The sequence below is a fragment of the Polaribacter batillariae genome (genome assembly GCF_017498485.1).
Taxonomy (GTDB): domain Bacteria; phylum Bacteroidota; class Bacteroidia; order Flavobacteriales; family Flavobacteriaceae; genus Polaribacter; species Polaribacter batillariae.
This window is the reverse complement of record NZ_CP071795.1, coordinates 2,594,041-2,651,711: the sequence shown is the minus strand read 5'-3', so window position 1 is coordinate 2,651,711 and position 57,671 is coordinate 2,594,041. Positions and strand designations below refer to the sequence as shown.

General features: G+C 31.4%; 49 protein-coding genes, 1 tRNA gene and 2 pseudogenes (2 of these 52 only partly in view). 41 read left to right on the top strand and 11 right to left on the bottom strand.

Features of this window, described 5'->3' with window-relative positions; translation table 11 throughout:
- On the bottom strand, window positions 1-637 hold the 5' portion of the coding sequence (locus JL193_RS11730; protein ID WP_207970980.1) for a flavin reductase family protein. Its footprint begins 224 nt before the window's first position; only the first 637 of its 861 coding nucleotides appear in the window; its start codon is at window positions 635-637; its stop codon lies beyond the left edge, outside the window.
- Window positions 638-793: 156 nt separating this feature from the next.
- Between JL193_RS11730 and JL193_RS11725 the strand changes: the two genes are divergently transcribed.
- Window positions 794-1,945 (top strand): sensor histidine kinase, encoded by a 1,152-nt coding sequence (locus tag JL193_RS11725; RefSeq protein WP_207970979.1) that lies wholly within the window; start codon window positions 794-796, stop codon window positions 1,943-1,945.
- Between the two features lie 138 nt (window positions 1,946-2,083).
- On the opposite strand, the gene JL193_RS11720 is transcribed toward JL193_RS11725, so the two are convergent.
- Window positions 2,084-2,470, bottom strand: a complete 387-nt coding sequence (locus JL193_RS11720; protein ID WP_207970978.1) for an HIT family protein — start codon at window positions 2,468-2,470, stop codon at window positions 2,084-2,086.
- 72 nt (window positions 2,471-2,542) lie between these two features.
- Window positions 2,543-3,016, bottom strand: a complete 474-nt coding sequence (gene greA / locus JL193_RS11715; RefSeq protein ID WP_207970977.1) for a transcription elongation factor GreA — start codon at window positions 3,014-3,016, stop codon at window positions 2,543-2,545.
- A 202-nt stretch (window positions 3,017-3,218) separates the two neighbouring features.
- On the opposite strand from greA, the gene JL193_RS11710 reads away from it, so the two are divergent.
- The 7 genes from JL193_RS11710 (at window position 3,219) to JL193_RS11680 (ending at window position 10,260) form a co-directional block, all read left to right on the top strand.
- The gene (locus JL193_RS11710; RefSeq protein WP_207970976.1) at window positions 3,219-3,638 is read left to right on the top strand and encodes a Rieske (2Fe-2S) protein; all 420 of its coding nucleotides are present in this window, start codon (window positions 3,219-3,221) and stop codon (window positions 3,636-3,638) included.
- Window positions 3,639-3,688: 50 nt separating this feature from the next.
- A complete protein-coding gene (locus tag JL193_RS11705) occupies window positions 3,689-4,846 on the top strand; it encodes a 5-(carboxyamino)imidazole ribonucleotide synthase (protein ID WP_207970975.1) in 1,158 nt (385 codons plus the stop codon).
- A 2-nt stretch (window positions 4,847-4,848) separates the two neighbouring features.
- Window positions 4,849-5,328: a 5-(carboxyamino)imidazole ribonucleotide mutase gene (gene purE / locus JL193_RS11700; RefSeq protein WP_207970974.1), complete on the top strand. Its 480-nt coding sequence runs from the start codon at window positions 4,849-4,851 to the stop codon at window positions 5,326-5,328.
- A gap of 76 nt (window positions 5,329-5,404) precedes the next feature.
- Window positions 5,405-7,426, top strand: coding sequence for a M3 family metallopeptidase (locus JL193_RS11695; RefSeq protein ID WP_207970973.1), 2,022 nt, complete (start codon window positions 5,405-5,407; stop codon window positions 7,424-7,426).
- Between the two features lie 329 nt (window positions 7,427-7,755).
- A complete protein-coding gene (locus JL193_RS11690) occupies window positions 7,756-8,160 on the top strand; it encodes a hypothetical protein (protein ID WP_207970972.1) in 405 nt (134 codons plus the stop codon).
- A 30-nt stretch (window positions 8,161-8,190) separates the two neighbouring features.
- Window positions 8,191-8,778, top strand: a complete 588-nt coding sequence (locus JL193_RS11685) for a penicillin-binding protein activator LpoB (RefSeq protein ID WP_207970971.1) — start codon at window positions 8,191-8,193, stop codon at window positions 8,776-8,778.
- Window positions 8,779-8,853: 75 nt separating this feature from the next.
- Window positions 8,854-10,260 carry a COG3014 family protein gene (locus tag JL193_RS11680; protein ID WP_207970970.1) on the top strand — a complete coding sequence of 469 codons (1,407 nt, stop codon included), beginning with the start codon at window positions 8,854-8,856 and terminating at the stop codon, window positions 10,258-10,260.
- Between the two features lie 71 nt (window positions 10,261-10,331).
- Here the strand turns inward: JL193_RS11680 and JL193_RS11675 are convergent, their stop codons facing one another.
- Window positions 10,332-11,570, bottom strand: a complete 1,239-nt coding sequence (locus JL193_RS11675) for a glycosyltransferase (RefSeq protein ID WP_243456744.1) — start codon at window positions 11,568-11,570, stop codon at window positions 10,332-10,334.
- Window positions 11,571-12,044, bottom strand: coding sequence for a heme-binding domain-containing protein (locus JL193_RS11670; protein WP_207970969.1), 474 nt, complete (start codon window positions 12,042-12,044; stop codon window positions 11,571-11,573). It abuts the gene before it with no gap.
- 136 nt (window positions 12,045-12,180) lie between these two features.
- Here JL193_RS11670 and lpdA point away from each other — a divergent pair, with 136 nt between their 5' ends.
- The 22 genes from lpdA (at window position 12,181) to JL193_RS11560 (ending at window position 34,436) form a co-directional block, all read left to right on the top strand.
- Window positions 12,181-13,581, top strand: a complete 1,401-nt coding sequence (lpdA, locus tag JL193_RS11665) for a dihydrolipoyl dehydrogenase (RefSeq protein ID WP_207970968.1) — start codon at window positions 12,181-12,183, stop codon at window positions 13,579-13,581.
- A gap of 202 nt (window positions 13,582-13,783) precedes the next feature.
- Complete coding sequence (locus tag JL193_RS11660) at window positions 13,784-15,010, top strand: hypothetical protein (RefSeq protein ID WP_207970967.1); 1,227 nt, start codon at window positions 13,784-13,786, stop codon at window positions 15,008-15,010.
- A gap of 31 nt (window positions 15,011-15,041) precedes the next feature.
- Window positions 15,042-16,361 carry an anthranilate synthase component I family protein gene (locus tag JL193_RS11655; protein ID WP_207970966.1) on the top strand — a complete coding sequence of 440 codons (1,320 nt, stop codon included), beginning with the start codon at window positions 15,042-15,044 and terminating at the stop codon, window positions 16,359-16,361.
- Window positions 16,362-16,547: 186 nt separating this feature from the next.
- Window positions 16,548-16,781, top strand: coding sequence for a hypothetical protein (locus JL193_RS11650; RefSeq protein ID WP_207970965.1), 234 nt, complete (start codon window positions 16,548-16,550; stop codon window positions 16,779-16,781).
- A 234-nt stretch (window positions 16,782-17,015) separates the two neighbouring features.
- Window positions 17,016-17,975, top strand: coding sequence for an L-threonylcarbamoyladenylate synthase (locus JL193_RS11645; protein WP_207970964.1), 960 nt, complete (start codon window positions 17,016-17,018; stop codon window positions 17,973-17,975).
- Window positions 17,976-18,191: 216 nt separating this feature from the next.
- Entirely contained in the window at window positions 18,192-19,742 is a 1,551-nt protein-coding gene (locus tag JL193_RS11640; protein WP_207970963.1) for a T9SS type A sorting domain-containing protein, read from the top strand.
- Window positions 19,743-19,776: 34 nt separating this feature from the next.
- Window positions 19,777-19,959, top strand: a complete 183-nt coding sequence (locus JL193_RS11635; RefSeq protein WP_207970962.1) for a hypothetical protein — start codon at window positions 19,777-19,779, stop codon at window positions 19,957-19,959.
- A 28-nt stretch (window positions 19,960-19,987) separates the two neighbouring features.
- Complete coding sequence (locus tag JL193_RS11630; protein ID WP_207970961.1) at window positions 19,988-20,560, top strand: hypothetical protein; 573 nt, start codon at window positions 19,988-19,990, stop codon at window positions 20,558-20,560.
- A gap of 254 nt (window positions 20,561-20,814) precedes the next feature.
- On the top strand, window positions 20,815-21,666 hold the full coding sequence (locus JL193_RS11625) for a phage tail-like protein (protein WP_207970960.1): 852 nt from the start codon (window positions 20,815-20,817) through the stop codon (window positions 21,664-21,666).
- A gap of 313 nt (window positions 21,667-21,979) precedes the next feature.
- The gene (locus JL193_RS11620; protein WP_207970959.1) at window positions 21,980-22,303 is read left to right on the top strand and encodes a hypothetical protein; all 324 of its coding nucleotides are present in this window, start codon (window positions 21,980-21,982) and stop codon (window positions 22,301-22,303) included.
- A 34-nt stretch (window positions 22,304-22,337) separates the two neighbouring features.
- A complete protein-coding gene (locus tag JL193_RS11615; protein ID WP_207970958.1) occupies window positions 22,338-23,222 on the top strand; it encodes an RNA-directed DNA polymerase in 885 nt (294 codons plus the stop codon).
- A gap of 119 nt (window positions 23,223-23,341) precedes the next feature.
- Window positions 23,342-23,542 carry a hypothetical protein gene (locus JL193_RS11610; protein ID WP_207970957.1) on the top strand — a complete coding sequence of 67 codons (201 nt, stop codon included), beginning with the start codon at window positions 23,342-23,344 and terminating at the stop codon, window positions 23,540-23,542.
- The gene (locus tag JL193_RS11605; RefSeq protein ID WP_207970956.1) at window positions 23,509-23,865 is read left to right on the top strand and encodes a four helix bundle protein; all 357 of its coding nucleotides are present in this window, start codon (window positions 23,509-23,511) and stop codon (window positions 23,863-23,865) included. The genes JL193_RS11610 and JL193_RS11605 overlap by 34 nt, the downstream gene beginning before the upstream one ends.
- 441 nt (window positions 23,866-24,306) lie before the next feature.
- Window positions 24,307-25,647 (top strand): peroxiredoxin family protein, encoded by a 1,341-nt coding sequence (locus tag JL193_RS11600; RefSeq protein ID WP_207970955.1) that lies wholly within the window; start codon window positions 24,307-24,309, stop codon window positions 25,645-25,647.
- A gap of 340 nt (window positions 25,648-25,987) precedes the next feature.
- On the top strand, window positions 25,988-27,184 hold the full coding sequence (locus JL193_RS11595; RefSeq protein WP_207970593.1) for an IS256 family transposase: 1,197 nt from the start codon (window positions 25,988-25,990) through the stop codon (window positions 27,182-27,184).
- A complete protein-coding gene (locus tag JL193_RS11590) occupies window positions 27,162-27,824 on the top strand; it encodes a fibrobacter succinogenes major paralogous domain-containing protein (RefSeq protein ID WP_207970954.1) in 663 nt (220 codons plus the stop codon). Before JL193_RS11595 ends, JL193_RS11590 begins: the two co-directional genes overlap by 23 nt.
- Before the next feature lie 232 nt (window positions 27,825-28,056).
- Entirely contained in the window at window positions 28,057-29,607 is a 1,551-nt protein-coding gene (locus JL193_RS11585; protein ID WP_207970953.1) for a T9SS type A sorting domain-containing protein, read from the top strand.
- A gap of 34 nt (window positions 29,608-29,641) precedes the next feature.
- On the top strand, window positions 29,642-29,824 hold the full coding sequence (locus tag JL193_RS11580) for a hypothetical protein (RefSeq protein ID WP_207970952.1): 183 nt from the start codon (window positions 29,642-29,644) through the stop codon (window positions 29,822-29,824).
- 28 nt (window positions 29,825-29,852) lie between these two features.
- On the top strand, window positions 29,853-30,425 hold the full coding sequence (locus JL193_RS11575; RefSeq protein ID WP_207970951.1) for a hypothetical protein: 573 nt from the start codon (window positions 29,853-29,855) through the stop codon (window positions 30,423-30,425).
- A 145-nt stretch (window positions 30,426-30,570) separates the two neighbouring features.
- Window positions 30,571-31,443 carry a phage tail-like protein gene (locus tag JL193_RS11570; protein WP_207970950.1) on the top strand — a complete coding sequence of 291 codons (873 nt, stop codon included), beginning with the start codon at window positions 30,571-30,573 and terminating at the stop codon, window positions 31,441-31,443.
- Window positions 31,444-31,659: 216 nt separating this feature from the next.
- Window positions 31,660-33,006: a TlpA family protein disulfide reductase gene (locus JL193_RS11565; RefSeq protein WP_207970949.1), complete on the top strand. Its 1,347-nt coding sequence runs from the start codon at window positions 31,660-31,662 to the stop codon at window positions 33,004-33,006.
- A gap of 368 nt (window positions 33,007-33,374) precedes the next feature.
- A complete protein-coding gene (locus JL193_RS11560; protein ID WP_207970948.1) occupies window positions 33,375-34,436 on the top strand; it encodes a sensor histidine kinase in 1,062 nt (353 codons plus the stop codon).
- Window positions 34,437-34,477: 41 nt separating this feature from the next.
- Here JL193_RS11560 and JL193_RS11555 read toward each other — a convergent pair whose 3' ends face one another.
- On the bottom strand, window positions 34,478-35,227 hold the full coding sequence (locus JL193_RS11555) for a LytR/AlgR family response regulator transcription factor (RefSeq protein ID WP_207970947.1): 750 nt from the start codon (window positions 35,225-35,227) through the stop codon (window positions 34,478-34,480).
- A 1,319-nt stretch (window positions 35,228-36,546) separates the two neighbouring features.
- Between JL193_RS11555 and JL193_RS17255 the strand changes: the two genes are divergently transcribed.
- Together JL193_RS17255 and JL193_RS11545 are read left to right on the top strand one after the other, a co-directional pair.
- Window positions 36,547-36,717, top strand: a complete 171-nt coding sequence (locus tag JL193_RS17255) for a type II toxin-antitoxin system RelE/ParE family toxin (RefSeq protein WP_367890013.1) — start codon at window positions 36,547-36,549, stop codon at window positions 36,715-36,717.
- Window position 36,718: 1 nt separating this feature from the next.
- Complete coding sequence (locus JL193_RS11545; protein WP_207970946.1) at window positions 36,719-37,009, top strand: helix-turn-helix domain-containing protein; 291 nt, start codon at window positions 36,719-36,721, stop codon at window positions 37,007-37,009.
- Window positions 37,010-37,215: 206 nt separating this feature from the next.
- On the opposite strand, the gene JL193_RS11540 is transcribed toward JL193_RS11545, so the two are convergent.
- Window positions 37,216-37,593 (bottom strand): hypothetical protein, encoded by a 378-nt coding sequence (locus tag JL193_RS11540; RefSeq protein ID WP_207970945.1) that lies wholly within the window; start codon window positions 37,591-37,593, stop codon window positions 37,216-37,218.
- 1 nt (window position 37,594) lies between these two features.
- Window positions 37,595-40,450, bottom strand: a complete 2,856-nt coding sequence (polA, locus tag JL193_RS11535; RefSeq protein ID WP_207970944.1) for a DNA polymerase I — start codon at window positions 40,448-40,450, stop codon at window positions 37,595-37,597.
- Window positions 40,451-40,575: 125 nt separating this feature from the next.
- Here polA and JL193_RS11530 point away from each other — a divergent pair, with 125 nt between their 5' ends.
- The 3 genes from JL193_RS11530 to JL193_RS11520 all read left to right on the top strand — a co-directional run bounded on the left by JL193_RS11530 (window position 40,576) and on the right by JL193_RS11520 (window position 43,560).
- Window positions 40,576-41,874 (top strand): IS1380 family transposase, encoded by a 1,299-nt coding sequence (locus JL193_RS11530; protein ID WP_207970943.1) that lies wholly within the window; start codon window positions 40,576-40,578, stop codon window positions 41,872-41,874.
- Window positions 41,875-41,956: 82 nt separating this feature from the next.
- The gene (locus JL193_RS11525; RefSeq protein ID WP_207970942.1) at window positions 41,957-43,186 is read left to right on the top strand and encodes a metallophosphoesterase; all 1,230 of its coding nucleotides are present in this window, start codon (window positions 41,957-41,959) and stop codon (window positions 43,184-43,186) included.
- A gap of 80 nt (window positions 43,187-43,266) precedes the next feature.
- Complete coding sequence (locus JL193_RS11520; protein WP_207970941.1) at window positions 43,267-43,560, top strand: thioredoxin family protein; 294 nt, start codon at window positions 43,267-43,269, stop codon at window positions 43,558-43,560.
- A gap of 81 nt (window positions 43,561-43,641) precedes the next feature.
- On the opposite strand, the gene JL193_RS11515 is transcribed toward JL193_RS11520, so the two are convergent.
- Complete coding sequence (locus JL193_RS11515) at window positions 43,642-44,268, bottom strand: polysaccharide deacetylase family protein (protein WP_207970940.1); 627 nt, start codon at window positions 44,266-44,268, stop codon at window positions 43,642-43,644.
- Between the two features lie 6 nt (window positions 44,269-44,274).
- Window positions 44,275-47,385 (bottom strand): glycosyltransferase family 117 protein, encoded by a 3,111-nt coding sequence (locus tag JL193_RS11510; protein WP_207970939.1) that lies wholly within the window; start codon window positions 47,383-47,385, stop codon window positions 44,275-44,277.
- Window positions 47,386-47,553: 168 nt separating this feature from the next.
- Here JL193_RS11510 and JL193_RS11505 point away from each other — a divergent pair.
- The 3 genes from JL193_RS11505 (at window position 47,554) to JL193_RS11495 (ending at window position 49,406) form a co-directional block, all read left to right on the top strand.
- Window positions 47,554-47,625: transfer RNA gene (locus JL193_RS11505), tRNA-Gln, on the top strand.
- A gap of 324 nt (window positions 47,626-47,949) precedes the next feature.
- Complete coding sequence (locus JL193_RS11500) at window positions 47,950-48,657, top strand: serine hydrolase domain-containing protein (RefSeq protein WP_207970938.1); 708 nt, start codon at window positions 47,950-47,952, stop codon at window positions 48,655-48,657.
- 23 nt (window positions 48,658-48,680) lie between these two features.
- Entirely contained in the window at window positions 48,681-49,406 is a 726-nt protein-coding gene (locus tag JL193_RS11495) for a tetratricopeptide repeat protein (RefSeq protein ID WP_207970937.1), read from the top strand.
- Between the two features lie 293 nt (window positions 49,407-49,699).
- Here JL193_RS11495 and trhO read toward each other — a convergent pair whose 3' ends face one another.
- Window positions 49,700-50,731, bottom strand: a complete 1,032-nt coding sequence (gene trhO / locus JL193_RS11490) for an oxygen-dependent tRNA uridine(34) hydroxylase TrhO (protein ID WP_207970936.1) — start codon at window positions 50,729-50,731, stop codon at window positions 49,700-49,702.
- A 603-nt stretch (window positions 50,732-51,334) separates the two neighbouring features.
- Here trhO and JL193_RS11485 point away from each other — a divergent pair.
- From JL193_RS11485 to JL193_RS11475, 3 genes and pseudogenes are all read left to right on the top strand, one after another.
- Window positions 51,335-53,709 (top strand): annotated as a pseudogene (locus JL193_RS11485) (efflux RND transporter permease subunit).
- Window positions 53,710-53,971: 262 nt separating this feature from the next.
- Window positions 53,972-56,551 (top strand): phosphoenolpyruvate carboxylase, encoded by a 2,580-nt coding sequence (locus JL193_RS11480; RefSeq protein WP_207970935.1) that lies wholly within the window; start codon window positions 53,972-53,974, stop codon window positions 56,549-56,551.
- Window positions 56,552-56,825: 274 nt separating this feature from the next.
- Window positions 56,826-57,671, top strand: a pseudogene (locus JL193_RS11475) (YifB family Mg chelatase-like AAA ATPase); it runs 694 nt beyond the window's last position.

Here is a 57,671-nt window from a genome sequence, read left to right as displayed (position 1 = left end):
CTACTCCAATACCTAAAGTAGTAATTGGTTTCGGGATTTCGAAAAAACCATCTTTGGCTCTAGAATAATAACTTCCTCCTGCTCTTGCCACCAAATCTATTTTATGTTGGTCGATTGCACCATTTGCATCTAAAACAGTTTCAGAAATATGAATTTTTACCACTTCACAAACAATTAAATTTCCTGCTCCACCTTTATCTCCCGTAAAAATAACATCATTTACTTTGCACTCGAATTGCACTGGAGATTCTGCAACTCTAAAAGGTTTTATTTTGTCGGATTTTAGCATCGTAAGCCCTGCTTTTTCGAACTCATTTACGCCTTTCGGATATTCTGTAGAACTTAAAGACATTTGTTGTACAATGCTATAATTTACCATATTTATAACCACTTCTTTGGTTGCTAATGCATTTTCTAAGGTATGTTTTGTGGTATTGTCTCGAACTCTTCTGGCTGGAGAAAAAACCATAATTGGCGGATTGGAACCAAACACATTAAAAAAGCTAAAAGGCGATAGATTTGCGTTTCCATTTTTGTCTATTGTACTTGCAAACGCAATAGGTCTTGGGGCAACTGCCCCTAATAAATAACCATGTAATTGGCCTGTTGAAATTTCTTTTGGATCTATACTTAGCATATTAAATTAAAACTTTAGAGTGTCTGTTCGAGCGCAGTGGAGAACTAAAACCTTTCGACTGCGCTCAAGGAGACATTTAGTTTATAAAAATTGTTTTGTAAAGATACTATCAAAATCGCAAATGAGTTATATAGAGAAACCTTTATATTTGTTTTAATGAAATTTACAACCAACACGCTTTTCTTTAAAAGAACTGCAATTCTTATTTCTATTGCGATTGTTTCTTTAATTCTTTGGAATACTTATGTGTTTTTTCAGAATTTTAAACAAGAAGAGCGTTCTAAAATGGAAATTTTTGCTGCAGCTATTAAAGAATTTGCTACAAACCCAAATTTAGACGATAGTTTTTATATCGAAGGAATGATTATTGAAAACAACACCAATATTCCTTCTATTTTGGTAGATGAAAACGGAAACATTTCTTCTTGGCAAAATTTAGATTCTGTAAAAGCCAAAAAACCTGAGTATCTACAGGCACAGTTAGAAAAAATGAAGAAAGAGAATACCCCAATTGTAATTCGTATTTCTAACGATAAAACAAATAAAGTTTACTATAGAGATTCCGATTTATTAAAAAGGCTTACCTACTACCCGCTTGCACTTATTTTAATCTTATTTCTTTTTTTAAGTGTTATTTATTTATTCTACAGCTCTAATAAAATTGCTGAAACTAATAAATTATGGACAGGAATGGCGAAAGAAACTGCCCATCAAATTGGCACACCATTGTCTTCTTTATTAGGTTGGATTGCCATTTTAAAAATGGAAAAAGTAGATGATAAATATGTCGAAGAAATAGAAAAAGATGTTCATCGATTAAACACCATTGCCAACCGTTTTTCTAAAATTGGTTCTATTCCAGAATTAAAAAAACAAAATATTGTAGCAGTTACAAAAACTGCTTTCGATTATTTAGAGTCTAGAAGTTCGAAACAAATAACTTTTGCTTTTTTAGCTACAGAAAAAGAATTATTCGCAAACATAAATACCGAATTATTTGGTTGGGTAATCGAAAATTTAATTAAAAATGCCATTGATGCTATGTTAGGAAAAGGAGAGCTAAAACTAGCCATCGAAACCAAACAGCAGAAAATAAAAATTACAATTACAGATACTGGAAAAGGAATACCAAAAAAACTTTTTAAACAAATTTTTAAACCTGGCTTTACCACTAAAAAACGTGGCTGGGGCTTGGGTTTATCGCTTTCTAAACGTATTGTAGAAGATTATCATAAAGGAAAAATATTTGTGCAGAAATCGGAAATTGGAAAAGGAACTACTTTTCAAGTATTATTGGATAGGGTTTAGTTAGAAAAAAATAACCCTACAATTTATCAATTTATAAGAATCTTATAATCATTATTTTATAAGTGATTATATGTGTTTGAGATGCTTACAGCATAACAATGTTAAGGAAATTTTTGCTAAAATATTTAGGGATTCTTGCTAAAATTCAGCAGCAATTTTTTCAGCCAAAGCAACAAATTCTTCATTCGTTAGCTTTATTTTTTTATTGAATTGAATATCTGCCATATCATTTAATGGAATTAAATGCACATGCACATGAGGTACTTCCAATCCAATAACACTCATTCCTACTCTTTTACAAGGCATCGCTTTTTCAATCGCTTTTGCAACATCGTAAGAGAAATCCATTAAGTTTTTATATTCGTCTTTAGACAAATCAAAAATCTTATTTTCTTCCTTTTTTGGAACTACTAAAGTGTGCCCTTTTGCATTGGGGTTGATGTCTAAAAAAGCAATAAAATCGTTGTTTTCTGCAACTTTATAACTTGGTATTTCTCCTGTAATTATTTTTGTGAATATGCTCATTTTTTTCAGTATTCAGTTCTCAGTCAGTCTTTTGTCCTTTTCAGTCCTAAATCTTACCTCTTTTTTTAAAAACTATCTCGAAATCTCAATAATTTCAAACTTCATAATTCCATTTGGAACCTGAATTTCTGCAATTTCACCAACTTTTTTTCCTAACAACCCTTTTCCAATAGGAGAATTTACAGATAATTTTCCGTTTCTAACGTCCGTTTCAGAATCAGCCACCAATCTATATTTCATTTCCATTCCGTTTGTAATATTTTTAATAACTACGTTCGAATGAATTAAGATTTTAGATGTATCTAACTGAGATTCGTCTAAAATACGTGCATTAGCAATTACATTTTTTAATTTTGCGATCTTGGTTTCTAAATGAGATTGTTCTTCTTTTGCTGCATGGTATTCTGCATTTTCACTTAAATCTCCTTTATCTCTTGCATCTGCAATTTCTTGCGTTACTCTTGGTCGTTCTACTTGTTCTAATTGAACCAATTCATCCTTCAATTTTTTTAATCCTTCAGGTGAATAGTAAGATATATCACTCATTATTATACTATTTAAAATTATACCCTTTTCTAGTACTAATACAATTTTACAAGAAAAGGCAAATAAAAATTGTTTAATCGTAATCCACTTTTAAGGGATTAAATTTAAAAATCTCATTACCTTCACAGGAATGAGATTGTAGATTACAAATGTACAAAATATTTGTAACTTGCCATCGTTCTTAAAGTATCAACAAATTTATATGTCTCAAAAAGTATTTATTTTTATATCGATTTTATTCCTTTCGAGTTGTTCTAAGAACACTCCAATAGAAAACTGTTTATTAAATTTTCCTGTAAATATAACCACAGATTTAAACAATCCGCAATTAATTAACGCTCAAACTCCTGGAGGTTTTGCAGAACTCTCTGGAGGTGCAAAAGGCATTTTATTATTCAACATAAATGGTAGCAAGTTTGTTGCTTACGACAGAATTTGCCCAAATACAGATTGTAGTGCTCCAATGAGTTTCGAAAAAGGCTTGGTTTTAAAATGTAGCTGCGACAATAGTGAGTATAGTGTTCATTTTGGTGGTGCTCCGCAAACAGATGGCTCTCCATGTCCTGCAAGAGAATATCGTGTTACAAAAAATGGTTCTGTAATTCGTATCAGTAATTTTTAGTGAAAATGATTTGAGTTGTGTATTTTTGCTGAAACACAACAATTTTTATCGTGAAAAACTATTTTTCTTCAGACTTTAAATTAGGAGTTCTAGGTGGTGGTCAACTAGGAAGAATGCTACTGGCAGAAACGCAAAAATTCGACATACATACTTCTATTTTAGAGAGTAATAAAAATGCACCCTGTGCAGCAATTTGCAACAAATTTGTACTTGGAGATTTATTAGATTTTAATGCTGTTTACAACTTCGGAAAAACCGTAGATTTATTAACCATAGAAATAGAAAATGTAAATTTAGATGCCTTAGACAAGCTAGAGAAAGAAGGTTTAACGATTTACCCGAAACCGAAAGATTTGCGCATCATTCAAAGTAAAGCAAGGCAGAAGAACTTTTATATAGATCATAAAATTCCGACTGCAGAATTTTCTCATTACGCATATTTAGAAGAATTAAAACATTCTTTCGAAAACAATATCATCGATTTTCCTTTTGTGTGGAAAGCCGCACGTTTTGGGTATGATGGAAATGGCGTAAAAATCGTTCGAAATTTCGAAGACTTAAAAAACTTGCCAAATGTTGAGTGTATTACCGAAAAACTAGTTCCTTTTAAAAACGAATTGGCGGTTATTGTTGCAAGAAATGCCAATGGAGAAACAACCACATATCCTGTAGTAGAAATGGAGTTTCATCCAGAAGCAAACCAAGTAGAATACGTTATTTGCCCTGCAAGAATAGATGCAAATGTTGCAAAAAAAGCAAGAGAAACTGCTTTAAAAGTAGTAAGCGAGTTAGATTTTGTAGGCTTATTGGCTGTTGAAATGTTTCAAACTACAGACGATAAAATTTTAGTAAACGAAGTCGCTCCAAGACCTCATAATTCTGGCCATTATTCTATTGAAGCCAGTTATACCAATCAGTTCGAACAACATTTACGAAGCATTTTAAACCTTCCTTTAGGAAATACAGAAAGTAAAGTTGCAGGAATTATGGTAAATTTAGTCGGCTCAGAAGGTTGTTCTGGTAAGGTTATTTACCAAAACATAGAAGAAATTTTAAAAATAGACGGAGTTACACCACACATTTACGGAAAAAAAGAAACACGTCCTTTTCGTAAAATGGGGCATGTAACTATTGTTGATGAAAATATAGAGAAAGCAAGAGAAATTGCGCAAAAAGTAAAAGAAACAATTCGAGTAATAAGTAAATAATTATGGTAGGAATAATAATGGGAAGCGATTCAGATCTTCCAATAATGGAAGAAGCAATCGATATTTTAGAGAGTTTAGATATTCAAATAGAAGTAGATATTGTATCTGCTCACAGAACTCCAGAAAAATTAGTAGATTATTCTAAAAATGCCCATTTACGTGGTATTCAAGTAATAATTGCTGGTGCTGGAGGTGCAGCACATTTACCAGGAATGGTGGCTTCTATGAGCCCTTTGCCAGTTATTGGTGTTCCTATAAAAAGTAGAAATTCTATAGATGGTTGGGATTCTGTTCTATCGATTTTACAAATGCCAGGAGGTGTTCCTGTAGCAACTGTTGCTTTAGATGGTGCAAAAAATGCAGGTATTTTGGCAGCCCAAATCATTGGCGCTTCAGACAAATGTGTTTTAGATAAAATAATCGCTTATAAAGAAGGTTTAAAACTGAAAGTTGAAAAAGCTTCTGAAAACGTAAAAAGATAAGTACCTTCGCACAATATTAAAGACCTCACAGATTTTTTATTTGTGAGGTTTCTTTAATTTTTTAAACAAATTTTTCATGACTAAAAACCCACTTTTACAAGATTTTAATACGGCTCCTTTTTCTAAAATTACAAACGAGCATTATAAACCCGCTATAAAAAAAGCCATAGAAATTGCAAAAAACGAAATACATGCAATTGTTAAAAACACAGAAAAACCAACTTTCGAAAATACTACAGTTGCTTTAGATTTTACTGGCGAAAAATTAAATAGAATTACCAGTATTTTCTTTAATTTAAACTCTGCAGAAACCAATGACGAAATTCAAAAAATAGCGCAAGAAGTTTCTCCTTGGTTAAGTGAATTTAAAAACGATATTACTTTAAATGAAGCACTTTTTAAAAGAGTAAAAGAGGTCTTTAATGCTAAAGAAAGTTTAGAGTTAACACCAGAGCAAGAAATGTTGTTAGACAAACAATACAAAAGTTTTGCAAGAAATGGTGCGAATTTAAACGAAAGTGATAAAGCAGAACTCCGAAAAATAGACACCCAATTATCTAAACTATCTTTACAATTTGGTGAAAATGTTTTGGCAGAAACCAATGCGTTTGAAATGCATTTAACAAATGAAAAAGATCTTGCTGGATTGCCAGATTCTGCCAAAGAAGCTGCAAAACAACTGGCTAATGAAAAAGGCAAAGAAGGATGGATATTTACACTAGATTACCCAAGTTACATCCCTTTTATGACCTATGCAGATAATAGAGAACTACGTAAAAAGTTGGCAATTACAGCCGGTAAAAAAGGTTTTCAAAATAATAAAAACAACAACGAACAAATTGTTTTAGACATTGTAAAACTGCGCCATAAAAGAGCCCATTTATTGGGCTATAAAACACATGCACATTTTGTTTTAGAAGAAAGAATGGCAGAAACACCTAAAAAAGTACTCGATTTTTCGAAAGAATTGCTAGAAAAAGCAAAACCTGCTGCTAAAAAAGAATTTGAAAAATTAGAAAAATACGCCAAAAAATTAGATGGAATAGACCAACTTCAAAAATGGGATGGTGCCTATTATTCAGAAAAATTAAAAAAAGAAATTTTTAATTTAGACCAAGAAATTTTAAAACCCTATTTTAAATTAGAAAATGTAATTAATGGTGTGTTTAAAATTGCAAATCGTTTGTACGACTTGCAGTTCGAAGAAGTTTTTAACATCGATAAATATCACGAAGATGTAAAAACCTACAATGTAACCGATACAAATGGCAATTTTATAGCCGTTTTTTATGCCGATTTTCATCCAAGAAAAGGCAAACGAAATGGTGCTTGGATGACGTCTTACAAACCTCAGCAAGTTAAAAACGGCGTAAATGAAAGACCTCATGTTTCTATCGTATGTAATTTTACAAAACCCACACCAACAAAACCATCGCTTTTAACTTTTAATGAGGTAACTACACTGTTTCACGAATTCGGGCATGCGCTACATGGCATGTTGGCCAATACAACTTACAATAGTTTGTCTGGAACTTCGGTTTCTTGGGATTTTGTAGAACTACCAAGTCAGGTTTTAGAAAATTGGTGTTACGAAAAAGAAGCTTTAGAAATCTTTGCAAAACACTACAAAACAGGAGAAATAATTCCTATGAAATATGTAGAAAAAATAAAAGAATCTGCAAGTTTTCATGAAGGAATGCAAACACTTCGTCAATTAAGTTTTGGTTTGTTAGATATGAGTTGGCATAGCACCAACCCATCTGAAATAAAAAATGTTAAAGATTTTGAAAACAAAGCTTTTGCAGCAACAGAATTATACCCAGATGTTGCAGAAAATGCAATGAGCACTGCTTTTTCGCATATTTTTCAAGGTGGATATTCTGCTGGATATTATTCTTATAAATGGGCAGAAGTTTTAGATGCAGATGCTTTTGAATACTTTTTAGAAGAAGGAATTTTTAACAAAAAAGTAGCGACCAAATTTAAAGAAAACGTACTTTCTAAGGGAGGCACAGAAAAACCAATGATTTTATACAAGCGTTTTAGAGGAAAAGAACCCAAACCAGATGCTTTGTTAAAAAGAGCAGGGTTGGTTTAATCGAAAAGAAATCCTCGAGGTTCTGCCTCAGGGTTTCCTTTTTTGAAAACAGGAATCTAAATACAGTATTTGGGTTGCCCTTTTTAAGTGAAAATAAAAGCCGCGAAATACCTCTCTGGTTCTTCTTCGAGGATTGTTGGTTTTAAGAAATTCTTTATTTGTCCGTTTTTTTAGTTGGTTTACCTAACTATATAAAAGACTGCCAATTACCTTACTTAATGCTAAAAACACTTATTTTTTTATTGCTAAATAAACGTTAAACTGTTGTTATTGCAAAAAGCTTCACGTCTTTTATGCTTAATTTTGCCTATAATTTAATCATTCAATTTATGAAAAAGAGACATTTCGCATTTTACTTAATTGCTTTTTTTACAACTTTCTTAGGTTTTGCTCAAGAGGAAGTGTTGGATCAAAACCCAAATTATAAAAAAAGTATGGCTGTTTATTTAAACACCTATAAAGAAACTACCTTAACACAAGGTACTACAAGCCAAGAAACTTATAAAGCTATAGATCCTTTACAAGATCGGCGAGATTTAAGAAATTTAAGAAGAAAATATAGAGCCAATAGCCGTTTATGGAGGCACCAAGAAAGAATGGAACGTGCTAAAAACACGCAATATATAGAATACGAATACCCAGCAGATAATTATTATAACGGATATTACAGTAATAACTGGTCTCAATTTAACACAATGTTAAGTTTAGGACTATTTTACGGACTCATTTTATAATTTAATAAAAAAAACAAATCAATAACAGTAATGAAAAAATTAATAACAATCGGCCTTATACTTGCAGTAGCAGTTTTAACCTTAAATTCTTGTTCTAGAAAAGTAGTACGCATCAACACAAACGATCAAGTAGATATTAGCGGAAGATGGAACGACACAGATTCTAGACTGGCTTCAGAGGAGTTAACAGACGAAATTCTTAGAGGAAATTGGCTAACAGATTTTGTACAAGAAAACGGAAAAAAACCAATTATAATTGTTGGTTTGGTGCGTAATAAAACACACGAACATATAGATGCCGAAACTTTTACGAAAGAAATAGAAAAAGCATTTATAAAAAGACAAAATGCGCGTATTGTTTCTGGAGGTAAAATGAGAGAAGAGTTAAGAGCAGAACGTGCAGACCAACAAGAAAACGCTTCTTTATCTACCGTTAAAAAGTTTGGTTTAGAAGCAGGTGCAGATTTTATGTTGCAAGGAAACATCAACTCGATTGTAGATGCATTAGGAAGACAAAAAGTAGTTTATTATCAAATAGATTTAGAACTTACAAACATACAAACCAACGAAAAAGTTTGGATTGGTGATAAGAAAATTAAAAAATACATTAAAAATTAATTTTTTTAAACCTTAAATTATATAAAAAAGCTTTCCTATAACTTACCCTAGGAAAGCTTTTTAACATTAGATTTTATGAGAAATCCAATTTCATTAAAAATAATAATCTACAACTTGTTTGTATTACTTTTTTTAAGCAGTTGCGGCAGTACCTATAATGTAAAAAGTGAAGCATTTCAACAAGAATTACAAAACGGAAACACCCAATTAGCACTCGAAAAATTAGACAAAAACAAGTTTCTAAAAAAAGATAGAAATTTATTACTCTATTATTTAGAAAAAGGAAAAGTTGCTTATTTAGATAACGATTACGAATTAAGCAATACCTTTTTAAATAAAGCAGACGATTTTATTTTAGAAAATAAAAGAGATGTTGGTGGCAAAATATTGGGCACACTTTTAAACCCAGAACAAGAAGCCTATTTAGGCGAAGATTTCGAAAAAGTGGCAATCCATTATTACAAAGCTTTAAATTATACTTTTTTAAACAAGTTCGATGAAGCTTTGGTAGAAGTTAGAAAAATAAATTTACAGCTTCAACAAATAAACGAAAAATACCCAAGTGACCAAAAAAATAGATATACCACAGATGCTTTTGCATTAAGCTTGCAAGGCATGCTGTATGAATCTTCTGGAAATATAAACGACGCATTTATTTCTTACAGAAATGCTGTTGATTTGTATTTAAAAAACGAAGGGCATTATTTTGGAGTCGATATTCCAAACCAATTAAAAGAAGATCTTTTAAGAACTGCAAAACATTTAGGTTTTACAAATGAGTTTTTACGTTACAAAAAGCTTTTAAATTACGATTATACAGAAAAAAACAACAGCAATGGCGAAGTAATTATTTTTTGGGAAAATGGATTAATTCCTTATAAAGACGAAAATAATTTTGCATTTACCATTTTGCCAGGAAAAGAAACAGGTATTGTTACCATCTATAATAAAGAATTAAATCTTAATATACCAATACCTATTAGCAATAAGAAAAATAAAAAAAATAAATTTTCTGATATTAGTGTTTTTAACGTCGCATTTCCTAAATATGTCGCAAGGCACCCTTATTTTACAGATGCTACAATAAAAAAAGATTCTGTAGAAACCTACCATTTTCAGCTTGCTCAAAATTACGAAGAAATAGCGTTTAAGACCTTAAAAGACAGAACCCTAAGAGAAATAGGAAAAGTAGCATTACGTTTGGCAGTGAAAAAAACTTCTGAATATTTAGTAAGAGATAAAAATGAAGATTTAGGAGCATTGCTAGGTATTTTTAACTCCATAACAGAAGGTGCAGATACTAGAAATTGGCAAAGTTTGCCTCAAAAAATCTATTATACTAGAATTCCTCTACAAAAAGGAAAAAACACCTTTACGATTCAACTATTAAAAAATGGAAATACCGCTTCTGAAAAGAAAATAGAAGTAACAGGAACAGGAAACCTTGTTTTTAGAAAAATATCTAGCTTAAATTCTTATTAACCTGAATTTAATATAAAATAATAAATGGTATAATTTTTTACTGAATATTAAAAATACAACCTAAAAACGGCTTATTTATTCTTAGCTTCAATCCATTTACTCATATATTTTGTGGCTTGTAAAGTTTGATGTCGTAACAAACTTCCCATAAAATTATTCGTTCTATGGTTTTCTAAATGATATTGAATTTCTTCTATTTTATTGAAAAATAAGTCTCCGTTTTTTTCTTTGCTGTAAATCGAATTGATAATTTCTACACCATTTTTTTGAGATTGTTCCCAAATATTTTTATCCGAATATAATTGAACTGATTTTGATACAAATTCAGAATAATTATCCACTACAAAACCATTCCAAGGCAAGTTATTAGACATCCCTTCTACTCCAATTGAAGTGGTTACACTTGGCGTTCCACAAAGCATGGCTTCTGTTAATTTACCTTTAATTCCTGCTCCAAAATTTATAGGTGCTAAAACCACTTTTGCATTGCCAACAACTTTATGGGCATCTTCTGCAAAACCTTTAATAATAAACCCCTCATTTTTATTGTGCAGTTGTTGTATTTGTTGGTTTACATACGCCCCATAAATATGCATTTCTGCTTTTGGCAATTGCTTTCTAACCTCTTTCCAAACTTTATTTTTCAAAGTTAAAACAGCATCTACATTGGGTTTGTGATAAAAATTTCCAATAAAAATAAAGTGATCTCTTTCTTCAAAATTTTTCCATTTATGCTGATGAGTTTCGTCTATTTCATCAAAAAGAAAAGGAACATAAAGCAATAAAGAATCTTTTATTTTAAAGGTATTTTTTAGCAATTCTATTTCGAAAGTAGAAATTATTAAAGACAAATCGCATCTTAAAATAGCTACGATTTCTCTTTTGGTAATATCCTGTTTTAGGAGTTCATCAATAGAAAAATCTACTTTACTTTTTAAACAGATTTCTCTGGTTTTTCGCAAACAATGTAAATCTTCTGTGTCTAAAATTCGAATTGCTTTTGGGCAATTTTCTGCAACTCGCCACCCAAATTGTTCTTCCACCATAAAACGATCAAACAACACCATTTCTGGTTGCAAATTTTTTATAAAAACATCAAAAGAAGTATTGTTTAATTCAATAGAAACCTCACTAATTCCTAGCATATTTAAATCGATTGCTTTTTCGCTTTTTATGGCATACGAAGCAAAAGTAATTTTATAATCTCGTTCTAAAAACTGATTGATTAACTGCAACATTCTTTTTCCTGCAGCAGAAGAATTGGGTTCTACCCAAACATAACCAATTATTAATAGCGATTTTTTTTGCAATTATTTGGCTTGCATTTTCGATTTATATTCTGTTTGCACTCTTTTTCCCCAAGCCACAACTGCATCTATTTGTGCTTGCGTTAAATTGGCATTTGCGTGGGTCCATGTGTACGATTTTAAAGGCATTTCTCCTTTCTCTACTTCTTCGTGTAACTCGTCCATTTTATGCTCTTTCTTCTTCATAGAATAATCGTTCCAAGCAGAGAAATTTAGGTGTTTTTTTCCATCTTTAATATGGTCTGCTAACCAATAATTTACAGGAGTAATTTTATAATACCATGGATATATTGTTTTATTGCTATGGCAATCGAAACAAGTGATTTTTAAAATCTCTTTTACATCTGCTGGCGGATATGTTTCCATTAAAAATGGTTCTACAGAAGCCATATCTCCATCATTTTTTTCGGGGCTAAAAAATTGTGCGATTACAAATAACACAAGTAAAACTAACAGTATTTTTTTAAGAATTTTCATGGGTAAAATATTATAATAATTATAGTGGTAAAACTACGTAATTCTCACTTTATTCTGTAAAAATATCCGTATTTTTGTCAACTATATTTAAAATTGAAACCGAAAGGTTGTCAAAAAAATAAAAACAAAGGTACTTATGAAATACGATATTATTGTAATTGGTTCTGGTCCTGGAGGATATATTGCTGCGGTTAGAGCTTCTCAATTGGGTAAAAAAGTAGCAATTATAGAAAAATATGCAACTTTAGGCGGCACTTGTTTAAATGTGGGTTGTATTCCTTCAAAAGCATTGTTAGATTCTTCACATCATTATTACGACGCTGTAAATCATTTTGAAGAGCATGGAATTACGGTAGAAACTCCGAAAATAGATTTCGGAAAAATGATAGAGAGAAAAGCAAAAGTTGTAGTAACAACCACTGGAGGAATCAAATACTTAATGGACAAAAACAACATTGATGTTTTTGAAGGTTTAGGTTCTTTTGAAGATAAAACACATGTGAAAATCACAAAAAATGATGGTTCTTCAGAAACAATAGAAGGAACAAACATTATTATTGCAACTGGCTCAAAACCATCTTCTTTACCTTTTATTAATATTGATAAAGAAAGAATTATTACTTCTACAGAGGCTTTAAAATTATCCGAAATTCCTAAAGATTTATTGGTAATTGGTGGTGGTGTAATTGGTTTAGAATTAGGTTCTGTATATAAAAGATTAGGGGCAAATGTTACCGTAATAGAATATATGGACAAGATTGTGCCAGGAATGGATGCTGATGTTTCTAAAGAATTACAAAAGGTGTTAAAGAAACAAGGTGTTAAATTTGCCACAAGTCATAAAGTAAGCGCTGTTGAAAGAAATGGTGATACAATTACAGTAAAAGCAACTGATAAAAAAGATAGAGAAATTGAGTTTTCTGGAGATTATTGCTTGGTTTCTGTTGGTAGAAAAGCATATACAGAAGGTTTAGGTTTAGAAAAAGTTGGTGTGGAAGTAAATGAGCGTGGGCAAATTTCTGTAAACGATCATTTACAAACCAATATAAACAATATTTACGCAATTGGTGATGTTGTAAAAGGTGCAATGTTAGCACACAAAGCAGAAGAAGAAGGTGTTGTTGTTGCTGAATATTTAGCTGGTGAAAAACCACATATCGATTATAATTTAATTCCAGGAATCGTTTATACATGGCCAGAAGTTGCGGCAGTTGGTAAAACTGAAGACGAATTAAAAGAAGCAAAAGTTGATTATAAAGCTGGTAAATTTTCGATGAGAGCTTTAGGTAGGTCTCGTGCAAGTGGAGATATAGACGGATTTGTAAAAGTTTTGGCAGATAAAAATACGGATGAAATTTTAGGCGTTCATATGGTTGGCGCAAGAGTTGCTGACTTAATTATGGAAGCTGCAGTTGCAATGGAATACAGGGCGTCTGCAGAAGATTTGGCAAGAATTTGTCATGGTCACCCAACGTATTCTGAAGCTGTAAAAGAAGCTGCAAAAGCGGCTTGGGATGGAAAACCTTTAAATGCATAATTTTTAAATGTTTCTTTTTTTTGAAATGTTTAAAATAACTATAATTAAGACCTTTTAAGTAATTCACTTAAAAGGTCTTATTATTTTTGATTTTGTGGTTTTTAGACACGGATTTAGATGGCGAATTTTTCTCTAAATTTATACCATTTCTTACTACTCTATACTTAATTCTCTAATCTCAAACTTTGCTTATTTTTACAAAATGCAGAAAATTACTTTCTCTCTTTTATTTTTAGTGACTTCTTTTTTTTCATTCAGTCAAAAGAAAGATACTATTCGATTAAAAAACGGAATAGACAAACCAAGTATGTTGCCCATTCATCATTTTGGGTTGTTTTCTGCACGAATAAACCAGAATTTTAAGGTACGTCCGCCTCAAAAAATGGTGTTGAATATTTCGTTGGCAAGTGCCAATACGTTTCATCCTTTTGTAGAAATGTATTTACCAAAAGACAATACCATAAGAAATCGACTTCGTGAAAAAATTTGGTATAACAGAAATTTTTATAAAGATCAACAAACAACACCTGCTTTATACGAAAACATCGTTATAGATGCTGTTTTTAAAAATTTTAGAATCGATTTTAACACAAAAGTTGCTAAAAATCACGAGTTGGCTGTTTCACTTCGCTCTTATTTAGTAACCAAAGGAAAATATCCGTTTTCGTTATTTACAAGTGACGAAAGCATAGAATGGTTTCATAGCAATATTGCTGGTGGCGAAGATCCTTTTGGGCGAAAATATTACGGATTAAATCAAGTAAATGTTCGTTATCAAGATAGAAAAGGACGAAAATTAGAGCTAAAAGACGGTCAATTTATTTTTGCGGGAATTGAGGTACATCATTTTTATTATCCAAATTTTATCAACCTTAAAAAGAAAAATATTTTTCTAAATTTTGGTTCGGATTTAGGCGTCAATACCTCTAAAGACAACCCTTCTTTAGACTTTGGCTTTTCTGGAAACATTGTAAAAAAATGGCACTTAAAAAACACCAATGAAATTAGAACATCTTTTGGAACAGCCATTTTAAGAAGAAATATTGTCGATTTTAAAAAGAACATTCAACTAGGTAATAACAAATATTTGTTGAGTTTCGAAGGAATGTTAGAATACACAAAATACACTCGAAAAGGAAACTACCATGCTGTTTCTGCAAATTATCAAATACAATCGAGTTTTAGCAAAAGAGACGAAGCCAACTATTATCAATTGGTTGGCAAATGGCAAGAAATACATTCTGGATGGCAAAATGGTTTTGAGAAATTGTACGATTACCAATCTGCCTGGAGCTGGATGTACACCTATGGAAGAGAAAATTATAGCTTTTCTATCTATTTAAAAGAAGATTTATCTCTAAACAATTCGCCTGATGTACAAACAGGAATTAGTTTAAAAATTCCTATTGCAAACCGATTGTACCAATAAAATATCAAAATATTGTATTTTTGCCTCAAATATGCAAAGAACCATTCGTACTTTTTCTGTTGAAAATATGGCTAATTTCAAACAAAATCTTTTGTACTGGAGCCAACAATTCGAAACCGCAATTTGGTTAGATTCTAACAACTACGAACAACAATATTCTAGTTTCGATGCTGCTTTGGCAGTAGAAGAATTTACTTCTATAAAAACAGATTATTACCAAGCTTTCGAGAAATTAAAAGCATACCAAACCACAACCAAAGACTATATTTTCGGCTACATTTCTTACGACGTAAAAAACGATGTCGAACGACTTTCTTCAAAAAATTTCGACGGATTAAATTTTGCAGATTTGTATTTTTTTCAACCTCAAAAACTACTTTTTATTAAAGAAAATACCATTGAATTTCAGTATTTAAAAATGGTAGATAATAAGATTGAAAGTGATTTTGAAGAAATTTCTAAAATGTCATTTCGAGCGAAGTCGAGAAATCTTAAAATAAAACAATTTAAACCAGATATTAAAATAAAACTAAGAATTCATAAAGACGAATACCACCATAAAGTTACCAAAGTTTTAGAACATATCCATAGAGGCGATATTTACGAAGCCAATTTTTGTCAAGAATTTTATGCTAAAAATTCAACCATAAATCCTGTTGAAGTTTACAAGCATTTAAACCAAATTTCAGAACCTCCATTTGCCACATTTTTAAAAATAGCACATCAATATGCATTGTGTGCTTCACCAGAAAGATACATTCGTAAAGAAGGTCGTAAAATTATTTCTCAGCCAATAAAAGGAACCGCAAAAAGATTGGTTAGCTCGATTGACGATGCCAAAATTGCATCCGATTTATCGAGAGATATTAAAGAACGTGCAGAAAATGTAATGATTGTAGATTTGGTAAGAAACGACCTATCTAAAACTGCTAAAAAAGGAAGTGTAAAAGTCGAAGAATTATGCAAAGTATATTCCTTTAAACAAGTCCATCAAATGATTTCTACAGTGGTTTCCGAAATCGAAAAAACCACCCATTCTGTGGACGTTATTAAAGACACGTTTCCTATGGGAAGCATGACAGGCGCTCCAAAAGTTTCTGCAATGAAAATTATCGAAAACTTAGAAGAAACCAAGCGTGGCCTCTATTCTGGCACTGTAGGTTATTTTACCCCAAATGGCGATTTCGATTTTAATGTAATCATCCGAAGCATTTTATATAACAAAGAAAAAAAGTACATTTCTTACTCTGTGGGCAGTGCAATTACAGCAAAATCGAGTCCAGAAAAAGAGTACGAAGAATGTCTATTAAAGGCAAAAGCAATGCGTTTTGCTTTGTTAAATTCAAAATAAATCTTAACTATTTTTTTAAAGCTATTTATAGCTTGGAATTTATCTTGAGCGAAGTCGAAAGACGATATCTTTTTTCGTTCCTCAAAAAAAGGATGCCTTTATAATCTAGACGAAACCTGTTTAACAACTTTTAGCATTAAAAAACCATAGGCTTATTAAAACATTTTCTTTACCTATCTTTACCTTATGATTACGAACCAAGACGAAAAATTTAAGAAAATATTCGACAATTTAAAAGACAAACCAACAGAACAAAACATTTTTAACGGTTATTTAGCGCTATTTCCAGAAGATTGGAAACAACGTAAAATTTTGTATTCTAAATTCAATAGAAGTAAACAATTTGGTAAAACCATTCCGCTGCCTAAACCCGAAATTTCTTTGCGAAAAGAAATTCGTGCTTGGTTGAAAAAAAAATAAAAAATTTCTTTAAAACAACTCTATCTTAAGGCAGATCCACAGAGGCATTTTACTAGTTTCATTTTCACCTAAAAAAAGTTAAAAACAAAAATTCTGTATTTAGATTCCCATTTTCACAGGAATAACAATTTCAACACAAACCCCGAGGCAAATCTTCGAAGAATTCTTTTCGATTAAAAGTTCTTTTCTATTTTATGTCGAAATTAATTTTATGCGTAATTTCGCAACCGAATTATGAGCATTATTTCTAAAGACATACAAAAGGCCGTAAAACTATTAACTAACGAGCAATTGGTAGCCATACCTACTGAAACCGTGTATGGTTTGGCAGGAAATATTTTTAGTGAAAAAGCAATAAATAGCATTTTCTCTACGAAAAAGCGCCCGTTTTTTAATCCGTTAATTGTGCATATTTCTGAGGTTAAAGAATTAGAAAATATAGTAACTCATATTCCCCAAAAAGCAAAATTATTGGCAGAGGCTTTTTGGCCAGGTTCTATGACTTTGGTTTTAAAAAAGAATGAAAAAATTCCAGATTTAATTACCGCTGGAAAAGATACTGTTGCTGTTCGCATTCCAAATCACCCTGTAACTTTAGAGCTTTTAAGACAATTGCCTTTTCCTTTGGCCGCACCAAGCGCAAACCCTTTTGGTAGCATTAGCCCGACAAAACCAGAGCATGTAGAACGTTATTTTAAAAATGATATTCAGCAAGTTTTAGATGGTGGTTCTTGCGAAAACGGAATAGAATCTACCATTATTGGTTTCGAAAACGACGAGCCAATTATTTACAGGTTAGGTGCTTTGGCTTTAGAAGATATTAAAGCAATTGTGGGTGAAATTACCATTAAAAACAAGAAAGAACAAAGCCCAGATGCTCCAGGAATGTTGGCAAGACATTATGCCCCATCTACAAAAACTTTTCTGGTTGATAATGTTGCCGAAGAAATTAAAAAGCACCCGAATAAAAAAATTGGAGTTTTAGTTTTTAAAACTTCTTTAAAGAATAAAAACTTAATAGAAATTATTTTATCTGAAAAGGGTTTTTTGCAAGAAGCAGCTTCTAAATTATACGATTCTTTACATCAATTAGATCGCTTACAATTAGATGTAATAATTACAGAGCGTTTTCCTAATAATGGCTTAGGAAAATCGATTAACGACCGTTTGCAACGTGCCACTTTTAGCGCATAAAAGAGGCTTTTTTCAATCATACTTCTTAAATATTTATACACTATCTGAAATTTTATGTAAAATAATTTCAGAAGGTGTAATACCATTTCTTAAAAAACGCTTACACCCCTTTACTCCCAATTGTTTCTAATATCGACCACTTATTTATTCTAAACACTACCCGTCGTTTATATACAAGACCTTTGTGGCATTGTTAAACACAAAATCAAATAAATTATGAAGAAAATTATGAATTTAATGTTCTGCATAATAATCACAAATGTGGCATGGTCTCAAGACTTTCATGTGGCATCAGGAGGGGAAATAACAACTCTGCCTGGAGGTGTATTATATGCAGGAAGCAATGTTTCTGTTGTCGGAAACTTAACAGTAGAATCTGACGCCACAAAAAGTGGTTCTTTTATTGTTGATGGAAATGCAGCAGGGAACATCACTTACAAACGCCATATTTCAGATACCGATTGGCATTTAATCTCTGCTCCAGTAGCAACTTATAGTGTTTCTAGTTTTATTGCAGATGCTAGCAATAATGTGGCACAAAGTGGAGCTTCTAGTAATTATGGAGTGTCGTATTATAAAAATACAAACACCCCTACAAAAAGGTGGACCTACCACAACACTGCACCCACAAAAGAAAATCAAGAAACGTTAGCTAATTTCGAGTCGGGTGTTGGTTATAGTATGAAAAAAACAACTGCTGGTAATTATACTTTTACGGGCGCTTTAGCAGATGAAGATGTAACTGTATCGATACCAAAAATTTCTAGTGGAACTAATTTTTGGGCATGTGTGGGTAACCCATATCCTTCTTTTTTACCTGCTAACAACAATGCAAACGCAGTTGCAAATGTTTTAAGTGAAAACATCGATAAACTAGACCCAAGTTTTGCTTTTTTATATATATGGAATGGAACTACTTATGCGCCATTAAGACATTCTGACCCAGCTTTACAATTAGCTCCAGGACAAGCCTTTTTAGTAGCGGCTAAAAGTGCAAACGAAACATTTACTTTTCCAAAAGCTTTGCAAAATCATCAAAATAGTACCGCAACTTTTTATAAAACAAGCAACGCTACTCCTACAATTTCTTTGTATGTTTCTAATGGTTCTGCTAGCAAATCAACAACCATCGAGTTTTTAGAAGAAGCTACTACTGGTTTAGACGTTGGTTACGATGCAGGCGCATATCAAGACGGAACACCTACTTTTTCTTTAGATACTCACTTAGTATCAGATAGTAAAGGTATCGATTTTACAATACAAAGCTTACCTACTAGCAGCATAAATAGCAACATAGCAATACCTTTATCTGTTAGAGCTGCAGCCAACCAAGAATTAAGTTTTAGTGTTTCTGTAAATAATTTACCAAAAGGTGTAGATGTTTATTTAGAGGATAAAAAAAATAACACATTTGCAAAGTTAACAGAAACTTCTCATAAAATAAATGTAACCAAAAGTTTAAATGGTACTGGTCGTTTTTTCTTATACACTTCTAGTAAAGTGCTAAATACAGAAAACGCCCCTTTAGCAAACGCTATAAATATTTATAAAACACAAAACAACGTTCTTAGAATTGTAGGTTTAAACACACAAAATAATTCAACTCTAAAAATGTACAGTGTTACTGGTAAAAAAATACTTACAAATCAATTTGTTGCAGGTCAAGTAAAAGACATTCAACTGCCAACAAATTTAGCAACAGGAATTTACATCGTAAATATTGTTTCAGAGAAAGGTGAGTACACTAAAAAGTTAATTATAGAATAACTTTTTAAAAACTTTAAATTTTAAAAAATATAAGATGAAAGAAAAAAAAGAACAAACAGAAAACAAAAATCAAATTACAAGAAAAGAAGCTATTTCTAAAATTGGTAATTATGGGAAATATGCAGCATTAACTGCATTAGGTACCTATATGATTTTAAACCCACAAAAATCACAAGCACAAAGCCCTGATGATCCAGGTACAGGCTTTGATTTTTAATTCGAACATACATATTAACACACATACAATGAAAAAAACAATTATTACAACATGCGCTTTTTTAATGAGTTTTTTGGCGGTTGCTCAAGCCGATGGTAACAAAAACGACGCTCGTTTTTTTGAAAAAGGAAATAGCTACTGGACGGTAGATGCCACTTTTGGGGTTATTGCAGGTTGGGATGCACAGTCTGACGTAGATAGATTAGGAGATATGGTTAATGTAGGGCTTACGGTTGGTGTCGCTAGAACTTTTAAATCTAACTTTTTTACTGCGGCAAGTGCTTCTTTTAGTGTAGCAAAAGAAACAGGCTTATGGAGCAATCCTGTAAATTACTTTTCTGCAAATTTAGAAGGTGGATACAAATTTAAAACAGGTACTTTCTTTGTACCATTTGTAGCACTAGGGGCCAATTATATAAAAGCGCCTAACACCATTGCCAACTCTAAAGACTCTTTTGCTTTTAATCCGTCTGCAGGTATTAATGCATGGTTTAAAAATTCAAGTTTTGGAGTTACAGCTAAATTTGGTTACAGGTTCGCTTCAGAAAAGTATATGGGAACTCACAGATATCTAACAATAGGTTTCATTAAAAAGTTCTAATAATCTGTCATTGCCAGGAACAAAGTAATCTGTTCATTAAGAAAAGTAATCTCAATAAATAAAGGAGAATAACTCACAAACCTTTTGTCATTTCGAACGAGGAACAAGGAGAAATCTCAAAATAAATAAATAACAACAAATAAATTAAATAACAGAAATGCTCATTTTAAAAGACTCTAATTACTAGAAAAAAACAAGAGTGAGAGTTTCTCCCCTTTGGGGAGATTAAGAGGGGCTAATTTAAAACAACAATTATGAAAAAAATATTATTAAGCGTTGCATTTATTGTAGCAAGTTTTACAAGTATTGCACAAGTAGGTGTAGGTACAACAAACCCAGATGCGTCTGCATCTTTAGATGTAGTAAGCACAACAAAAGGTTTTTTACCACCACGTATGACACAAGTACAAATGAATGCCATTGCCTCTCCAGCAGAAGGTTTAATAGTGTATTGTTTAGACTGTACAACAAAAGGATTATATGTAAACAATGGTAACGAGTTTATTAATGTTACTAGTGGTACTAGCGCATCTGAAGGTGGTACTACTACGGTAGTAGACGTTGCAGGACAAAACGGTACAATTTGGATGGACCGTAACTTAGGGGCTACACAACAAGCAGGTAATAGTACAGATGCTGCGGCTTACGGACATTTATACCAATGGGGTAGAGCAGCAGATGGACACCAAATAAGAACAAGTGCAACATCTTCAGGAGCTGTAGTTAGTGGTAGTGAAGGTGCAAACTTTATTGTTGGTTCTAGTGATTGGTTAAGTACACAAGACAATACTTTATGGCAAGCAGGTAATAATGATCCTTGCCCAACAGGATATAGAGTACCTACAGAAACTGAGTTAAATAATGAGCGTTTAGCTTTTTCTACTAACAATGCAGCTGGAGCATATGGTAGTGCTTTAAAGCTTCCCGCAGGAGGTATCCGTAGCTACGTCAATGGTGCCCTTAGCTCTATTGGTAGTGCCGGTTACTATTGGTCAAGTACGGTTAGTGGTTCTCCTGCACGTTTACTACTCTTCACTAGCAGTAATTCTTTCGTGAATACTGCCAATAGGGCTTTCGGTGCCTCTGTTCGTTGCATTAAGGAATAGACACTTTGTATGTATTTGTGCACTTTGGCACTTTAACCTGCCATCCCTTTAGGGTGGCGGGTTTTTATTCTAAAACCGCGTAAGCGGTCAAAAAAAAATTAATATTTATGTTTTTGCTTATTAATAATACAACCAAATTTAATAATGACAACTGAAAATAAAATAGCACTGGTTACTCAAAATAATAAATTGTATTGTTTTAAAGAAGGCATGTTTTGCAAAGTATATAACCAAAATGCAATGTATGTGGTTTATATAACATATAAAAGGGTATAAAGTAAACAGTAAATTTATTAAAACCGTAAACCAACAAGTGTTTAGTTTAGGTTTTCCATATAGTTTAGTTTTAAAAAATGGTTTAATATACCAAAATAAACAGCTTCAAAAAATTGAAGAAACACCTAGCTTTATAGCATATAAAATTAGTTATATTAATAAGGAGAAAGCATATATAAATTGGTGCAATACAATTCTAGAACTTAATAACACTATAACTAAACAAAAAACAAAACCTAACAGTATTTTACAAATACAGCAAGAAATTAAAAATTTTGATTTAGCAAACAAATCACCTATGCAGGCTATGCAGTTTGTAGCAAAATTAAAAGCGTTAATTGTTACACTTTGCTTGTATTAAAAAAAAGTAGTAAAACAGTAAGTTTTAAAAAACAATGCAAAACCTATATTACCAACTTTATTTATCTTACCTAGAGGCACGCAAAAATAAACGTAATACAAACAATCAATTAGCTTTCGAGATAGATGTAGAAACCAAATTATATGAATTAGCCCAACAAATAACAAATAAAACTTATATACCTAAACCTAGTATTGCATTTATGGTTTATAAACCTGTGCAACGAGAAATTTTTGCTGTAGATTTTTCAGATCGTGTGGTGAATCACTTAATATATAGATGCATTTATCAAGACCACGTAGCCCCTTATTTAATACCAGATAGCTATAGTTGCCGTAAAGGTAAAGGTACTTTACATGGTACAAAAAGGTTAAATCATTTTATAAAATCTTGTTCAAATAACTATAAACAAGAGGCCTATATTCTTAAATTAGACATTAAAGGTTATTTTATGAATATGAGTCATAGCATACTCTATAATAAAGTAATTCAGTTTTTAAAGCCAAAAATACGGTATTTGGGTTTAGACTATACTACCTTAAATTTTCTTTTACAAAAAACTATTTTTACCAATGTAGCAATAGGTTGTAGAATTAAAGGAAACCGTTCTAATTGGAAAACCTTACCAAAAGATAAAAGTTTGTTTAGCAAACCCAATGGTATAGGCTTACCTATAGGCAATTTAACCTCGCAAGTATTTGGCAATATTTATTTAAACCAATTAGACCATTATATAAAAAACACCTTACAAATTAAGTATTATAGTAGGTATGTAGATGATATGGTTTTTGTACATAAAAACAAAAACCTCTTAAAAAACATAATTCCTTTAGTACAAAGCGAGTTAGACAATATAGGCTTAACCATTCATCCTAAAAATTATACCTACAGCATTATAGTAAAGGTGCTTTATTTTTAGGCCATTATATTAAACCGTATCGTACATATATTAGCAATCGTACAAAAAATAATTTTTACAATGCTATAAAACAAATTAATAAGTTAGTAGATGCATCTTTTAAAATAGAGTGGGCAATCATGAAACAAATAATAGCAACATTAAACTCATATTTAGGTACATTAAGCCATGCAAAAACATACAATTTAATTGTAAAAGCATTGCAACAACTAAACAGTAAGTTTCATTATTTCTTCGGGTTCACAAAAAATTATTCTAAATCATATATAAAAACAGAGTATTGGCAATGGCATTATTCACTAGCTTACCCGTTAAATTAGGATACGATATGTTAATAGATATTCATAAAATAACCAAAAGTTTTGCTAGAGAACATAAATATACTTTGGGCGAAAAATTAAAAGAACAAAGTTTACAATTATTAATACATATTTATACCGCAAACAAAAACAAAGGTTCAAAAAGAATAGACGCTATTACTCAAATAAAAGAGCACTTAGAAATGGTATGCTTGTTATGGCGCATTAGTAAAGATTTACATATAATAGGTAATAAAGTCTATATAAAACTTAATATTAATATAGAAGAATTATCAAAACAATTAACAGCATGGCAAAAATATATAGCCAGAGCTAGTGCATAAATCTTAAAAAAAGGTTTGGTATTAGGTGTGCTTTTTATTCCTAACACAGCCCTTGTTTATTAGCAATTGCTTTCTTAAAGTTTTTAGTTAAAATTGTTATTCTCGCATATGCTAAAATCTAAAATAAGGACAAGACTATTTATTTAGTCATTTACATTTTTTGTAAAATTCAAGTTTGTGTTTAATACCCCGCAGCAGGTAACCGTAACAACAGTAATGCTAACATGAATACTAACAATAGGGCTAACGGTAACTCTGTTCGTTGAATTAAGGAAAACAATTTTTGCTATGCAGTTTTAAACTAAAAATAAAGTAAAATATAATTAGAAATCATACCGTTTGTCATCCTTTATGAGGCCTGCAAAAGTAGAGCAAACTGTAAAGGATTTCTACAGAAAGACAAACAGGGTGTAATAACAAGACAGAAACAAAATTATAAAAATGAAAAAAGTATTTATGCTAATTACACTAATGTATAGTGTATTAATAACTGCCCAAACCTTAAAAGGCAACCTAAAACAACATAAAGGGCAACAAATTACCTTAACAGGTTTTAACTACTACAAAACAGTAAATTTAGCCACAACTGTGGCAGACAGCCTAGGTAACTTTAGCCTAAACTACCCAAAAAACTACAAGGGTATGGCTATTTTAAACACCCAAGACAATAATAGCTTGGTATTTGTTTTAACACAACCTAGTATACATATAAATGGTACGCATTTAAAAGAAACAGATAGTTTGCAATTTATAAACAGTAAAGAAAACAACAACTTTATAAAATATGCCAAAGACCAAAGTTTGCGTAGCAATGCCTTATCTGCCTTAACATTTTTACAGCCTTTATACAAAAACAAACCTTTGTTTGCCAAACAAAACAAGTTTTTAAAAAAACTAAATAAAGAACAAACCCGTTTACAAAAAGAAGACGCCCAATTTGTAGCCAATTTAAATAAAGAGAGTTATATACGCTGGTTTATACCTTACCGTAAAATGGTGCAAGAAATGCCTGTTATTGTCAGAAAAAAAACAGCCCAAATACCCAATGCTATTTCTTTTTTTAGAACCACAGATTTTAACCACCCAAACTTTAAAACCAGTGGTTTATTTAAAGAGTTTATAGAAGGGCATTATATGTTGCTAGAAAACATGGGGCAATCTTTAGATAGTATAAATGTACAAATGAATTTAAGTTCTAAATATCTTATAGACAACTTACAAGAAAACGATAGTTTATTAAATACAGTAGCAGATAATTTATATAATTATTTTGAAAAACGTAGTTTAATTAAGGCATCAGAATATGTGTCTCTTTATTTGTTAGATACCCAACAATGTTCTTTAAATGATGATGTAGCTGCAAAATTAGAAAGCTACAGAAAAATGAAACCAGGCAATATAGCTCCAGAAATAGTATTTGCCAACAATAAAAAATTAAGCGATCTAAAAACTAATAAATTAGTGGTGTTTGGCGCAAGTTGGTGTCCTCATTGTACAAAAGAGATTGCAAAATTAGTAGAAAACTATAAAAATTGGAAAGATAAAAATGTAGAAATTGTGTATATAAGTATAGACACAGACCAAGTTACATTTAAAAATACCTATAAAAATTTACCTTGGCAACAAACCTATTGCGATTTTAAAGGTTGGGACACCCAAGCTGCAAAAGATTATTATATAACAGGTACTCCTACCTATTATTTATTAGACTCAAATAATACAATATTGATAAGGCCAAAAACGGTATTGCACGCCAGTATTTGGATTGAGACTAAATTGTAGAATCTTCTATGTTTGTTTTCTTGTAAGGAACTTTGCTACCGCGTGAATTTTTTTGTGAGATATTTGTCATGCTGAATCCTAACCTTTGTCATGCTTTACTTTCCTGTATTAGACACCCTCTGTCATTCCGGGCTTGAACCCGGAATCTCTACACCTTATACTTAAAATTAAATAGTTTCCGAATCAAGTTCGGAATGCATTGGGGTACTAAACCAAAAAGTGTGTAAGTAAAGTTATTCTGAAATTTTTCTAGAGCAATATTTAAATTGCTCCATGAGGAAAAATTTCGGAAATAACTTTACGATTAAATAATCACTAAATTTATAAACACACTTTTATTATGAAACCAGAAGATTTATTAAACGAAGAATTTTTAAAACAATTTAAAACAGGTTCAGAACTAACCAGTTTTATAGAACAACTGCACAAACGTGGTGTAGAAAAGATTTTAGAAGGCGAATTAGATGCACATTTAGATTACGATAAGCATCAAAAAAGCAACAATCCTAATTCACGAAATGGCTATGGAACCAAAACAATAAAGACGCATTTAGGAGAAACTAAAATAAAAGTTCCAAGAGATCGCGATGCTACTTTCAATCCAATGCTTATTAAAAAGCGAGAAAGTACTGCAGATGGAGTTGAAAACCTGATTATTTCTTTATATGCCAAAGGAATGAGTACTACAGATATTGAAGAACAAATACGGGAATTGTATAATTTTAACATCTCTAGTTCAGCCATTTCTAGAATCACAGATAAAATTACAGCTGACATTATTGCTTGGAAAAATAGACCTTTAGAAGCTACTTATCTGATTGTATGGATGGATGGCATCGTTTTTAAGGTTCGTGAAAACTCCAAAGTCATCAATAAAACAATTTACATTGCTGTTGGTCTTAGAGTAGATGGTAAAAAAGAAGTTTTAGGACTTTGGTTAGGAAAAAACGAATCTTCCTCTTTTTGGATGAGCGTTTTAACCGACATAAAAGCCAGAGGAACACAAGACATTTTAATTACAGCAACTGATAATTTAAACGGATTTACAGACACCATTAAAACTATTTTTTCCAATTCAGTAACACAAATATGTGTGGTTCATCAAATCAGAAACTCTTGTAAATATGTAGTCTGGAAAGATAAAAAAGCCTTTACAAGAGATATGAAGCAAATCTATACAGCTCCTACAAAAGAAGCAGCAAAAGCAGCCTTAGAAGACTTTAAAGAAAAATGGGAATCCAAATATTCTTATGCCATTAAATCATGGGAAAACAATTGGGATGAACTCACTGTTTTCTTCGATTTCCCATTAGAAATCAGAACCATTATTTATACCACAAATTTGATAGAAAACTTAAATGGGAAAATTAGAAAATACACTAAAAACAAACTCTCATATCCAACAGATGATGCTGTAATTAAATCCGTATTTTTAGCTTTGAGAGAATCAACAAAAAAATGGACATTGCCTATTAGAAATTGGGGTATCATTCTTAACCAATTTTTGGCTATATTTGAAAACAGGATTAAACTATGAAAAATTTAATCCTGTAATTTTTAACTTACACACTTTGCGGGAAAGTGTCTCTTATGGAGATTTGTACCAATGGGGTAGATCAAAAGATGGACACCAGAATAGAACTTCTAATACTACAACTGTAACAGCGACAAGTGCAAACCCTAGACACGGTAACTTTATTGAAACCACATTCCAAACTGATAATAACTGGACAGATTTTGCAGGCGAAAATGGCTTATGGCAAAATGGTTTAAACGATCCTTGTCCTTCAGGGTACAGAATACCTACAAAAGCAGAGCTAAACGCAGAACGATTAAATTTTAATAGCAACGATAGAAATGGTGCTTTTACAGCTTTAAAACTAACGACGGGAGGCTACCGAGAAAGCAGTCTTTCTACAATTTTCGCTGCAGGTAGCGAAGGCTTCTATTGGACTAGTACAGTAAGTGGTTCTGAAGCACGTTACATGTACAGCTTTTTCGCTAGTTCGACCATCAGTACTACCAGACGTGGGGAGGGTACTCGGTACGTTGCATTAAAAAGTAAAATCCTTTGTACTTTATACAATTTAAACTTAAACTGGCTGTCCTTAGGGCAGTCAGTTTTTGTAAAGTCACATTTATCGTATGTACAAAATATTATACTATTTCTTGTTTAAAATTGCTGTAAAAGAAAATGATGATTTTTACTTACTACAAAAAATGAAACATTTGATATGACATAGTTCTATTTTAACGTAGTTTTAAAATGCTTACACCATTTCTTAAAAAAAGCTTACACCCCTTTACTCCCAATTATTCCTAATATCTACCAGTTATTTATTCTAAACACTACCCGTCGTTTATATACAAGACCTTTGTGGCATTGTTAAACACAAAATCAAATAAATTATGAAGAAAATTATGAATTTAATGTTCTGCATAATAATCACAAATGTGGCATGGTCTCAAGACTTTCATGTGGCATCAGGAGGGGAAATAACAACTCTGCCTGGAGGTGTATTATATGCAGGAAGCAATGTTTCTGTTGTCGGAAACTTAACAGTAGAATCTGACGCCACAAAAAGTGGTTCTTTTATTGTTCAGGGAAATGCAACAGGAAACATCACTTACGAACGCCATATTTCAGATACCAATTGGCATTTAATCTCTGCTCCAGTAGCAACTTATAGTGTTTCTAATTTTATTGCAGATGCTAGCAATAATGTAGCACAAAGTGGAGCATCTAGTAATTATGGAGTGTCGTATTATAAAAATACAAACACCCCCACAAAAAGGTGGACCTACCACAACACTGCACCCACAAAAGAAAATCAAGAAACGTTAGCTAATTTCGAGTCGGGTGTTGGTTATAGTATGAAAAAAACAACTGCTGGTAATTATACTTTTACGGGCGCTTTAGCAGATGAAGATGTAACTGTATCGATACCAAAAATTTCTAGTGGAACTAATTTTTGGGCATGTGTGGGTAACCCATATCCTTCTTTTTTACCTGCTAACAACAATGCAAACGCAGTTGCAAATGTTTTAAGTGAAAACATCGATAAACTAGACCCAAGTTTTGCTTTTTTATATATATGGAATGGAACTACTTATGCGCCATTAAGACATTCTGACCCAGCTTTACAATTAGCTCCAGGACAAGCCTTTTTAGTAGCGGCTAAAAGTGCAAACGAAACATTTACTTTTCCAAAAGCTTTGCAAAATCATCAAAATGGTACCGCAACTTTTTATAAAACAAGCAACGCTACTCCTACAATTTCTTTGTATGTTTCTAATGGTTCTGCTAGCAAATCAACAACCATCGAGTTTTTAGAAGAAGCTACTACTGGTTTAGATGTTGGCTACGATGCAGGCGCATATCAAGACGGAACACCTACTTTTTCTTTAGATACTCACTTAGTATCAGATAGTAAAGGTATCGATTTTACAATACAAAGCTTACCTACTAGCAGCATAAATAGCAACATAGCAATACCTTTATCTGTTAGAGCTGCAGCCAACCAAGAATTAAGTTTTAGTGTTTCTGTAAATAATTTACCAAAAGGTGTAGATGTTTATTTAGAGGATAAAAAAAATAACACATTTGCAAAGTTAACAGAAACTTCTCATAAAATAAATGTAACCAAAAGTTTAAATGGTATTGGTCGTTTTTTCTTATACACTTCTAGTAAAGTGCTAAATACAGAAAACGCCCCTTTAGCAAACGCTATAAATATTTATAAAACACAAAACAACGTTCTTAGAATTGTAGGTTTAAACACACAGAATAATTCAACTCTAAAAATGTACAGTGTTACTGGTAAAAAAATACTTACAAATCAATTTGTTGCAGGTCAAGTAAAAGACATTCAACTGCCAACAAATTTAGCAACAGGAATTTACATCGTAAATATTGTTTCAGAGAAAGGTGAGTACACTAAAAAGTTAATTATAGAATAACTTTTTAAAAACTTTAAATTTTAAAAAATATAAGATGAAAGAAAACAAAGAACAAACAGAAAACAAAAATCAAATTACAAGAAAAGAAGCTATTTCTAAAATTGGTAATTATGGGAAATATGCGGCATTAACTGCCTTAGGTACCTACATGATTTTAAACCCACAAAAATCACAAGCGCAAAGCCCTGATGATCCAGGTACAGGCTTTGATTTTTAATTCGAACATACATATTAACACACATACAATGAAAAAAACAATTATTACAACATGCGCTTTTTTAATGAGTCTTTTGGCGGTTGCTCAAGCCGATGGTAACAAAAACGACGCTCGTTTTTTTGAAAAAGGAAATAGCTACTGGACGGTAGATGCCACTTTTGGGGTTATTGCTGGTTGGGATCAAAAAGCTGATGTAGATCGATTGGGAGATATGGTTAATGTAGGGCTTACGGTTGGTGTCGCTAGAACTTTTAAATCTAACTTTTTTACTGCGGCAAGTGCTTCTTTTAGTGTAGCAAAAGAAACAGGCTTATGGAGCAATCCTGTAAATTACTTTTCTGCAAATTTAGAAGGGGGTTACAAATTTAAAACAGGTACTTTCTTTGTACCATTTGTAGCACTAGGGGCCAATTATATAAAAGCGCCTAACACCATTGCCAACTCTAAAGACTCTTTTGCTTTTAACCCGTCTGCAGGTATTAATGCATGGTTTAAAAATTCAAGTTTTGGAGTTACAGCTAAATTTGGTTACAGGTTCGCTTCAGAAAAGTATATGGGAACTCACAGATATTTAACAGTCGGTATTATTAAAAAATTCTAAATACATAATTAATCTTTTGCTTTTGTTATTCCGAGCTTGTCGAAGCATCTCATAAAAAGCAATTTCAATTAAAACAAAAAAAAACGAGAGCAACTCTCAAAAAAAAAAGTAAATAAAAAACATACATAAAGTAAACATTTAAATTATGAAAAAAATATTATTTAGCATTGCTTTTATAGCAACAAGTTTTACAAGTATTGCACAAGTAGGCGTAGGCACAACAAACCCAAATGCTTCTGCAGCTTTAGATGTAGAAAGTACAACAAAAGGGTTTTTGCCCCCACGTATGACCAAAGCACAAATGAATGCCATAGCAACACCTGCAGAAGGTTTGGTAGTGTATTGTTTAGATTGTACACCCAAAAGTTTATTTGTAAACAATGGTAGCGAATTTGTAAATGTTATCAATGGTCAATCTATAAATTATGGTAAAGATGTTACAACAGCAGTCGTAGATCTTGCAGGAACTGCTGGTCGTGTATGGATGGATCGTAATTTGGGGGCGACACAAGTGGCAACAAATTATAATGATGCAGCTGCTTATGGAGATTTGTACCAATGGGGTAGATCAAAAGATGGACACCAGAATAGAACTTCTAATACTACAACTGTAACAGCGACAAGTGCAAACCCTGGACATGGTAACTTTATTGAAACCACATTCCAAACTGATAATAACTGGACAGATTTTGCAGGCGAAGATGGCTTATGGCAAAATGGTTTAAACGATCCTTGTCCTTCAGGGTACAGAATACCTACAGAAGCAGAGCTAAACGCAGAACGATTAAATTTTAATAGCAACGATAGAAATGGTGCTTTTACAGCTTTAAAACTAACGACGGGAGGCTACCGAGAAAGCAGTCTTTCTACAATTTTCGCTGCAGGTAGCGAAGGCTTCTATTGGACTAGTACAGTAAGTGGTTCTGAAGCACGTTACATGTACAGCTTTTTCGCTAGTTCGACCATCAGTACTACCAGACGTGGGGAGGGGTACTCGGTACGTTGCATTAAAAAGTAAAATCCTTTGTACTTTATACAATTTAAACTTAAACTGGCTGTCCTTAGGGCAGTCAGTTTTTGTAAAGTCACATTTATCGTATGTACAAAATATTATACTATTTCTTGTTTAAAATTGCTGTGTAAAAGAAAAAATATTAACAACATCGTAAAAATACACGGTCGGAGTTATTACCTAAACTTTTTTATAAAAGACCCCTTGTAAAGTTATAAAAGAATGAAAAACGCATTATTTATTACATTATTATTGCTAACAAACATACTGTTAGCTCAAACCCAAACTCTAAAAGGTACTCTAGAACAACATAAAGGACAAAAAATAACCTTAGCTGGTTTTAACTATTACAAAGTATTAGATTTAGCAACAACGGTTGCAGATAGCCTTGGCAACTTTAGCCTAAATTACCCAAAAGATTACAAAGGCATGGGCGTATTAAAAACCCAAGACAATAGTAGTTTGGTTGTTGTACTTACAGCATCTAAAGCACAAATTACAGGCACACATTTAAAAGAAGCAGATAGTTTACAATTTATAAATAGCCCAGAAAATAACCAATTTGTAAATTATGCAAAAGCATATACCCAAGCGAAACAAGCTTACAAAGCGTGGCGTTATCTAAAACCAAAATATACCCGTGAAACTACTTTAAAAACACAAAAAACGGTACTAAAAAATATAAACAAAGAGCTACAACGTTTAGAACGTGTAAATAGCAATGCCTTAAAATTAGTATCAAAAAATAGTTATTTGCGTTGGTTTTTACCCATACAAACATTGGTAAATAACATGCCAGAAACCATACACAATTACAGAGAACGTTTGCCTAAAGACATAAAAGAATTTAGAAGCATTAATTTTAATAACCCAAACTTTAAAACCAGCGGTTTATTTAAAGAATTAATTGAAGGGCATTATTTTTTACTAGAAAATATGGGGCAAAATTTAGATAGTGTATTTACTCAAATGAATATAAGTACAGATTATTTAATTAACAACCTCAAAGAAAATAATAGCCTGTTAAATAACGTTTCAGAACATTTATTTAAATATTTCGAAAAGCGAAGTTTATACCCTGCAGCAGCGCACTTATCGAACCAAATGCTAAGTAAAAACCAATGTGTATTAAGTGATAGCTTAGCCAATACAATGCAAAAATATAAAGATTTAAAAGTTGGGAATACTGCACCAAATATACAATTAGATGCAACTACCCAATTAAGCGATATTAAAAAACCTGTATTGCTTGTGTTTGGCGCAAGTTGGTGTAGCCATTGTAAAAAAGAAGCATTAGAATTACTAAAATACTATGATACTTGGAAAACTCAAAAAAAATTAGAAGTAGTATATATCAGTTTAGATACAGACCAAACCGCTTTTAAAACCGCATACCAAAATGTACCTTGGCAAACCTATTGCGATTATAAAGGTTGGGAAACCCAAGCAGCAAAAAAATATTATGTAAACGCTACACCAACTTACTTTTTATTAGATAAAGACATGAAAATACTGGTTCATCCTAGGTCTCTAGCTCAGGTAGATGCTTGGATAAACTATAAATTATAAATGATATTATTTACTGCTAAAATGAATTTAAACAAAACCTAAAAAAAATGTGGAGTTTTGTGCACTAAGAACTTTTTTTAAAAAAGCATAAACTAATTTACTTTTGAAGGTTTAATAGTAAATTTTACCACTTACTACTTAAATATCCCACTTATTACTTGCTATCACAAATTTATTGATAATTAGATTTAATTTGTAGCCAACTAAAGAGAGTATTCACTTGAAATACTTCAAGTTAGTATTTCTGTCTCCCCCTACACGATATTTTTACGTAACAAAATAGTAGATTGAACGACTAATTTTCGATGAAAATAATTAAATTTAACTGTATTTTTATAATCGTATTTTTATGCTACACACTTAATATTGTGGCACAAATTAAAGGCAGCTCTAAAGCTGTTTACAAAGATTTTAAAAATGTTGCTGTATATGCAGATAGTATTATAAAACTTTTATATGAAAACAATAAATTAAACAAACAAAATGCAACCTTAGAATTCGCAAAAATATATGAAATTAAAAAAATGATTCAAGAAAATATTTTTTTGAAGCAAGAGGCACGAATACAAGAGCTTAAAGCCATACAAGAACACAATACGTTTTATATTATTTCTGCCGCTATAATTGTAATTTCGACCATCTTAATGCTTTTAATTTATTTTCGGTACAGATGTAAAAAAAAAGTATCTGAAATTTTATTGAAGAGAAACAGTGTAATTCAACTTAAAAACGAGTATTTAGAAAAAGCGAATGCCACCAAACAAAAATTTTTTTCCATTATTTCACATGATTTGATAAATCCCTTTAATGCTATTTTAGGCTACACAGATTTATTAGATAAAAAGTTCGATACTTTTAAGGATACTGAAAAAAAAGAATTTATTAGCACAATAAAAAAGTATGCTACACACAATTACAACTTGACTAAAAATTTATTAGAATGGTCTAGAGTGCAGCAAAACTCTATTATTTTAAAAGAAGAACAACTAAATATAGAAAGCATTATTGTAGAAACTTTAGATACTTATGAATCTTTAGCTAAAAGAAAGAAAATTGTTACCAATGTTTATTTTGAAGATGCTTATTATGTTTATGCAGATAAAAATTGTTTAAAAACCATACTTAATAATATCTATAGCAATGCTATTAAATATTCTTATAATTTAGGGGTAATAGATATTATTGTAAAAAATAATTCAGAAATTACAACCATTCAAATAAAAGATTATGGTGTAGGCATGAAAAAAGAGCAGGTAAAAAACCTTTTTAAAATGAGCGATATCACTACTACCTTGGGCACAGATAACGAAAAAGGAACTGGTTTGGGCTTTTTAATTTGCAAAGAGCTGATCGATTTACATGATGGAAAAATAAAAATAGATGTAATTAGTGAACCAAATAAAGGAACCACTATTACACTCTCTTTATAAAATAAATTCAATTTATAGACGATGCATAATTTTTACAAAGTCTATTTTAGTCTTAAATACTTATTAAAATCATCTTGTTTTCTTTTGGCTATGGGCAAAGTTTTACCATTTGCCAGTTCGCAATAATTCCCATCCGTTTTATGAATGCTTGTTATTCTACTGGTTTTTACTAAAAAACGATGGTGAATTCTAAAAAAAACTTTGGGATCTAAAATTTTTTCATATTCACCCAAATTTCTACTGGCTATTTTTGTTTGTTCATTAAGTTGATGAAAAATAGTGTATTTACCATCTGCTTCTAAATAATCTATAGAATCCACAGAAATTAACTCTACTTTTTTAATAGAAGGCACCGCAATCATGTCAGGAAATTCTCTTTTTACTTCAGCATCTTTATCTGTTTCTTGTAAAACTCTATTTTTAGTTTCAATATTAAAAAATGCTTTATGAATAATTTTTTTTAGTTCTTCGACATCTATTGGTTTTAACACATAACCTGTTACATTATAATTTACCGCTTTTACACCATAAGACGTATGAGAACTAATCAATATAATTTCAGCATTTGTTTTACCAATACTATCTAAAAAACTAAATGCATCGTCGTTACCTAAATTAATATCTAAAAATAACAAATCTGGTTTTGTTTCTAAATAGGCTCTAACACCTGCATTCACATCCAATGCTTCTGCAACCACATCAGTCATAGGGCAAAATTTATTTAGATAAATTTTAAGAAGATTAATATTGCTAAGATCATCATCTATAATAAGTGCTTTATATTTTTTCATTTGGCATTTTTTTACAAAGAATTGTAATACAACTTTTGTTGTTTTCTCTAAAGAATTTAGTAGTTTAAAGGTACAATAAACATTTAAAAATACAAGCGTTTATTCTTAAATATTACCACTTATACCTTTACTGTTTTTAAGCTTGTAATAATTGTTCATTTTTGTGTAAAATTAAAATATTTTATTAATGAATACCAAATTATTTACCGTCAACTTTTTTGAATATTTTATAAAGTAAATACTCAAAAAACTACCTAAAGAGCGTAAAAGAATTTTACCTCTAAATCTTTAAGAAAAAGATACTTTTTTACTTAAAAAAGTGAATTTGATGTAATACATATTTTATACTATTCATTATCCAATTATTAGAACAATATAATGAATTGATTGTAATGGAAATTCATTTAAAATTCTAGTTAAAATAATAAGAGAATTTACAACGAATACTTTAAATAAAAATATCACTAAACACACTATTAAAATGAAGTGTCTTATTTGCAATAACAGTAACTTACAAACAAGAATTCATAGAAAAAAAATTTTTAAAATATTTCCATTTAGCAAAGCTTACAAATGCTATGGCTGTGAATCTGAATATCTTTTTTTTCTTTTTATTAGAATTCCTTATAAAGTTAAAAGAAGAATTAAAAGAAGAGTTAAAGTCTTAAAATAGTACACTTATCGTAAAATACTACCATTTATTAATTCTCTTTTTATGATTGTTTGTAAAAAACTTACTATTGTACTGTAGAATTTGTCTAACATTTAAAACACAAGGAAATTCTTATAAATCGAATATCGATTTGCTAAGAACCAATTTTCTACTTATTGTTCTAGGGGTATTATAATAAAGATAATTGTTTTCCTTGTGTTACTTCTTGTAAGCAGTATTGTCTTTTATAAAGTTTGTAGTAAAGTTGCTTTGATATTTCTCCCCCCAAATGTGTTTATAACATTTAATATTTAAAGTAACTTTCTACTTCTTTTAAAGTGTCTAATAAAAACTTCGGAAAATTTAGAGAAAAGAAAAAATCATAAAGAAAATTTACAGGTTTTAAAACAAGTTACCCACAAGTACTGTAAACCCGTAATTTCATCAAGTTTTGTAACTTTTATTTGAATTTAGTACACTAATTAGTTAACTTTATGTGTGGTAAGAAAAGTAATTGCATACAAAGAATATTTCGCTAACTTCTATAAAGCACAAGACGAAAAAGTTCGCGATAAAGATTGGATATGTTTTGGACTTGGTTCGTTTTGAAAGATAAGTACCTAAAAAATTCTTTAAATACCTTGAAAATACAGACGGAATTTATGAAGTGCGTGTGATTACAACTTTTAAGAGCATAAGAATTTTGTGCTTTTTAGATGATGGAAATTTAGTTGTACTCGCAAATTGCTTTGTAAAGAAAACTCAAAAAACACCTCGAAAGGAAATTAAACTTGCAGAAAAACTGAAAAAGGAATATTTAAAAGATAAAAATGGTTGATATGAAAAATATAACTGATTTTGAGGACATCCTCATAAGAACATACGGAAAAAAAGGAACTGAAAAGCGTGATAAATATGATGCGGATTCTCTTGCCTTTCGATTAGGAATTATGCTAAAAGAAGCTCGTAAAGAGGCGAATTTAACTCAAGAAGAACTTGCGGAAAGAACCGGAACAAAAAAAAGTTACATATCGCGAATTGAACGTGGATTAAGCGACATTCAAGTTTCGACTTACTACAAATTAATTGAATTGGGACTTGGCAAGCATCTGAATATTGAAATACACTAACGTGAAAAGTACTGTAGGCAATAATGTATATGAAAAATAGCGCAAGTCGTTGTTATACCCGTTATTGTTTGTACTGGAAAAGAAATTAATGTTTTTTTTATATAAAGAAAAAAACGAAAGCATAGCCTTAGCTACGTTTTTTTTTTATGAAATAGAAAGGAAAAAGAGGTGATTTATTACAGAATTTAAACTTACTATTTATTCAATTAATTTGCATTCGGTGCAAACAACAAATCGGTTGGTGTATCTACATCGTATAAATATTGGTATCCTTTCGATTCTTTTTTGCAAAAAGGCTCTAAAAGCCTTACCATTTCTATAAAACTTTCCATTGTTAAAATACAAAAAAATGTTTTGTTGTCTTTGGTAAGAATTCCTTCATCTGACTTAAATAAGCCAAAAATTAAATTACAATTTTCTGTATCGATAAAATCGACTTGAGATAAATCTAATCGCTGTTTGTGATCGATAACTGTTTCTTTTAATAAATCTCGAAATAAAATTGCTTCGGCTTTATTAGAATCAAACAAGCGAACTATATTTTCTTGAAGACCATTGTAATTGTTTATATAATCTATTTTCATTCTAGTGTGCCTCTAACCAATTTAAACCTGTATCTATTTCGACATCTAAAGGTACTTCCATTTTAAAAGCATTTTCCATTTCGTGCTTTATCATTGGTTTAATTGTTTCTAATTCGTCTTTATGAGCATCAAAAACCAACTCATCATGTACTTGCAATAACATTTTCGATTTAAAATTTTCTTCTTCAAAACGTTTGTGAATATTTATCATGGCTAGCTTAATAATGTCTGCAGCAGAACCTTGAATTGGTGCATTTACAGCATTTCTTTCTGCGGCACTTCTAACAACAGCGTTTCTAGAATTAATGTCTTTTAAATATCTACGTCTTTTTAAAACCGTTTCTACGTAACCTTTTTCACGCGCAAAATCGACCAAAGATGCCATGTACGCTTTTAGTTTTGGGTAGGTTTTATAATACGTATCTATGAGTTCTTTTGCTTCGCTTCTCGATAAATCTGTTTGATTACTTAAACCAAAAGCAGAAACACCATAAATAATACCAAAATTTACGGTTTTTGCATTGCTTCTTTGTTCACGAGTTACTTTATCTATAGGAACTTGAAACACTTTTGCAGCAGTTGAAGCGTGAATATCTTCGCCGTTTTTAAACGCATTTATCATATTTTCTTCTTGACTTAGAGCTGCAATAATTCGCAATTCGATTTGAGAATAATCGGCTGCTAACAATACATAATTTTTGTCTCTTGGAATAAAGGCTTTACGAACCTCTCTCCCTCTTTCTGTACGAATGGGAATGTTTTGCAAATTCGGGTTGTTAGAACTCAATCTTCCTGTTGCAGCCACAGCTTGCATATATTGTGTATGAATTCTTCCAGTTTTTGGGTTGATTTCATTCGGTAACGCATCTACATAGGTACTTTGTAATTTTTTATATTGACGATATTCTTGAATATCTCTAATAATTTGATGGTCTTTCGCTAAGTAAGACAAGATGTCTTCGCCTGTTTTATATTGGCCCGTTTTTGTCTTTTTAGGTTTGTTAACCAACTTCATATTTTCGAACAAAACAATACCCAATTGTTTTGGCGAAGCAATGTTAAATTCTTCTCCTGCTTGTTCGTAAATTCCTTTTTCTAGTCGATTGATATCTTCTGTTAGCGCAACAGATAATTGTTTTAAGAAAGCGACATCTACATTAATCCCTTCTATTTCCATAGCTGTTAAAACGGAAACTAATGGCAATTCGATATCGTTAAATAATTTGGTTACGTTTCCGCTTTCTAATTCTGTTGTAAATAATTGTTTGAGTTGAAAAGTAATGTCTGCATCTTCTACAGCGTATTCGGTTTGGTCTGCAATTGGCACTACTCGCATAGAAAGTTGGTTTTTTCCTTTTTTGCCAATCAATTCTGTAATAGAAACTGGCTGATAGTTTAAATACGTTTCTGCCAAAACATCCATATTATGGCGCATATCTGGGTTGATTAAATAATGCGCAATCATTGTGTCGAATAATTTTCCTTTTACAGGCATGTTATAATTAGACAAAACTTTAATATCGTATTTTAAGTTATGACCAATTTTCTCGATTTCACTTTCGAAAAAGGGTCTAAATTCTTCTAAAATCGCTTTTGTTTCTTCTTGATCTTCTGGAAATGAAACATAATATCCTTTTCCGGCTTCATAAGAAAAAGCGATGCCAATTAATGCTACTTCCAAAGCTTTTAAACCCGTGGTTTCTGTATCGAAACAAACCGAACTTTGTTGCATTAATTTTTGAAGTAATAATTTTCTGGATAAAGAAGAGTTTACATGTTGATAAAAATGATTGGTATTTTTAATCGTTTTAAAACCAGATGCAACATCTGCTTTAGAAACATTTCCACTTCCAGGCGTAGCAAATAAATCAAATTGACCATTCGTATTAGAAGCTGTTTTTTTAGGTTGAGTTTTCTCTTTTTGTGATTTCTCTATTTCTGTCGAAATAACACCAGAGGTATTTGTAGTGGTTTCTGTAGCAAAAGTTTTTAAGAAATTCGTTAACAAGTTTCTAAACTCTAATTCGTTAAAAATCTCGGTTACTTTTTCGATATCTGGTTGGTCTAGCTCAAAATCTTCTGCATTAAAAGTTACTGGTACATCTAACATAATGGTTGCCAGTTTCTTAGAAAGCAAGCCCAATTCTTTGGCTGCTTCTACTTTCTCTCTCATTTTTCCTTTTAGCTCGTGTGTGTTTGCTAATAAATTTTCCATAGAACCATAGGCCGCTAAAAATTTTTTCGCTGTTTTTTCTCCAACCCCAGGCAACCCAGGAATATTGTCGGAAGAATCGCCCATCATTCCTAAAAAATCGATAACTTGTAAAGGATCTGTAACTTCGAATTTTTCTAAAACTTCTGGCACGCCCCAAATATCGTAACCACCACCAAAACGTGGTTTATACATAAAAATATTATCGGACACCAATTGTGCGAAATCTTTATCTGGAGTAACCATAAAAGTTTGGTAACCTTCCTTTTCTGCTTGTTTAGAAAGTGTTCCAATAACATCATCTGCCTCGAAACCTTCTTTTACCATAATGGGTATGTGCATCGCTTTTAAAATTTCCATAATATATGGTATTGCCAATCTTATTGCTTCTGGTGTCTCATCTCTATTGGCTTTATAGGCTTCAAACATTTCTACCCTGTCTGTACTACCACCTTTATCAAAACAAACGGCTAACTTGTCTGGTCTTTCTCGTTTTATAACATCTAAAAGCGAGTTCATAAAACCCATAATTGCAGAGGTATCTAAACCTTTAGAATTAATTCTTGGGTTTTTTATAAAGGCATAATATCCGCGAAAAATTAATGCGTAAGCATCAACTAAAAATACTCTTTTTTGGTCTTGCATTGTATCGATTTTAATGGAGTGCTAAAGCTACGAAACTTTAACCTGAATTATGCAATAGATGATTTAAAATTTTGTATAAACGCTTATGATTATTAGCTTTATAGCGAATTTAACACATAACCCAAATGGTTAATCTCCCTATTGAGTATTCAAGTAAGAAAGTCACCCCTTTTGGAGGGATGAGCTTAATGAAGCGTTTTATTGATCAAACAGAAATTAGAGAACAACTAGCACAATTAGATTTACCTCAACCAAGCTCTAATGCAGGTTATAATCCTGCACATATAACTGAAGCTTTTTGGTTGAGTATTTGGACAGGAGCTTCTCGTTATATCCATTGTGATTGGTTACGTTATGATAGCACATTGCAAGATATTTTTGGATGGAATCGTATGCCATCACAAAGTACCTATAGTCGTTTTTTTGGCAAGTTTTCTCAAAAGCGCAATACAGAAGTATTTCCAAAGTTGCAACATTGGTTTTTCAAGCAATTAGATGTTGACAACTTAACTATAGATTTTGATAGCACAGTTATTACAAGATATGGAGAGCAACAAGGTAGCGCAAAAGGTTATAATCCCAATAAAAAAGGCAGGAACTCACATTACCCATTAATGGCCTTTGTAAGCCAAACCAGAATGGTTGCCAATGCTTGGTTAAGACCAGGCAATACAGCAGATAGTAGTAGCTGTAAAGAGTTTATGGAAGAAACCTTCAATGAAGCTTTAAAGGACAAAAGAGTTGGTTTAGTTCGTGCAGATAGTGGTTTTTACACACAAGATTTATTAGATTATCTAGAAGGCAAACAACTCAATTACATTATGGCAGCACGTATGTACCCAAATATAAAAAATGCAGTTTGGGGTTTGGATAATTGGATAGAACTCACAAAAGGAATTGAGCTTAATGAGATGATTTTTAACCATACAGATGGTAAGTCAAGGCGCTATATTGTCATAAAAAAGAAAGTAGAAGATCGTCCAAAAGCAGCTGGAAAATTACTTTTTGATGATCTGCCTGGTTATCGTTTTAGTTGCTATGTAACCAATCTAGATTTACCGCTAGACCAAGTTTGGAATATCTACAACACCAGAGCTGATTGTGAAAACAGAATCAAAGAACTCAAAGAAGACTTTGGATTAGATAACTTTTGTTTAAAGGATTTTTGGGCAACTGAGGCTTCCTTTAGATTCATTATGGTGGCTTATAACCTAATGAGTTTGTTTAGACATTTTGCCTTAAATCATCATAATCGAGCAACTTTAAAAACCCTAAAAGTCTATTGCTTTGCATTAGGAGCTTGGACAGTAAATCATGCTAACAGAAAGGTCTTAAAGATTGCTTTAAACACTAAAAAAAGACCTTGGATGGATGGCTTATTCTCCCAAATTAATGATTTAAGTCCTCCTTTTGTGTATTCCTAATGCATAATGCGGGTTTAACATCGTATTAAAATTCAATCGGTATTTTAAGCATTATCTTTGGTAAATATTTTAAATTTATTTTATGCCACGTTGGTTAATTCCACTTATTATTTTATTAATTGTAATTGTTGTCTTAGAAATTTACACTTTTCAGGCATTTAAAACCATTTCTAATAGCAAGTTCGTTCGTTTTTTATTTTTAACGACAAGTGTTGGTGTGTATGTGTATTTTTTTTTAACATTTTTAATGTACGATAGAGGTAATGGGCAAACACCCCAGTTTCAAATGGCAATGGGTTTACTATTAACGGTTACGATTCCTAAATTAGTAATAATTTTAATGCTCTTTGGTGAAGATATTTATAGGTGGGTTTTAAAAGCTATTTCTGCAATTTTACCTGGAGAAACAAAGCCTTTGGCCGGTAGAAGAAAATTTATATCTCAAATAGCTTTGGGCATTGCAGCCATACCCTTTGCCTCTTTTATTTACGGAATTATACAAGGAAAGTACAATTATAAAGTTTTAAAATATAGCTTAACTTTTAAAGATTTGCCAGAAGCGTTCGATGGTTTTACCATTACACAAATTTCTGATATCCATTCTGGAAGTTTTACAAATAAAGAAAAAATAAAATACGGAGTCGATTTAATAAACGAACAAAAGTCGGATATTATGTTGTTTACAGGAGATATTGTAAATAATAAAGCGGATGAAATGGAAGATTGGATGGATGTTTTCGACAAATTAGAAGCCAAAGAAGGTAAGTTTTCTATTTTAGGAAACCACGATTATGGCGATTATATGGATTGGGAAAATCCGCAAGATAAAATCGATAATTTTCAACAAATAAAAGACATTCACAAAAAAATTGGTTTCGATTTGCTGCTAAATGAAAACCGTTATTTAGAAAAAGACGGACAAAAAATAGCACTTCTTGGGGTAGAAAACTGGGGAAAAGGACGATTTATGAAAAAAGGAGACTTGCAACAAGCATCTGCAAATGTTCGTAAAGAAGACTTTAAAATTTTAATGACTCACGACCCAAGTCATTGGGAATACAAAGTAAAAAAAGACGATTTTAATTATCATTTAACCTTAAGTGGGCATACTCATGGTTTGCAAATGGGCATCGAAATTCCTGGTTGGCTCAAATGGAGCCCGTCTAAATATGTTTACAAACAATGGGCTGGTTTGTACGAAGAAGCTGGCAGGTATATTAATGTAAATAGAGGTTTTGGATATCATGCCTTTCCTGGACGTGTTGGAATTTGGCCAGAAATTACGGTAATCGAATTGAAAAAAGGCGTATAACCCTTTAATTTATTAAGAATTCTTATCTTTGTTTAAGAATTGAGTAATTGATGCGTTGTCTCCCCTTAAAAAATTTATTTATGACAAAATTTGGTGAATTAATTAGTGCTAATATACCTGTTCTAATCGATTTTTATACAGAATGGAACGAAGCAGAAAATAGTATAGAAATTTTAAGAGACGTTGCTACTGTTTTGGGTGATAAAGCCAAAGTAATAAAGATCGATATTAAAAAGAACAAAACTTTAGCAGACGCTTTGCACATCAAAGAAAACCCTACATTTATGATTTATAAAAACGGCGAAATGAAATGGCGCCAAACAGGTTTTCAAGACGCTAAAACGTTAATTGGTAAGGTTAAAGAATACTTTTAGTTTTTAGGAGCTATTTCTAACTTTTGTTACTCGTTTTTTATCTCTTTTCCAAAAGATAAAAGAGCTCAAACAGAACAGTTATTATTTTATAGATTTACACACAAACCCTTTTTTAGAGAATTCTTTTAAAATTTTGGGCAATGCATAGCGCAACTTTTCTGCTGCTTTTACACTATCGTGAAAAACAATAATGCTTCCGTTTTTAGTATTTTTTAAAACATTTTGCAGGCATTTTTCTTCAGAAATAGCAGTATCGAAATCTGCGGATAAAACGGACCACATGACAATTTTATAGCCTCTTTTAAAAATTTCTGATGCTTGCTTTTTTTTTATTTTTCCATATGGAGGACGAAAAAGTTTTGTTTTCTCTTGCAATACTTTATCGCATTCTAAAAAGTCATCAATATAAATGTTATTTTTACTTTTCCAGCCGTTCAAATGGTTTTGAGTATGATTTCCAATAGAATGTCCGTCAGAAATAATTCTTTTAAAAATTTCTGGATATTTTTTTATGTTTTTTCCAATACAAAAAAAAGTGGCTTGTGCCTGGTACTTTTTTAATTCAGCCAATACAAAATCGGTAATAACTGGTGTGGGGCCATCATCGAAAGTGAGGTATATTTCCTTTTTATCAGAAGAAAAACGCCAGGTATATTTAGAGAAAATTCTCGCAATAAAAGCTGGCGTTCGGGGGAAATATGTTTTCATAAAAAATTATTCTTCATCTGGCGGCAAATCAGTAAAAAGTTTAAATACATTATCTACAGCTTGCTTTTGTTTTGTAACATACTCTGCATCTTTATCGTAATTCTTTAAGTCGTTTAACAGAGAATCTAAAATGTAAAATGTTCTTTGGAACTCTTCTTCGATAGCAGTTAAGTCTTCGATATTAAACGTACTAAACCAAATTGCTTTTTCTTTGTAAAGTTTAAGTAGGGTTTCTGCGGTTTCTCTTGCTTTTTCTGGTTGTTTTAACTTGTAATACATTTCTGGATATCCTAAAGATAAACTGTAATGATCGAATTTTTCTATTGGTAATTTGTCTAAAGATAAGTCTAAAACTTCAATGGCTTTAATTGTATCGCCTTCTTTTGCAAATGCTTCCGACAAACGCATTAAACTATTTCTTAAAGAAATGGCATTTCTTTTGGTTTGTTCGTCTAAATAAATTTCTCCGCTATTAATGTTTCTCCATTCTAATTTCTGAATGTTGTTGTACATTTTTTCGGTATCTATTCGCCCAATATCAAACAGACTTAATTCTCTTTGTTGCCCACTTTCGTCTTCGAACTTAATTGGCGTTCTAATAGGTACCAATTTAAAGGCCAAACCGTCTAATTGCAGGTAATCTTTTAGCCAAATGTATTCTTCATCTGCATTTGCGCCACCCGTAAAATAAATAGGGCGTTTCCAATCGTTATTGGCTAAAATGTCTAACATTAAAATACGGTTTTTAGCAATAGCTCTGTCTATTGTAATGTCTATATAATCTACAATTTTATCGGCGTCTTTTTGTGCAACAATACCGCTTTTTAAAACATTTTCTTTGTTTACAGGGATTCTAATTTTAGTGGTTGGCAACATTTTTTCAGGAATGCCATTATCATCTAAATCATAAAAAGTGCGTTTATCGTCGCTCTGCATCCAGCGCATAAAATCTTTAATTGCGATTGCAGAATCTTTAGGAATTGCTCTTAATTCTTCAAAGAAATAGGCAACGTCTAAACTACCGTATTTATAATCTTGGTGAGTTAATTGAGACGGAATTGGAGGTGCTTTGTAAGTGGCACGTTTCATTTGATCTATATACCAATCTGTAGCAAATAAACTGGTATTTACCAACTTTACGTCGGTTCTAATGCCTTCTACTTCTTGCATGTACCAAAGTGGAAATGTATCGTTGTCGCCAATGGTAAACATAATGGCATTTTGATCGCAACTTTCTAAATATGCTTGTGCATTTAAACGTGTGGTATATCTGTTAGACCTGTCGTGATCATCCCAATTTTCGGAAGCCATTAAAGTTGGAACTGCTAATAGCGAAATAACAGAAACTGCAATTGCAACAGTTTTTTTGTTCGCAAATTGCTTTAAATATTCGTACAAAGCTAAAACGCCAAAACCAATCCAAATGGCAAAAATGTAAAAACTACCCACCACTGCATAGTCTCTTTCTCTTGGCTCAAAAGGTTTTGGGTTTGTGTAAAAAATAATGGCAAAACCGGTAAAAGCAAAAAATAAAAAGAGGGTAAAGAAATTTTTCTTATCCCATTTAATTTGAAAAAACAGTCCAATAAGTCCTAAAATTAGTGGCAAGAAGTAATATGTATTTCGCCCTTTATTTTCTAATACTTGGGTAGGTAATTTCTTCTGAGAACCTAACCTGGCTTCATCAATAAAATCGATACCACTAAGCCAATTTCCATTAAAAATATCTAACCTTCCTTGGATATCGTTTTGTCTTCCTACAAAATTCCACATAAAATAACGCCCATACATATATCCAAATTGATAACTAAACATAAACTTGATGTTTTCGGCAAATGTAGGTCTGCGTTTGCTGTTTTTTGGAATTCCTGCTATTGCTTTGTACATTTTTTCTGATGCAGGATCTACCATTCTAGGAATAAAACCTTTGTGTTTATCGGACCAATTTCTATTAACGTTTTTGTATTGATTTACGATAACATATTTACCGTCTTTTTTTTCGTACTTTGGTTTATCGTCTTTAAATGGTTGAGATGCATCTTGCTCGTTATTGTATGTATTGGAATAATACGTGTCATAAAAAATGTTGGCATCGCCATATTGTTCACGTTCGTAATAAGCTAATAATTCACGGGCGCTTGAAGGGTTGTTCTCGTTAATAGTTGTATTGGCATTGGCTCTAATTGGCAACATTAACCAAGAAGAAAAACCAATCATAATAAATAATACAGATAAAATTAAGGTGTTTGTATGTATTTTGTTTTTTTTGCGTGTATATTTTAAACCAAAGAAAAACAGTGCAATTAAAATAATTCCTGCAATAATTGTTCCTGAATTATATGGTAAACCTATTGTGTTTATAAAAAACAGTTCGGATGCACTAAAGAATTTTAATGTAAAAGGAAATAGAAATTTAAAAACGAAAGCCAAAACAACAACCGATAAAATGGTTGCAATTGCTGTGGTTTTTAAGTTGATGTTTTTATAGGTTTTAAAGAAATACAACATTACAATTGCTGGAATTACCAACAAAGAAAGTATGTGAACACCAAAAGATAAGCCAACTACAAAACTGATTAAAATTAGCCATTTATTTCCTCTTGGGGTAGTAAGTTCTTTTTCCCATTTTAAACCTAACCAAAATAGAAGTGCCATTAAAAAAGAAGACATTGCATACACCTCGCCTTCTACTGCACTAAACCAAAAACTATCTGAAAAAGTGTAAGCCAAAGAACCAACAACACTACTTCCTAAAATTGCGATGTAAGTGCCATCTGTAAGTTTTCCTGATTTTAAAGCTAGTTTTTTTCCTAAGTTTGTGATGGTCCAAAACATAAAAAGAATGGTAAATGCACTTGCGATAGCAGACATAAAGTTTACCATTTTTGCAATTTCGGAAACATCTGAAGTAAACATAGCAAAAAACGCCCCTAACATTTGAAATAATGGTGCTCCAGGTGGATGCCCAACTTCTAGCTTTACAGCAGTAGAGATATACTCTCCAACATCCCAAGCACTAACTGTTGGTTCTATAGTTAATGTATAGGTTATTAAGGCAATAGCGAATGTAACCCACCCTAAAATGATGTTCCACTTCTTAAATTTTTTTGATGTCATAACGAACAAATAATATGTGGCGAATTTAATAATAATTATTTTTAAATAGTTATTTAAGTGTTTTATTGCAAGCTTTAATGTTCTTAAAACTTTGTTAAAGTCAAAAATTATAAAAAAATGTTTGTAGATTTAAAAGAATGCATTAAATTTGCACCCGCGTTAAAGCATTGGCCTATGGTGTAATTGGCAACACACCGGTTTTTGGTACCGACATTCAAGGTTCGAGTCCTTGTAGGCCAACTAAAAACACTCTTAATCATTTGATTTTTGAGTGTTTTTTTGTTTTTAAGAATACGTTTTATATCGAGTTAAGACAAAAATTGCAGTTTTTTATTCAGATAAAAATAAAAACATTAGTAAGCTTAAGAAAAAAATCGATATTGCTAACGCCTCTAAACTGTAATTTATATTCTTTAATTTTCGCTTTGAAAGGTTTAGGCTGATGCATTAGTACTTCCGATTGTTTAATGAATTGTTTAATTTTGTTAGCAAAAATATTTTTGAGCAAAAATCAATAAACGAATACCGTTTTTGTAACTAAAAAATATTCTATACGCAAAACAAATGAAGCCATTTTTTAACATTTTATTTTTTCTAGTCTTATTTTTATCTTGTGCTAAAAAGAATGAACAAACTAAAATCGACAACCAAAACAAACAATTTACTTCTGAACTCTTAGAGCTAAAGGAGTATTTTCAAATTCCAGGGCTTGCTGTTTCCATTACTAAAAATGGAGGCAATATTTATAAAGAACATTTTGGAGTGGCAGATATAGAAAAGGCTACCAAATTAGATTCTTTGGTATTGTTTCCCATAGCTTCTATAACAAAAGTATTTTCTGGAGTGATTATAATGAAACTCGTTGAGCAAGAAAAACTATCTCTTAACGAACCAATTAATAAATTCTTTCCAAACCCTGTACTTGGAGATTCAATTCTAGTAAAACACATTTTATCGCACACCTCGCAAGGAAATGTTGGAGAGACATTTTATTACAGTTCGAGGTTTGGACTTTTAACCCATGTTATCGAACAAGTCTCAGGAAAATCTTTTTCAGAAATAATGAAAAAAGAAATTTTAATTCCATTGAAACTTAAAAACACTTTTTTACTAAAAGATTCCACTCAAATTGCAAGAATTGCAAAACCATATATTTTAAATAATGGACTTAAAAGTGGTTTTATTGATTATGGCTATTCATCTTCGGCAGGACTCGTTTCGAATTTAAAAGATTTAGCCCTTTTAATGATGCGCTGGATAATAACACATTAATTCATAAAAAATCGAAAGATTTAATGTTTTCTTCTTTTAAAAAAGATTTGCCATACGGATATGGAATTTTCAATCAGCAATTTAAGAACTTAAAATTGGTATGGTCTTATGGGCAATATGGTTGTTATTCTAGTCTATTACTAAAAATTCCTTCAGAAAATATTACTTTAACCTTACTGGCTAACAACAATCTTTTAAGCAACCCTGCAAGGCTTATTAACGGAGATGCTACTTCTTCTTTGTTTGTTCTTAGTTTTCTAAAAAATTATATGCTTGGATTAACAGATATGCCTTTATTCGAAAAACAAGATGCGATATCCGAAGGTTTTTCAAATAATGAGTTTTTCAGAAAAAAAATTTTAGGACAAGCACTTGCAGAATCGTATATGGCAAGATTTAACCCTGAAAAATTGCAATCAAGTGTAAAACTATTAAAACACGTCTTTACAAAGAATCTAAACTATTTGGAATATGCCGACTTAAATCTTTTACATACGCTTTTACTCTTAAAAGATGCAGCACATAGCGAGTTTAATGATTTTGACACTCAAATAGAAACTATTGGAAAAAAGCTATTAGAACAAGAACCCAATAACCCTTACATCCACTCTTATCTTGGAACATTTTATTCTCGAAAAGGAAACAAAGAAAAAGCAAAATACCATTTTGAAAGTATCGTAAATGCTAAGAATTTTTCTGAAAATTGGTATATTGATGAGTCCAAAAAATGGTTAACTGAAAATAAATAACAAAGCACGATATTAATTAAAAAACAAACGCAAGCTGTTAAAATTAATTGCTATCGCGGCTGCTTGCCAAAATTGCTGTAGATTTTCTATTCAGTTTATATTTACTTATAGATAATTATGCAGCTAATGTATTCGTTACAAACCCTAATATTTAGAGAGACTTGTACTTAGCAAATAACTATTTTTGGGAAAAATAATATTTCTCGACTACGTTCAATTTACAATATCAATCCGAACTTATTGTGGGCTAAAGATATCAAACGAAGCCTCATTAGTGCTATTTTTCGTATGTTTTATTTTTTAAATTTTAGAACTTCCGAACGTCCTTTTTTAAAAATTTTATTGCTATTTCTCTTTCCTTTTCGAAGTTCTTTTTGTGCTTCATAAGACAAATGAATTATTTCTTGGCAATCTGTAGAACAGGTATTTTCCATCGCTTCCGAACATTCGTCGCATTGTATAAATAATAAATGACAACCTTCGTTTGCGCAATTTGTATGTGTGTTGCATGGTTTGCCACATTGGTGGCAGTTAGAAATAACGTCGTCGGTTATTTTTTCTGCTCTTCGATGGTCGAACACAAAATTTTTACCAATAAACTTATTCTCTATTCCTTCTGCTTTTACCTGGCGCGTGTATTCTATAATACCTCCTTCGAGCTGAAAAACATTTTTAAAACCTTTGTGTTTGTAATAGGCAGATGCTTTTTCGCAACGAATTCCGCCAGTACAATACATCAATAAATTTTTATCTTCTTTATTGTCTTTTAAATCTTCTTCGATAATGTCTAAAGAATCTCTAAACGTATCTACATCTGGAGTTATTGCGCCATCGAAATGCCCAATCTCACTCTCGTAATGATTTCGCATATCTACGCAAATTGTATCTGGATTTGCCAGCATTTCGTTAAATTCCTTTGCGTTTAAATGCACTCCTTTATTGGTAACATCAAACGTTTCGTCATTTAAACCATCTGCTACAATTTTGTCTCTTACTTTTACTTTTAGCTTTAAAAAAGACTTATTGTCTTGTTCGATAGCAATATTTAAACGAATATCTTTCAAAAAAGAAATGCTATCTAACTGGTCTTTTAAGGCATATAAATTCTCTGACGGAACAGATAATTGCGCATTTATACCTTCGTAGGAAACATAAATTCTTCCTAAAACATCTAAAGCGTTCCATTCTAAAAACAATTTATTTCTAAGTAATTGTGGGTTTTCTATCTTATGATATTGATAAAAAGAAATTGTGAGGCGATCTTTACCAGCTTCATCAATTAATGCTGCGCGCTCTTTCGCGCTTAACTTATTGTACAGTTGCATGCTATACTTTTTTAGTTATACCATTTACTATTTAAAATTACCGTAATTTTAAACAACAATTGGTGTTAATGATTAATTTCTATGAGCTGCAAAATTACAAATAATTGCCGAAAAGTAGGTACATTTTATCGATTGCTTTTAGCCAACTTATAAAAATTCATACAGATTTTCCATCCCTTAATTATTTGCTAAATTTATGCGAAACAAACACAACAAGGCATACAAAAATATGCTGGTGTTAATTTAAAATGAAGTAAATAAAACAACTATATTGCTATTTTTTATGTTTATTTCTTTTATTATTTGGAGGTAGGAAAAGAACAAAGAATATGTGCAATGCAAACCGAATTAAAATAGGTTATAATGATGCTTGTAAGAAAGACGAAATAATTTTCGCTAACTTGAAGTTAAAAAAATTAAATATGACAGAAATAAAAACGGAAATATTTTGTTGGAAAAAGAAAAAAATATACCGTTTCAACCTGCACTAAACTTATTTACCAACTTTTAGCAAACAAAATAGAAAAGAGTGTTTTTTAAAACCCTTATTTTTTTTTCTTCTTACCTTTCTAATTTACTTACCTTTGTTACAAATACTTTTTAATGAATTTTTGGACAAAAGCAGCGGGTCTCATCTTAAGAAACCGCTATTTAGTTTTATTAATAATTGCCATAATAACAGGTTTATTAGCATCTCAAATGAAGTATATGAAGTTTTCATATACAGAAGCAAACCTATTACCAGAAGATCATATCGCCAATGTAGAGTACAATAAATTCCTCGAAATTTTTGGCGAAGAAGGAAACTTAGTAATTCTTGGAGTTAAAGATACTACCGTTTTTACACCCCAAAAATTTAATGCTTGGAATAAATTAGTAGAACAATTCGACGAAAGAAACGAAATAGATTTTACCATTTCTATTGCCGATGTTCAAAAACTAAAAGCCGATAGAAAAAAACGAAAATTTGTTTTAGAACCTTTATACGAGAAAGACCCTACAACTTCTAAAGAAGTAAATGCAATAAAAAAACAACTTTTCGAAAAGCTTCCTTTTTACGACAATCTTTTATACAACAAAAAAACAGGAACTTTACAAACCGCTATTTATATAAAAAAAGAAATTATAAATACGCCAAAACGTAGAGATTTTATTTTTGATGTTTTAATTCCTTCCATAAAAAAATTCGAAAAAGAAAACAACTTGCATGTTCGTGTTTCTGGAATGCCTTACATTAGAACACTAAATGCACAAAACATTCAAGATGAAATTATTCTCTTTGTTGTTGGTGCTTTAGGTATTACCGCACTTATTTTCTTTTTCTTTTTTCGTTCTTACAGAGCAACATTTATTACTTTATTGGTTGTTTTAATTGGTGTTATTTGGGCATTTGGCTTTATTGGTTTGTTTCGATACGAAATTACAGTTTTATCGGCCTTAATACCACCTTTAATTATTGTAATCGGAGTTCCCAATGCCGTTTTTCTAATCAATAAATATCAGCAAGAAATAAAAAAACACGGTCAGCAAGCAAAAGCATTACAACGTGTAATTGCGAAAATTGGGAATGCCACATTAATGACCAATATTACAACTGCATCTGGTTTTGCCACCTTTGTTTTTGTAAAAAGTAATTTACTACGCGAATTCGGAATTTTAGCTTCCGTAAACATTATTAGTATTTTTATTTTGGCTTTGCTAATTATTCCGATTATTTACAGCTTTATGCCACTTCCAAAGAAAAAACATTTAAACCACCTTGAAAAAAGATGGATTGAAAATGTAGTAGATTGGATGGAAAAAATGGTACGCAACCAAAGAATTACCATTTATTTTACAACAGTTGTTGCCATTGTTTTAGGAATTATTGGTGTGTATATGATTCGTGTGTCTGGAAGTCTTATTGAAGATATGCCTAAAAAATGGACTTCTATAAAGACATTAAATTTTTCGAAAAAGAATTTGGTGGCATTATGCCTTTAGAAATTTTAATTGATACGAAAAAAGACAAAGGCGTTATGAAACTTTCCACCCTAAAAAAGATGGAAAAACTAAACGAAGCCATAGAAACTTTTCCAGAATTATCGAAACCCATTTCTATTGTAAACTTAGTAAAATACTCAAAACAAGCCTTTTATTTAGGAAACCCAAAATACTATCAATTACCTACAAACCAAGAACAATCTAGTATTTTTGCCTATACCAAAAATTCTAATAACGATGCTGGAATGCTAAAAACCTTTGTAGATTCTACAGGACGTTATGCAAGAATTACCACGTTTATGAAAGACATTGGTACCGATAAAATGGACGTTATTCAAGAACGGTTAAAAGCGGTAATTGCAAAAGAATTTCCTTCCAATAAATATTCGGTTTCTTTAACAGGAAAAGCATTAGTGTTTATCAAAGGAACCAATTATTTAATTAAAAATTTAGTAATTTCTTTATCATTAGCCATTTTATTAATTGCCATTTTTATGGCTTGGATGTTTCGATCTCCACAAATGATTTTAATTTCCCTAATTCCGAATATGCTTCCACTACTAATTACAGCAGGATTAATGGGTTTTTTAAACATTCCTATAAAACCATCTACCATTTTAGTATTTAGTATTGCATTTGGTATTTCTGTAGATGATACCATTCATTTTTTGGCAAAATACAGGCAAGAATTAATCGCCAACAAATGGAAAATTAAACCTTCTGTATATGCAGCCTTACGTGAAACAGGAGTAAGTATGTTTTACACTTCTATTGTATTGTTTTTCGGTTTTTTGGTATTTACCTTATCTAGTTTTGGAGGCACAATTGCTTTGGGCGGCTTGGTTTCTGTAACCCTTTTATTAGCAATGGTTTCTAACTTGTTACTATTGCCTTCGTTACTGCTAACTTTTGAAAAGAAAATTGCCAATAAAAAGGTATTTAAAGAACCAGCTATGAAGATTTTTCCTACAAAAGATGATGATTTAAAAAAGTAAAACTGTACTATTTTTACAATTGAATTATCATTTTTTTTCGGTAAATTCAAGTTATCAATAATATTAACAAAGAGATAGAAACTTCATTTTAAAATAAAAAGTAGCCTTACTTTAAAATAAGTAACAATTCTAGATTTTATTATTTTATAAAAATACAGCCTAAATTTATATTGTTTTCGTAATTAAATAGCTAATTATTACGATAAACCTAAGTTTTGTAACCGTCCTTTTTTGTAGCTTTACCTTATAAAATTTATAAAAAATGTCTGCATTACCAAAACTTTCGCGCTTTAATGAAAATGTGTTGTCTAAATACCAAATTTACAACAGTATTTTTATGACTTTACCTTTCGATACGATAAGTAATACTGGTGTTTTCTTACCATTATTTCACAAAGTATGTAAAAAAGGCTTTCAAGAAGGTAAAAACCCTACCGAAATTGTAGAAACATTTTTTAGGAAATATCAAGAAAATCCTACCGAAAAAGAAAAAACCGATTTATTATTTCGCTTTATACAGTATATAGAACGTCAAGTTGTTTTATTTGATGCTATTGAAGACGCTGCATTTCCTATTGTAAATAATATGGATGGAATTGGAACTCTAAGAAATTCTAAAGAAATCGCTATTTTAGGAGATAAAAAAGAAGAATTAAAAGCCTATTTAGAAGAATTTAAAGTACGCGTAGTTTTAACAGCGCATCCAACACAATTTTACCCTGGATCTGTTTTAGGAATTATTACAGATTTAGACAAAGCCATACAAAACGACGATTTACTTTTAATTAAAAACTTACTAGCACAATTAGGAAAAACACCTTTTTATAAAAAAACAAAACCTTCTCCTTTTGATGAAGCTGTAAGTTTAATTTGGTACTTAGAAAATGTATTTTACGATTCTGTATCTAAAATCTATAACTACATTCAAAACAATGTTTACGATGGAAAACCAATCGATAACGAAATTATAGATTTAGGTTTTTGGCCTGGAGGAGATAGAGATGGCAACCCATTTGTAACCACAAAAATTACATTAGATGTTGCAGAGCGATTGCGCCAAACTATTTTAAGAAATTACTATAGAGATGTAAGAAGATTAAAAAGACGTTTTACGTTTGATGGGGTTCAAGAAATTTTATTAAAAATTGAAAAAAGACTCTATAAACACGTTGTTAGAAGTTACACGAAAGTAAACTTTAATCAAAAAATATTATTAGAAGAATTAGAAAAAGCGAGAGAAATTATAGAAACGAAACATCAATCTTTATTTATTGATGAGCTGAATGATTTTATAAATAAAGTTAGAATATTCGGTTTCCATTTTGCAACTTTAGATATTAGACAAGACAGTCGAGTGCACCATACAGCATTTACACAAATTGTAAAAGACATGCAGCAAATGGGCGACACTACATTTCCAAAAAACTACTTACATCTTTCCGAAGAAGAGCAAATAGAAATTCTTTCTTTGGTAAAAGGAAATATAGATCCTGCCAATTTAACAGACGAGATTTCAGTAAAAACAATCGAATCGATGTATGCATTAAAAGAAATTCAATCTAGAAACGGAGAACGTGGTGCAAATCGTTACATTATTAGCAATAACCAAACAGCTTTAAACGTAATGGAAACTTTTGCCATGTTAAACTTATGTGGTTTCGAAAACGAATTGCCAGTAGATGTAATTCCGCTTTTTGAAACTGTAGAAGATTTAATTAATGCAGAAACTGTAATGCGAACCTTATATTCGAATAGAGTTTACAGACACCATTTATCGAAAAGAAAAAACAAACAAACCATTATGTTAGGTTTTTCTGACGGGACCAAAGATGGTGGTTATTTAATGGCAAACTGGGGGATTTTTAAAGCCAAAGAAGCGCTTACAAAAGTTTCTAGAGAGTTTGATATCGAAGTAATTTTCTTTGACGGACGTGGAGGACCACCTGCACGTGGAGGTGGAAAAACACATCAATTTTACGCATCTTTAGGACCAACAATCGAAGACAAAGAAATTCAATTAACAATACAAGGCCAAACAATTAGTTCTAATTTTGGTACTAAAGATTCTGCACAATACAACCTAGAACAATTAGTAAGTTCTGGAATTAAAAACGAAGTTTTTACCAAAGATCAGTTAAATAATAAGCATAGAGAATTAATAGACGATTTAGCAACAACAAGTTACAAAGCTTATGTAGATTTTAAAAAACATCCGAAGTTTTTACCGTATTTAGAGAAAATGAGTACGTTAAAATACTATGCGAAAACCAATATTGGAAGCAGGCCAAGTAAACGTTCTAATTCCGATACTTTAGATTTTTCTGCACTAAGAGCAATACCTTTTGTAGGAAGTTGGAGCCAGTTAAAGCAAAACGTTCCTGGTTTTTTTGGAGTTGGAACTGCATTAAAAAAGTATGAAGACGCCAATCGTTTTGATGAAATTGTAGATTTTTACAATGCCTCAGATTTCTTTAAAACCTTGCTTGAAAATAGTATGATGAGTTTAACAAAATCTTTCTTCGAATTAACAGCATACATGGCTGACGACAAAGAGTTTGGCGAATTCTGGAAACTAATTCACGAAGAATATAAAACCACAAAAAGGTTGTTACTAAAGTTGGCCGGACATAAAGAATTGATGGAAAATTTTCCAGTAGGAAAAGCTTCTATTGAAATTAGAGAACAAATTGTTTTGCCTTTATTAACGATACAGCAATATGCTTTAAAGAAAATTCAAGAATTGCAAAAAAGTGAAGCAAACTTAGAACAATTAGAAATTTTCGAAAAAATGGTAATGCGTTCGCTTTTTGGAAATATTAATGCGAGTAGAAATTCGGCCTAAAATCGAATGATAACACTTCTACCAAATATTAAAATTTGATTCACAATTATATATTGATATTTTAATTCATACCTGTTATTGTTTAAAATTACTGGAAAAGAAATTGATGATTTTTTTTTCTTTATATAAAGAAGAAAACGAAAGCATAGCCTTAACTACGGTTTTTTTTATTCTGAAATAGAAAGAAAAAAAAGGCGATTTATTACAGGATTTTCAAATGGTAAATGGTATCAATAGTCATTTTTTCTCTATCTTTAAACCAAAAGAAAAAAATATGCTCATTAAAGTTTTTGGTTCTGCTGTTTTTGGCATAGAAGCAACCACAATTACGGTGGAAGTAAATATCGATAAAGGTGTTGGTTATCATTTAGTAGGTTTACCAGACAATGCTGTTCGCGAAAGTTCTTTTCGAATTTCTGCGGCTTTAAATAATAACAACTACAAACTTCCAGGTAAAAAAATAATTATAAATATGGCACCTGCAGACATTCGTAAAGAAGGTGCTGCTTATGATTTAACTTTAGCTATTGGTATTTTAGCAGCTTCCAACCAAATACAATCTACGAATATTAACGAATATATTATTATGGGTGAGCTTTCTTTAGATGGAAGTTTGCAACCCATAAGAGGTGTTTTGCCAATGGCAATAAAAGCGCGTGAAGAAGGTTTTAAACACTTTATTCTTCCAAAAGAAAATGCAAAAGAAGCTGCCATTGTAAGCGATTTAGAGGTTTTAGGCGTAGAGAATACTATGGAAGTGATTGATCATTTTAATAATCATAAAAAAATTGAACCCACCATTGTAGATACAAGAGCAGAGTTTTATAAAAAAATAGATTTTCCAGAATTCGATTTTTCTGACGTAAAAGGGCAAGAATCTATAAAACGTTGTATGGAAATTGCGGCGGCTGGTGGGCATAATATTATTTTAATTGGTCCTCCAGGATCTGGAAAAACCATGTTAGCAAAACGATTACCTTCTATTTTACCCCCCATGACTTTGCATGAAGCTTTAGAAACCACAAAAATTCATTCTGTGGTTGGCAAAACTAACTAAAAACGAAGGCTTAATGTACCAACGACCTTTTAGAAGCCCACATCATACCATATCGAATGTAGC

What these genes read in the sequence shown, in the direction of transcription:
- JL193_RS11660 (WP_207970967.1), top strand. Translation starts at nt 13,784, where the DNA reads ATGCAGAAAATTACTTTCTCTCTTTTATTTTTAGTGACTTCTTTTTTT.
- JL193_RS11690 (WP_207970972.1), top strand. Translation starts at nt 7,756, where the DNA reads ATGAAAAAGAGACATTTCGCATTTTACTTAATTGCTTTTTTTACAACT.
- JL193_RS11605 (WP_207970956.1), top strand. Translation starts at nt 23,509, where the DNA reads ATGGCATTATTCACTAGCTTACCCGTTAAATTAGGATACGATATGTTA.
- JL193_RS11580 (WP_207970952.1), top strand. Translation starts at nt 29,642, where the DNA reads ATGAAAGAAAACAAAGAACAAACAGAAAACAAAAATCAAATTACAAGA.
- JL193_RS11565 (WP_207970949.1), top strand. Translation starts at nt 31,660, where the DNA reads ATGAAAAACGCATTATTTATTACATTATTATTGCTAACAAACATACTG.
- JL193_RS11640 (WP_207970963.1), top strand. Translation starts at nt 18,192, where the DNA reads ATGAAGAAAATTATGAATTTAATGTTCTGCATAATAATCACAAATGTG.
- JL193_RS11595 (WP_207970593.1), top strand. Translation starts at nt 25,988, where the DNA reads ATGAAACCAGAAGATTTATTAAACGAAGAATTTTTAAAACAATTTAAA.
- JL193_RS11540 (WP_207970945.1), bottom strand. Translation starts at nt 37,593, where the DNA reads ATGAAAATAGATTATATAAACAATTACAATGGTCTTCAAGAAAATATA.
- JL193_RS11645 (WP_207970964.1), top strand. Translation starts at nt 17,016, where the DNA reads ATGAGCATTATTTCTAAAGACATACAAAAGGCCGTAAAACTATTAACT.
- JL193_RS11480 (WP_207970935.1), top strand. Translation starts at nt 53,972, where the DNA reads ATGTCTGCATTACCAAAACTTTCGCGCTTTAATGAAAATGTGTTGTCT.
- JL193_RS11610 (WP_207970957.1), top strand. Translation starts at nt 23,342, where the DNA reads ATGAAACAAATAATAGCAACATTAAACTCATATTTAGGTACATTAAGC.
- purE (WP_207970974.1), top strand. Translation starts at nt 4,849, where the DNA reads ATGGTAGGAATAATAATGGGAAGCGATTCAGATCTTCCAATAATGGAA.
- JL193_RS11725 (WP_207970979.1), top strand. Translation starts at nt 794, where the DNA reads ATGAAATTTACAACCAACACGCTTTTCTTTAAAAGAACTGCAATTCTT.
- JL193_RS11570 (WP_207970950.1), top strand. Translation starts at nt 30,571, where the DNA reads ATGAAAAAAATATTATTTAGCATTGCTTTTATAGCAACAAGTTTTACA.
- JL193_RS11495 (WP_207970937.1), top strand. Translation starts at nt 48,681, where the DNA reads ATGTTTTCTTCTTTTAAAAAAGATTTGCCATACGGATATGGAATTTTC.
- JL193_RS11630 (WP_207970961.1), top strand. Translation starts at nt 19,988, where the DNA reads ATGAAAAAAACAATTATTACAACATGCGCTTTTTTAATGAGTTTTTTG.
- JL193_RS11670 (WP_207970969.1), bottom strand. Translation starts at nt 12,044, where the DNA reads ATGAAAATTCTTAAAAAAATACTGTTAGTTTTACTTGTGTTATTTGTA.
- JL193_RS11600 (WP_207970955.1), top strand. Translation starts at nt 24,307, where the DNA reads ATGAAAAAAGTATTTATGCTAATTACACTAATGTATAGTGTATTAATA.
- JL193_RS11625 (WP_207970960.1), top strand. Translation starts at nt 20,815, where the DNA reads ATGAAAAAAATATTATTAAGCGTTGCATTTATTGTAGCAAGTTTTACA.
- JL193_RS11525 (WP_207970942.1), top strand. Translation starts at nt 41,957, where the DNA reads ATGCCACGTTGGTTAATTCCACTTATTATTTTATTAATTGTAATTGTT.
- JL193_RS11520 (WP_207970941.1), top strand. Translation starts at nt 43,267, where the DNA reads ATGACAAAATTTGGTGAATTAATTAGTGCTAATATACCTGTTCTAATC.
- JL193_RS11530 (WP_207970943.1), top strand. Translation starts at nt 40,576, where the DNA reads ATGGTTAATCTCCCTATTGAGTATTCAAGTAAGAAAGTCACCCCTTTT.
- JL193_RS11545 (WP_207970946.1), top strand. Translation starts at nt 36,719, where the DNA reads ATGAAAAATATAACTGATTTTGAGGACATCCTCATAAGAACATACGGA.
- JL193_RS11635 (WP_207970962.1), top strand. Translation starts at nt 19,777, where the DNA reads ATGAAAGAAAAAAAAGAACAAACAGAAAACAAAAATCAAATTACAAGA.
- JL193_RS11575 (WP_207970951.1), top strand. Translation starts at nt 29,853, where the DNA reads ATGAAAAAAACAATTATTACAACATGCGCTTTTTTAATGAGTCTTTTG.
- JL193_RS11680 (WP_207970970.1), top strand. Translation starts at nt 8,854, where the DNA reads ATGAGAAATCCAATTTCATTAAAAATAATAATCTACAACTTGTTTGTA.
- greA (WP_207970977.1), bottom strand. Translation starts at nt 3,016, where the DNA reads ATGAGTGATATATCTTACTATTCACCTGAAGGATTAAAAAAATTGAAG.
- JL193_RS11710 (WP_207970976.1), top strand. Translation starts at nt 3,219, where the DNA reads ATGTCTCAAAAAGTATTTATTTTTATATCGATTTTATTCCTTTCGAGT.
- JL193_RS11500 (WP_207970938.1), top strand. Translation starts at nt 47,950, where the DNA reads ATGAAGCCATTTTTTAACATTTTATTTTTTCTAGTCTTATTTTTATCT.
- JL193_RS11585 (WP_207970953.1), top strand. Translation starts at nt 28,057, where the DNA reads ATGAAGAAAATTATGAATTTAATGTTCTGCATAATAATCACAAATGTG.
- JL193_RS11695 (WP_207970973.1), top strand. Translation starts at nt 5,405, where the DNA reads ATGACTAAAAACCCACTTTTACAAGATTTTAATACGGCTCCTTTTTCT.
- JL193_RS11650 (WP_207970965.1), top strand. Translation starts at nt 16,548, where the DNA reads ATGATTACGAACCAAGACGAAAAATTTAAGAAAATATTCGACAATTTA.
- JL193_RS11515 (WP_207970940.1), bottom strand. Translation starts at nt 44,268, where the DNA reads ATGAAAACATATTTCCCCCGAACGCCAGCTTTTATTGCGAGAATTTTC.
- JL193_RS11655 (WP_207970966.1), top strand. Translation starts at nt 15,042, where the DNA reads ATGCAAAGAACCATTCGTACTTTTTCTGTTGAAAATATGGCTAATTTC.
- JL193_RS11685 (WP_207970971.1), top strand. Translation starts at nt 8,191, where the DNA reads ATGAAAAAATTAATAACAATCGGCCTTATACTTGCAGTAGCAGTTTTA.
- JL193_RS11510 (WP_207970939.1), bottom strand. Translation starts at nt 47,385, where the DNA reads ATGACATCAAAAAAATTTAAGAAGTGGAACATCATTTTAGGGTGGGTT.
- JL193_RS11555 (WP_207970947.1), bottom strand. Translation starts at nt 35,227, where the DNA reads ATGAAAAAATATAAAGCACTTATTATAGATGATGATCTTAGCAATATT.
- polA (WP_207970944.1), bottom strand. Translation starts at nt 40,450, where the DNA reads ATGCAAGACCAAAAAAGAGTATTTTTAGTTGATGCTTACGCATTAATT.
- JL193_RS11615 (WP_207970958.1), top strand. Translation starts at nt 22,338, where the DNA reads ATGCAAAACCTATATTACCAACTTTATTTATCTTACCTAGAGGCACGC.
- JL193_RS11720 (WP_207970978.1), bottom strand. Translation starts at nt 2,470, where the DNA reads ATGAGCATATTCACAAAAATAATTACAGGAGAAATACCAAGTTATAAA.
- trhO (WP_207970936.1), bottom strand. Translation starts at nt 50,731, where the DNA reads ATGCAACTGTACAATAAGTTAAGCGCGAAAGAGCGCGCAGCATTAATT.
- lpdA (WP_207970968.1), top strand. Translation starts at nt 12,181, where the DNA reads ATGAAATACGATATTATTGTAATTGGTTCTGGTCCTGGAGGATATATT.